Below are 57,671 nucleotides of genomic sequence, written 5' to 3' on the forward strand. Positions count from 1 at the left end.
ACGCCCTTCACGGCTTCCCCTTCGCAACCGAGACTCCCCGTACCCTAAAATGCAGCTTCCTTTAACGACCATCCAGCTCCAAGTACTCCGCTCCCGCCAGGCTCCTTTTGGTTTTGGAAAGTACTCCAACGGCGCCGGTTGGCGACCGGGCGCACCGCACGGCACGACATGCGCGCCGCCGGCGCCAGATGCGACAAGGCCGGCGTCGCGCCGCGAGGCGCCACGCCGGCCCGTGCGCGACGCACGCCCCGGTCAGCCTTCCGCCATCATCAGCAGCTGCGCGCCATCCGCGACCTGGTCGCCGACGCCGTACAGCACTTCGGCGACGACGCCCGCGCCCGGCGCGCCGATCGTGTGCTCCATCTTCATCGCTTCCATCACGATCAGCGGCGTGCCGGCCTCGACCTTCTGGCCCGGCTCGACCAGCACCGCAATCACCTTGCCGGGCATCGGCGCGGTCAGGCGGCCGCCGCCATGCTCGGCATCGCCGGCGTGCGCGAGCACGTTGCGCCATTCGAACGTCTCGGCGACACCCTGCGTGAACACGTGAAAACTGTCGCCGTCCGCATACACGCGGCCGCTGCTGCGCACGCCGTCGAGCGTTACGTCGAAGTCGAGCGGCGTGACGCCGCGTGCCCATGCGAACGGCTGCGCGGCCGCGTCGCCGGTGGCGATGCGCGTGCTGCCGCCGTCGTCCAGATAGGTGACCGTCACGTCCGCTTCGCGTTCAGGCGCATGCCATTCGAGCGTGCGGCGATAGCCGCCGTTCAGCCGCCAGTCCGGCAGCACACGCCACGGCGACGCGCCTTCCCGTGCGGCCGCTTCGCGTTCGCGCGCGAGCAGCGCCGCGCAGGCCAACGCGAGCGTCGCGCGCGGCGGCTGTTGCGGCGCGAACAGCGCAGCGTGGTTGCGCTCGATCAGGCCCGTGTCGAGATCGGCGATCGCGAACGGCGCGCAGGTGACGATCCGCTGCAGGAACGCGGCGTTCGTGTGCAGGCCGACCACCTCGCATGCCCGCAGCGCGCGCAGCATCCGGCCCAGCGCTTCTTCGCGGTCAGCGCCGTGCACGATCAGCTTCGCGATCATTGGATCGTAGAACGGCGTGATCGCATCGCCTTCGCGCACGCCGCTGTCGACGCGCACCGCCGCGCCGATCGCGAATTCGACGCCTTCCGGCAGCCGCAAGTGCTTCAACGTGCCGGTAGACGGCAGGAAGCCGCGCGCCGGATTCTCCGCGTAGAGACGCGCCTCGATCGCGTGGCCCTGCACGCGCAGCTCGTCCTGCTGCAGCGGCAGCGGCTCGCCCGCTGCGACGCGCAGTTGCCATTCGACGAGATCGAGCCCTGTGACCATCTCGGTGACCGGATGCTCGACCTGCAGGCGCGTGTTCATTTCCATGAAGTAGAACGCGTCGCCCGTCATGATGAATTCGACGGTGCCCGCGCCGACGTAATTCACCGCACGCGCGGCCGCGACCGCCGCCTCGCCCATCGCCTGGCGCACGTCTTCATGCAGCCCCGGCGCCGGCGCTTCCTCGAGCACCTTCTGGTGACGGCGCTGCACCGAGCAGTCGCGGTCGAACAGATAGACGGTGTTGCCGTGCGTGTCGCCGAACACCTGCACTTCGACGTGACGCGGGCGCGTCAGGTATTTCTCGATCAGCACGCGATCGTTGCCGAAGCTGCTCGCGGCCTCGCGCTGGCACGACGCGAGCGCCGCCGGAAAGTCCTCGGAGCGCTCGACCACGCGCATGCCCTTGCCGCCGCCGCCCGCGCTCGCCTTCAGCAGCACCGGGTAGCCGATCTCGTCGGCTTCGCGATGCAGGTTGGCGGCGTCCTGGTCGTCGCCGTGGTAGCCGGGCACGAGCGGCACGGCGGCCGCATGCATCAGCGCCTTCGCGGCGGCCTTCGAGCCCATCGCCGCGATCGCGTCGACCGGCGGCCCGATGAACGCGATGCCGGCCGCTTCGCACGCATGCGCGAAATCCTCGTTCTCGGACAGGAAACCGTAGCCCGGGTGGATGGCCTGCGCGCCGGTCGCGCGCGCGGCCTCGATGATGCGCTCGATGCGCAGGTAGCTGTCCGCGGCCGCGGAGCCGCCGATGTGCACGGCCTCGTCGCACGCGGCGACGTGCTTCGCGTTCGCGTCCGCGTCGGAATAGACGGCGACGCTCGCGATCCCGAGACGTTTGCACGTCGCGGCGACGCGGCAGGCGATTTCGCCGCGGTTGGCGATCAGAATCTTGTCGAACATGGCTTCGGTGTCGTCCGGAAAGTTAGGGGCACGCCGTCATTCACGCCACGAAGGCGTGCGTTTCTCGAGGAAGGACGCGATCCCTTCGCGCGCTTCCGCGCCGGCGCGGGTCCGCGCGATCCAGTCGGCGGTCTGCTCGATCAGCGTCGCGTCGAGCGGCCGGCCGGCCACGTCGGCGACGAGCCGCTTGCATGCCCGCACCGCGTCGGGGCCGTTCGCGACGAGCGTCGCGGCCAGCTTCGCGACCGTTTCGTCGAGCGCCTCGGCCGGCACGGCATCGTGAATGAAGCCGAGCGACGCGGCGCGCGCGCTGTCGAACACTTCGGCCGTCGTGAAGTAGCGACGCGCCGCGCGCTCGCCCATCGCGCGCACGACGTACGGCGCGATCGTTGCCGGAATCAGCCCGAGCCGCGCTTCGGACAGGCAGAACTTCGCGCCGTCGGCGGCGATCGCGATGTCGGCCGCCGCGACGAGGCCCACGCCGCCCGCATACGCGTCGCCATGCACGCGCGCGATCACCGGCTTGCCGCAGCGATGGATCGCCTCGAGCATCCGCGCGAGCTTGCGCGCATCGGCGCGGTTCTCGTCGTCCGAGTAACCGGCCATCTTCTTCATCCAGTTCAGGTCCGCGCCCGCGCAGAACGCCGCGCCTTCCGCCGCGAGCACAACCGCGCGCACGCCGGCGTGTGCGTCGAGCCACTCGAACGCGGTGGTCAGCTCGGCGATCGTCGTCTCGTTGAACGCGTTGCGCACGTCGGGCCGCGCGAGCGTGACGGTCGCCACGCGGCCGGCTTCGCTTACCTTGATCGTTTCGTATCGCATCGGTCAGCCCTCCCGGCCGTTACATGCGGAACACGCCGAAGCGCGTGTCGTCGATCGGCGCGTTCATCGACGCGGCGAGGCCGAGACCCAGCACGTCGCGCGTCTGCGCGGGGTCGATCACGCCGTCGTCCCACAGCCGTGCGCTCGCGTAATACGGATGCCCCTGGCGCTCGTATTGGTCGCGGATCGGCTGCTTGAACGCTTCTTCTTCGTCGCTCGACCACGACCCGCCCTTCGCCTCGATGCCGTCGCGGCGCACGGTCGCGAGCACCGAAGCGGCCTGCTCGCCGCCCATCACCGAGATCCGCGCATTCGGCCACATCCACAGGAAACGCGGGCCGAACGCGCGGCCGCACATCCCGTAGTTGCCGGCGCCGAACGAGCCGCCGATGATCACCGTGAACTTCGGCACCTTCGCGTTCGACACGGCCGTCACCATCTTCGCGCCATGGCGCGCGATGCCTTCGTTCTCGTATTTGCGGCCGACCATGAAGCCCGTGATGTTCTGCAGGAACACGAGCGGAATCTTGCGCTGGCAGCACAGCTCGATGAAATGCGCGCCCTTCACGGCCGATTCGGAGAACAGGATGCCGTTGTTCGCGACGATCCCGACCGGATGGCCCCAGATGTGCGCAAAGCCCGTGACGAGCGTCGTGCCGAAGCGTGCCTTGAATTCATCGAACTCCGAATCGTCGACGATGCGCGCGATCACCTCGCGCACGTCGAACGGCTTGCGCGTGTCGACCGGAATCACGCCGTACAGGCTCTTCGCGTCGTAGCGCGGCGGCTTCGGCTCGCGCACCGTCACCGGCGACGCGATCTTCGGCGCGAGATGACCGACGATGCTGCGCGCGATCGACAACGCATGCGCGTCGTTCTGCGCGAGATGGTCGGCCACGCCCGACAGGCGCGTGTGCACGTCGCCGCCGCCGAGATCCTCGGCGCTCACTTCCTCGCCGGTCGCGGCCTTCACGAGCGGCGGGCCGCCGAGGAAAATCGTGCCCTGGTTCTTCACGATGATCGACTCGTCGCTCATCGCCGGCACATACGCGCCGCCCGCCGTGCACGAGCCCATCACGACCGCGATCTGCGCGATTCCCGCGGCGGACATCGTCGCCTGGTTGAAGAAGATGCGGCCGAAGTGGTCGCGATCGGGAAACACGTCGTCCTGGTTCGGCAGGTTCGCGCCGCCCGAATCGACGAGGTACACGCACGGCAGCCGGTTTTCCGCGGCGATTTCCTGCGCGCGCACGTGTTTCTTCACGGTCATCGGATAGTAGGTGCCGCCCTTGACCGTTGCGTCGTTGCATACGATCACGCACTCGCGGCCCGCGATCCGTCCGATCCCGGTGATCACGCCCGCGCCCGGCGCGTCGTCGTTGTACATGCCGTTCGCCGCGAGCTGCGACAGCTCGAGGAACGGCGCACCCGGATCGAGCAACTGCGCGATGCGATCGCGCGGCAGCAGCTTGCCGCGCGACAGGTGCTTGTCGCGCGCGGCCTGGCCGCCGCCTTGCGCGAGCTGTTCGATCTTCGCGCGCAGGTCGGCGACGACCGCCTCCAGCGCCGCGGCGTTCGCGCGGAAGTCTTCCGAACGCGGGTTCAGTTTCGATTCGATGATCGGCATCGACGGGGCTCCGTTCGCGTGACGTGGGGCGTTACATCGTTTCCGCGAACAGCTCGCGGCCGATCAGCATGCGGCGGATCTCGCTCGTGCCGGCGCCGATCTCGTACAGCTTCGCATCGCGCCACAGACGGCCGACCGGGTATTCGTTGATGTAGCCGTTGCCGCCGAGGATCTGGATCGCCTCGCCGGCCATCCACGTCGCCTTCTCGGCCGTGTAGAGGATCACGCCCGCGCAGTCCTTGCGCACCTGGCGAATGTGGTCGCTGCCGGCCGAATCGAGATGGCGGCCGACCGCGTACAGGTACGCACGGCACGCCTGAAACGTGGTGTACATGTCGGCGACCTTGCCCTGGATCAGCTGGAATTCGCCGATCGACTGGCCGAACTGCTTGCGGTCGTGGATATACGGCACCACCGCGTCGAGACACGCGGCCATGATGCCCGTCGGGCCGCCCGACAGCACCGCGCGTTCGTAGTCGAGGCCGCTCATCAGCACCTTCACGCCGCCGTTGAGCTGGCCGAGGATGTTCTCTTCCGGCACCTCGACGTCCTGGAACACGAGCTCGCCCGTGTGCGACCCGCGCATGCCGAGCTTGTCGAGCTTCTGCGCGACCGAGAAGCCCTTCATCCCCTTCTCGACGATGAACGCGGTGATGCCGCGCGGGCCGGCGTCGATGTCCGTCTTCGCGTAGACGACGAGCGTGTCGCAGTCGGGGCCGTTGGTGATCCACATCTTCGTGCCGTTGAGCACGTAGCGGTCGCCGCGCTTGTCCGCGCGCAGCTTCATGCTGACGACGTCGGAGCCCGCGTTCGGCTCGCTCATCGCGAGCGCGCCGATGTGTTCGCCCGACACGAGCTTCGGCAGATATTTCTGCTTCTGCGCGTCGGTGCCGTTGCGGTGGATCTGGTTCACGCACAGGTTCGAGTGCGCGCCGTACGACAGGCCGATCGACGCCGATGCGCGCGAGATCTCTTCCATCGCGACCATGTGCGCGGTGTAGCCCATGTTCGCGCCGCCGTATTCCTCGGCCACCGTCATGCCGAGCACGCCGAGATCGCCGAACTTCTTCCACAGATCCATCGGAAACTGGTCGGTGCGGTCGACTTCCGCCGCGCGCGGCGTGATTTCCTTGGCCGCGAACGTCGCGACGGCGTCGCGCAGCATCTCGATGTCTTCACCGAGCATGAATTGCACACCGGGCAGGTTGATCATGTCTCCTCCGTCTCCAGAAAGTGGGTCGCATGCGCCGATTTCTGAGTTTCGCTCAAATCGGATCAATGCGTCGATTCATTAAGACAATACAGCGTAAATTTTGCACAGTTTCGCGCCTCGTCCGGCTCGTCGTCAATAGTTTTTTGAGTGACACTCAGATATCATGGCGGCATGACAGCCGCTACCGCCGACACCATGACCACCACCGCCAAAGCCGACCGCCCCGAGCCGTCGCGCGCACCCGCCGGGCGCAAGTCCCAGCAGCGCGTGCAGGACATCCTGCGCGCCGGTCGTGAAGTGTTCGCCGAAAAGGGTTACGAGCATGCGACGGCCGCCGAGATCGCGCAGCGCGTCGGCGTATCGGAGGCGACGGTGTTCAGCTACTTCCGCGGCAAGCGCGAGCTGTGCGCGCGCGTGATCGCCGACTGGTATGACGAAATCATTGCCGCGTTCGAAATCGGGATGCCGCAGGAAGCGTCGGTGCAGCAGCAGTTCGCGTTCATCGTGCGCACGCACCTGCGGCTGATGCTGGTGAACGGCACGGGGCTGTGCGCGCTGGTGCTGTCGGAGGGGCGGGCGAAGCAGCATGCGTTGAGCGACGAGCTCACCGCGCTGCAGCGCCGCTACACGGCGCCGCTGATGGACGTACTCGCGCGCGGCCAGGCGGCCGGGCAGGTGCGCAGCGACATGCCGCTGAGCCTGCTGCGCTCGATGGTGTTCGGGCCGATCGAGCACGTGCTGTGGGATGCGATCCTCGGACACCGCAAGCTCGATACGGAAACGACGGCCACGCAGCTCATCGACATGCTGTGGGCGGCCGTGCAACCGCCCGCGCCGGAGCAGGCGGCGCTGGTGCGCTTCAGGAACGAAGTCGCGGAAGCGGTCCGGCGGCTGGAAGGGGAAGCGTCACGCCCGTGACGCCGAGGGGCGACGCTGAGCGCCTGCCGCCGCGTTGCCGCATCGTTCCCCCCGTCGCGGGGCATTCAATCGCTACGACTCCTCGCCGACCCGCAGCGGCGCACGGCTCTGCTCGTTGTTCAAATGAACGAACTTGCGCAACAGGCGCATCAGTTCCCGCGAATCGTCCTCCCCCATGCCGTCGAACAGGCCGGCGCGCAGCTCCTTCACCGACGGAATCAGGTGCGTGAGCAGTTCGACGCCCGCCGGCGTCAGCAGCAAGCGCCGCTGACGCCGCGGCAACACTTCGCGGACGATCAATCCTTTCGCTTCGAGCCGGACCGCGAGGTCCGCGGTCGTCGACGTGTCGAGCGCCACCCGCTGCGCGAGCGTCACCTGATCGAGCCCCGGACACTCATAGAGCATCCGCAGGACCGCGTACTGCACCGGCGTCACGTCCCGGCCCAGCTTCTCGTAGAACATCGCAACCGCTATCTGGTGCGCGCGCCGGATCAGATGCCCAGGTTCGTCGTACAGGTCGAGCGGGAAAGACGGCGCGTCGGCGGGATTCGTTTTTTCCATGAATGAGTCGATGACATAGGCGGCGCACGCCGTTGCGTGCGCCGACGGCATGGCGCTGCGTCGCGCCATTTCCCGGGAAAACCAGTATACCGCTCGCCTTGCCCTGGCCAATCTCAATGCGTACACTGAATCTCATTCAGTACACGGAATGAAGAATTGCCGCGCACCGGCGGCACCGCCCTGAAGGAGACGAAGAACGTGTTTCTCAAGAACGCTTGGTATGTGGCGTGCACGCCCGATGAAATCGACGGCAAGCCGCTCGGCCGCAAGATTTGCAACGAGTCGATGGTGTTCTACCGCGCGGCGGACGGCCGGGTCGCCGCGCTCGAGGACTTCTGCCCGCACCGCGGCGCGCCGCTGTCGCTGGGATTCGTGCGCGACGGCGTGCTCGTGTGCGGCTATCACGGGCTGGAAATGGGCTGCAACGGCAAGACGGCCGGCATGCCGGGCCAGCGCGTCGGCGGCTTTCCGCCGATCCGCAGCTTTCCGACGGTCGAGCGGTATGGATTCGTCTGGGTGTGGCCCGGCGATGCGTCCGCAGCCGATCCCGACAAGCTGCCCGCGCTCCAGTGGGCCGAAGATCCGGCCTGGGCACACGGCGGCGGCTTGTATCACATCCGTTGCGACTACCGGCTGATGATCGACAACCTGATGGACCTCACGCACGAGACCTACGTGCATGCAACGAGCATCGGCCAGAAGGAAATCGACGAAGCGCCGCCGAAGACGACCGCCAACGGTGACGAAGTCGTCACGAGCCGCTTCATGGAGAACGTGATGCCGCCGCCGTTCTGGCGGATGGCGCTGCGCGGCAACGGGCTGGCCGACGACGTGCCGGTCGACCGCTGGCAGATCTGCCGCTTCACGCCGCCGAGCCACGTGATGATCGAAGTGGGCGTCGCGCATGCGGGCCACGGCGGTTACGACGCGCCGGCCGAGCTGAAGGCGTCGTCGATCGTGGTCGACTTCATCACGCCGGAGACGGACACCTCGATCTGGTATTTCTGGGGGATGGCGCGCAACTTCCGGCCCGACGACCACGCGTTGACCGCCGAGATCCGCGAAGGCCAGGGCAAGATCTTCGCCGAGGATCTCGACATGCTCGAGCGCCAGCAACTCAACCTCGAGCAGTGGCCGGACCGCAAGCTGCTCAAGCTCAACATCGACGCCGGCGGCGTGCTGTCGCGCAAGGTGATCGAGCGGCTGCTCGCCGACGAAAACGCGTCGAGCCCGCAGCGGCCCGTGATTCCGGTCGCGCAGATCAAGGAGGCGTCATGAGCGCCGCGACGCTGACGGTCCGGGTGGCCCGCAAGTGGCAGGAAGCGCGCGACATCTGCGGCTTCGAATTCGTCAGCGATGACGGGTCGCCCTTGCCGCGCTTCGACGCCGGCGCGCATATCGACGTGTATTTGCCGGGCGGGCTCGTGCGCCAGTACTCGCTGTGCAACCACCCCGAACACGGCGATTGCTACCAGATCGCGGTGCTGCGCGATGCCGAGGGCCGCGGCGGGTCGCGCGCGATTCACGACGAGGTCCGGCAAGGCGATACCGTCCGGATCGGCATGCCGCGCAATCAATTTCCGCTCGCGCCCGACGCCCCGCACCACCTGTTGCTCGCGGGCGGGATCGGCGTCACGCCGATTCTCTGCATGGCGGAACGGCTGTTCTCGTCCGGCACGCCGTTCGACATGCACTACTGCGCGCGTTCGACCGATCGCATGGCCTTCGTCGAGCGGATCGACGCAGCCGGGTTCCGCGACCGCGCTCGCTTCCACGTCGACGACGGCGCCCCCGCGCAACGCCTCGACCTGCCCGCCGTGCTCGCCGCGGCGCCTGACGGCACCCACCTCTACGTATGCGGCCCGCGCGGCTTCATGGACGCGGTGCTGAACGCCGCACGCCAGCGCAACTGGGCCGACGAGCGGCTGCATTACGAGTTTTTCGGCGGCGCGGTTGCATCGTCCGGCGCGGATCGCGCGTTCCAGGTCCGCATCGCGAGCAGCGGCAAGGTGATCGACGTGCCGGCCGAATGCACGGTCATCGCCGCGCTGGCGGCCAACGGCATCGACGTGCTCACGTCGTGCGAGCAAGGCGTCTGCGGCACCTGCGTGACGCGCGTGCTCGAAGGCGAGCCCGATCATCGCGATTCGTATCTGACGGAAGCGGAACAGGCGGCCGGCGACCAGTTCATGCCGTGCTGCTCGCGATCGCGAAGCGATCTGCTGGTACTCGACCTGTAGAGCTGTAGACGGACCGCCCGACACGCGGCGGCCAATCACAATACTGGAGACGATCAATGGCGCAACATGCCCGGCCACCGATCAATACTACTAAGTTCCCGGTCGACCGATGGTGGGTCGCCGCGCTGTCTTCCGAACTGACGGACAAACCCGTCGCCCGCACGCTGCTCGGCCGTCCGGTCGTGCTGTTCCGGTTGCCGTCCGGGGAAGTCGGCGCGCTGGAGGATCGCTGCTGCCATAAGTCGCTGCCGCTGTCGTGCGGCTCGCTCGAAGCGCGCGGCCTGCGCTGCGGCTATCACGGCCTGCTGTTCGACCGCGACGGCACCTGCGTGGAGATTCCCGGGCAGGACCGGATTCCGGCAAAGGCGTGTGTGTCGTCGTATCCGGTGCGGGAACAGGATGCGATCGTGTGGATCTGGATCGGCCATGCTCAACCGACCTGCGCGCCGCCGCGCTATGCGTTCCACACGGATCCGCAATATCGGTTCGGCGGCGGCAACTACCATTACGACGCGCCGTATCAGCTGATTCACGACAACCTGATGGACCTGAGCCACCTCGGCTATGTCCATCTGAAAACGATCGGCGGCAACGCGCCGCTGCACATGGGCGCGGAAACCCGCGTCAGCAGTGACGGCGACACGGTGACGCTGGTGCGCCGGATGCCGGATTCCGACCCGCCGCCAACGTACACGGCCGCGTGGCCGTTCGCGGGCCGGGTCGATCGCTGGCAGGAAATCGAATTCCACGTGTCGCATATCCGGATCTGGACCGGCGCGATGGACGCCGGCACCGGCGACCTGCTCGATCCCGCGCGCGGCGGCTTTCACATGCGCGGCTTCCACGGCATCACGCCGGAGACGGACACCACAACGCACTATTTCTGGACCATCGCGACCAATCCGCAACACGACGTCGAACGCGTCGCGCAAACGGTCATCGAGCAATCGGCGGCGACGTTCGACGAGGACAAGACCGTGATCGAAGCGCAATACCGGAACCAACTGCGGTTTCCGGGCGGCCGCCAGATCGACATTCACGTCGACGCAGGCCCCAATCGCGCGCGGCGCGTGATCGAGCGACTGCTGCAGCAACCCGAACCCGTGTAACCGTCGCGCCGGCGCGCGAACGACGCCTGCTTGTGGCTGCAAGCATCCCCCGCGGTTAGCCGCCGGCTTCTGTTTTTCCCATTCGATTAGTCATACTATTTTTATGAAGGGTCTTTGACGTGAGTGCAAATATCCGCAATACGATCGACGCATCCCCGATGAGCGCGTTCCAGACGATGGCGGTCACGGCCTGCGTCGTGCTGAACATGCTCGACGGCTTCGACGTGCTGGCCATCGCATTTGCCGCGCCGCACCTGGCCGCGGAGTGGAAACTGAGCGGCAAGGAAATCGGCCTGCTGCTGAGCGCGGGGCTCGCCGGCATGGGCATCGGCTCGGTGTTGATCGCGCCGCTGGCCGACCGCGTCGGCCGCCGCCGCATCATCCTGCTCTGCCTCGCCGTGATCTCGACCGGGATGCTCGCCTGCGCGGCCACGCACAGCACGCTGCAACTCGCGATCGCGCGTGCCTACACGGGGCTCGGCATCGGCGGCATGCTCGCAAGCCTGACCGTCATCAGCGGCGAATACGCATCGAACAAATGGCGCAGCGCCGCGATCGGCATGCAGTCGACCGGCTACGCGATCGGCGCCACCGCCGGCGGGGTCATCGCCGGCTACCTGCTGTCGACGTGGGGATGGCGCAGCGTGTTCGCGTTCGGCGGCATCCTGACCTTGATGGCGATCCCGATGGTGCTCGCACTGCTGCCGGAATCGCTCGACTTTCTGCTGGCACGGCGGCCGGACGACGCGCTGCAGAAAATCAACCGCATCCTCGCGAGAATGAAGCGCGCGCCCATCGACGCGCTGCCGGCCGTGACGGCGTCCATCGACACGACGCGTCCCGCGTCGAGCTGGACGGCCGTGCTGCGCGCACCGCTCACGCGCCGCACGATCGCACTGTGGATTGCGTTCTTTCTCGTGATGGGCAGCTTTTATTTCGTCGTGAGCTGGACGCCGAAGCTGCTGGTCCAGGCTGGACTGTCGGCATCGCAGGGCGTGACCGGCGGCGTGCTGCTCAACCTCGGCGGCATCGCGGGCGCGTCGCTCTTCAGCCTGCTGTCGACCCGGTTCGGCCTGCGCAACCTGCTGGGCGCGACGCTGCTGCTCGGCGGCGCGCTGATGGTCGTGTTCGGCGCGAACACCGGCTCGCTCGGCATCGGGATGACCGTCGCGGTGTTCCTCGGCGCCGTGATCAATGCGTGCGTGGCCGGCATGTATGCGTTGTCGCCGACACCCTACCCCGCCGAGATCCGCACGACCGGCATCGGTCTCGCGGTCGGCATCGGTCGCCTCGGCGCGATCCTGTCGCCGATGACGGTCGGTGCGCTGCTCGACGACGGCTGGTCCGTGCCCCATCTCTATCTGGCGTTCCTCGTGCCGATGACTGGCGCGGCGATCGCCGTCGCAGTGGCAGGCGCGCGCGCCGCGGCGCCGCAGCGGCAGTGCGATCCGGCGATCTCGTAACGCGCGACGCACGCGGCCCTGCCGATACCCGTCGGCATCCCGGACATGTCCGGGGCATTAGAAAAATCGATAAGTATATCTACATACTGTTTGGAGACAGCCATGAAAACGAAATTGGGCGTCGCATTCGCGACGGCGATGGCGCTGGCCGGACCGGCCTGTGCGCAAAGCAGCGTCACGCTGTACGGGATCATCGATACCGGCGTGTCCTACTACAACAACGCCGCGCGCGGCGGATCGTTCACCGGCATGCCGACGCTGACCGGCGAGGTGCCGTCACGCTGGGGCCTGCGCGGCACGGAGGATCTCGGCGGCGGCTATCAGGCCTTCTTCGTGCTCGAAAACGGCTTCCAGCCCGGCACCGGTGCGCTGAACTACGGCGGGCGTCTGTTCGGGCGGCAAGCGAACGTGGGCGTGAACAGCCCCTTCGGCGCGCTGACCCTCGGCCGACAGATGAACATGTCGATGATCGTGCTGACCAATGCCGACGTGATCGGTCCGTCGATTCATTCGATGGCCGATTTCGACTCGTATCTGCCGAACGCGCGCAGCGACAACGCGATCGGCTACAAGGGCACGTTCCACGGCGTGACGCTCGGCGCGACCTACAGCTTCGGCCGCGACGCGGCCGGGCCGGCGGGACCATCCGCGACGGGCTGCGCGGGGCAAGTGCCTGGCGACATCGTCGCCTGCCGCCAATACACGGCAATGCTCGCCTATGACGCGAGCAATTTCGGGCTCGCCGCATCGCACGACGTGATGCGCGGCGGCGGCGGCGCGCTCGCGCCGCTGAACAATCCGGCGTACACCGACACGCGCGACATCGTCGCCGGCTACGTGAAGATCGGCCCCGCGAAACTCGGCGCGGGCTGGATCCGTCGCAATCTCGCGGCGGCCGCACACCTGCAGGCCGACATCGTGTTCGCCGGCGGCACGTACTACGCGACACCCTACCTCGCGCTCGACCTGCAGGGCGTGCGCTACCTGCAACGCCGAGAAAACGGCGAAGGCGGCACGAACGCCACGCTCTTTGTCGGCCGAGCGAACTATTTCCTGTCGAAGCGGACGACCGTCTATACGTCGGTGGGCTACATGTTCAACAGCACGCTGGCCGCGAACGCGGTCGCCGCCGGCGGGACGGTCGGCACCGGGATGAATCAGCTCGGCGTGATGGCCGGCATCCAGCAGAAGTTCTGATTGCCGGACACCGCTCGTCGAGCGCGACGTGACAGGAATTTTGGCCGCTACGGCAGCAGACGGCCTGCGGCCCGGAAATCGCGATACCCGAGCCGTATCGGCCTCGCCGCAATTGCAAACGATTCTCATTACGTATATCATGCGCGTCCTGCCGCGGCGAATCAGTGAAGCGCCGCGGCCCGCGCCTTCATCCTTAGCACGCCGTCCATTCATCGATTCATGCCATCCCGTCGACTGCCCCGCCGCGCGCGGACCTTGCGTCCGTGGCGCGCGAGCCTGCCTGCCCTGATCACTCTTTGCGTCGCAAGCGGCGCGCATGCGGATGCTGAACCTGCCGCCACGGCTTCGCCGGCCACGTCCTCGCCGTCGTCGACGCCCGCGCCGCCCGAACGCGAACTGCCGACGATCAGCGTCACCGCATCGGCGGCCGCCGATCCGACCGTCGGCTACCAGCCGCGCACCAGCAGCGTCGCCGGCGGCGACGATCGTCCGCTCAAGGAAATTCCGCAATCGGTCGCCGTGGTCAGCAGCAGCGTGATGCAGGATCAGCAGGCGCGCTCGCTCGACGACGTGCTCGGCAACATCAGCGGCGTGACGCAGACCAACACGCTCGGCGGCACGCGCGACGCGTTCATCAAGCGCGGCTTCGGCTCGAACAACGACGGCTCCGTGCTCGTCGACGGCGTGCGCACACCGGTGCTGCACAGCTATCTCGCGACGATCGACCGCGTCGAAGTGCTGAAGGGCCCCGCTTCGCTGCTATACGGGATGCAGGACCCGGGCGGCGTGATCAACCTCGTCACGCGCAAGCCGGAAGAAACGTTCGGCGGCTCGATCTCGGCCTCGCGCACGAGCCACGGCGGCAGCAGCGCGCAGTTCGACCTGACCGGTCCGCTCGGCAAGCCGGGCCAGGTCGCGGGCGGCACGCTCGCGTTCCGGCTCACCGGCGAATACGATACGAGCCGCTACTGGCGCAGCTTCGGCCGCGAACGCAACGCGCTGATCGCGCCCGCGCTTTCGTGGCACGACGCGAACACGTCGATCGACGTCAGATACCAGTATGTCGACTACACGATGCCGTTCGATCGCGGCACCGTGCTCGTGAACGGCCGCCCCGACGATGCGCTGCGCTATCGCCGCTACGAGGAAGCGTGGGCGCAAAGCGGCGGGATCCAGGAAACGCTGCGCGCGCGCATCGAGCACCGCCTCTCCGACGCATGGCGCGTGCGCGCGACCTACGGCTGGGGCCGCGACCGCTACGATCAATACATCACCCGCGCGACCGCCTTCAACGCCACGACCGGCGCGCTGTCGCGCACGTCCGACGCGAACCTCGGGCGCAACGACTCCGACCAGATCGCGACGCTCGGCCTGCTCGGCAACCTGACGCTCGCGGGGATGAACCACGCGCTTTACATCGGCGGCGAATACGAGCGCCAGCGCAGCTTCCGCGGCGACACGATCCGCGGCGCCGCGACCAAGGGCTTCAATCTCTACGATCCCGTCTACGGCCTGCTCGCGCCCGGCGGCACGGTCAGCACGAAGCAGAGCGATTCGCTTTCGAAGGTGCACACGTACTCGATGATCGTGCAGGACTCCGTAAAGATCACCGACCGGCTCACCGCGGTCGGCGGGCTGCGGTGGGAGGAGTGGCAGCAGGAATCGGGGATGGGGCGGCCGTTCGTGTTCGCCGACCGCTCGCACGGCAACGTGTGGCTGCCGCAGTTCGGGCTCGCCTATGCGCTCACGCCGTCGCTGACCGCCTATGCGAACGTGAGCCGCTCGTTCAAGCCGAACGTCGCGTCGAACGTGGCTGCACCGCTCGCGCCGGAATTTGGCCGCGTGCTGGAAGCCGGCCTGAAGTTCAGCCTGAAACCCGGCATCACTGGCACGCTCGCGGCCTACCAGATCGACAAGCGCAACGTCGCGGTCACGGTCGGCGACATCACGTCGACGATCGGCACCGCGCGCTCGCGCGGGATCGAACTCGACGTCGCGGGGCAGCTCACGCGCCATCTGAGCCTGATCGGCAGCTACGCGTACACGAACGCGAACGACCGCGACAGCAACACACCGCTCGTCAACGTCGCGCGCCACACCGGCAGCCTGTTCGCGGTGTACGACACGGCGATCGCGAACCTGCCCGGACGCTGGCGCTTCGGCGGCGGCGCGCGGCTCGTCGGCGCACGGCCCGGCGACACCGCGAACAGCTTCACGCTGCCCGGCTACGTGACCGTCGACGCATTCGCGGCCTACGAAACGACGATCGGCAAGTTCCCGACACGCATCCAGCTCAACGTGAAGAATCTGCTCGACAAGACCTACTATCCGTCGAGCAACAGCAATCTGATCGTCGCCGTCGGCGAGCCGCGGCTCGTCACGCTGACGACGACGGTGTCGTTCTGACGCACCTTCGCAGCAGGCAGACGAAGGCCGCGCGATGCCGCACACGTCGGCGCCGCGCGGCCTTGTCGTTTCCGCCAATCATCGGACCCTCGAATATCTCCCATCCGATATCGCGATTTCCGCTGTCGATCGCGCGCCTCTAGACTGGCTACGCGATGGCGACGCATCGCCGCGACACGGCGATGCACCACGCCCCCACAAAAACGATATGGGAGAGTTCGATGTCCGACCGGGATGCGCGGCACTGCTCGCCGGCAATGCCCACGCGGACGACATCGCACTCGGCAATACCATCGCCACCCAAGGCACGACGACGGGCGCGGACGGCCAGGGGCAATCGAGCGGCGGCAAGCCGGTCTTTCCGGCGCTCTGGGGCGCGCGCTCGTTCAACTGGGGCGCGGGGATGGGCGACATCCGCAACGCGGCCGACTTCGTGAAGGCCAACATGCCGCTCGGGCTCGGCGGCACGCTGACCGATCAGGAAGCGTGGGACGTCGCGACCTTCATGGACAGTCACGAGCGCCCGCAGGACCCGCGTTTCACCGGCTCGGTGCAGGACACCCGCGCGAAATTCCACGACACGCCCGACTCGATGTACGGGCGCGAGGTGAACGGCCGCGTGCTCGGCGCGCCATGAGATCTGGCTGGTCCGAACGGCGCGGCATGCGCGATCACGGATGCCAGCGATACACGACGATGCTCGACCCGTTGTAGTTGTCCTTCGTGATCACGTATTCGCCCGTCGAGCGCAGGTACGCACGGATGCCGTACATCGAGTCGACGTCATTGCCGACGTCCATCGCCGACGTGTTCGAGTTCGTCAGTGTGGTCACGAGGCTGCCGGTGTTGAGGTCGAATACGTCGACGTTCGGCACCGTGTGCACGTAGCCGACGAACAGGTAGTGGCCGGCCGCCGCCATCGATTTCGGATTCGCGCTCGTCAGGTTGATCGCGACGTTCGGCGTGCTCGTGTTGCCGGCCTTCCAGCCGCGATAGACCTCGATGTGCCCGTTCATCGCGGTCCAGTCCCAGGTGCCCGCGATGCCTTGCGCGAGGATCATCGTGTCGCTGTCGGCCTGGTAGATGATTCGCGTGAGCGGCAGCACGGTGCGCGGAATCGGGATCTGCACCGGCTTGCCCCACGTCGGTTTCCCGGTCGCGTCGAAACCCGTCATCGGATAGTGGGAAATGTTGTTGGTGCGATCGAGCCCGGCCCACACGTCGCCGTTGTCGTCGAGCGCGAAACCGGCCGTGACCTGCAGCGTCGTGTTGAACGGCTTGCCGGGAATCGAGCCGTCCGGAATCGCGATGTAGCCGTTCGCGCCGTTGAAGTGATAGATGTTGTAGTTGCCTGGGTTCTGCCCGGTCGCGACGAGCATCCGGGTGCCGTTCACCAGCGCGAGCTGGCCGAAATGCTGGCCGCGCTGGTAGTCGTTCATGTCGAGGCGCGGGTCCTTCGGATAGCTGAACGGATCGATCGTGTTCGCGACGAACGTGCCGCCCGCGGTGCCGGTGTATACGTTGTTGCCGCTGTAGAAGAATGCGCCGTCGGTCGCCGGATCGGGCGCGGCGGCGCCCTCGAAGTTCAGCGCCTGCAGTTTCCATTGCAGCGCGCCCGTCGGGCCGTACGAATGAAGGTCGGTGCTGCCGTTACGCCCGAGATCCCAGCCGCCGCCCCACGCGTTGTTCAGCACGTACAGGTTGCCGGCCGCATCCTTGCCGATGCCGGCGACGCGCGTGAAGCGCTTGTCGCCGACCTGCCCCTTGATGCCCGAGGTCGTGTCGAGGTAGCCGCCCTGCACGCCGAACGTGCCGAGCTGCACGGGCTGGCCCACGAGCGCGTAGATCTTGATGTTCATGTCGGGGCCTTCGTCGCCCACCAGCAACTGCCCGCTCGGCGCATCGAAATACAGCGACGCCGGCCGCGCACGGGCCGCCATCTGGATCGTATTCATCGCCGTGCCCGTCGGGCTGAACTGCACGACGACGCCCGCGCTCTTGCGCGCGACCCACAGGTTGCCGGCCGCATCGAGCGCCAGCGCGCCGGGGCCCGACACGCCGATGTCGCGCTGCCACACGCCGTCCGTCGTATAGACGCGCACGCGGTTGCCGTAGAAGTCGCTCGCGTACAGCAGGTTGCCGGTCGTCGCGAGGCCCGTGATCACGTCCGCGTACTGGATGCCCGTCCACGTGCTGACGGGAATGCGCAGGTCGCGCTGGTTCGTGCTGCGGTTGTAGCGGCCGACCGAGCCGCTGCCGAACGTGCGGTTGTAGCCGAGCGCGACGAACAGCGAGTTCGCGTTGCCGGTGATCGCACCACCCTGGAATTCGTCGTGGATGCCGATCGTGCCGAGCGTCTGCCCATTCTGGTAGATCGCGACGCCGCCCGCGTTCTCGTCCCAGCGCGACGCCGTATAGATCACGCCCTCGGGCGCGACCCACAGCGAGCGCGCACCGTTGCCGACGTGCGCGGCGAGCGTGCCGAACGTGTTCGCAAGCCAGTCCGTCGTGTATTGCACTTGTGCGTGACCGACCGGCGCCAGCATTGCCATGCACAATCCAAGCAATGCCGCGCGAATTTGTTTCGATAACATGAATGATGCTCCCGGACGATCGTTTTTCGACACTCTAATTCGCCGCGTATGAAATATTGGTGATTTTTTAAAAAACCGGTTCAATTGCGCCGCAAATGATTCATTACGTTCTTTGACCGCGCGACACCGGCTGACTGAAGACACGCCGCTCCGGGTGTCGTATCGCAAATCTGCGCCCCGGCGGCGCTCTCGCGATTCGCGCTTTCCGGCACTTAATTCCGAATCGCCCAATACGGACGCGTCATTTTTTCTGATTTACATGCATTGAATTCCCATTTCCGGCAAAGCGATTCAATGATTACAAATCGAAATTAAAATGAAAGAGAAAAAATATTATGCGGCGCACGCTGCATTGCCGGGAAAGTCGTGAATGTATGAAATAAGGCGATGTGCGGCGGAATGCCGTTGCCGATGAAGATGCGGATGAGGGGAAAGATGTCCCGCGAGTGCGGCGACGAGCGATGCGCGCAGCGAGGGCAGCGCATCGACGATGTCGATCACACGCTGCCGGCGGAACAGACATCGATGAGCAACAGGCCACGCAACCGGCGGCCCGCATTGAACGCGGGCCGCCGGTCATGCGCGTGACGTCAGAACTTCTGGCGCAGGCCGAGGCTGACGATCGCCTGCGACCGCGAGTCGGACGAGTGGCCGTTCGCCTTGTCCGACACCGACGCGGTCGCGGCCACCGGCCGGCCGAGCGCGTCGAGCGTCGTGCCGGACGCATGCTGGTACGCGCCGAGCAGGTACACGCTGGTGCGCTTCGACAGGTCGTAGACCGCGCCGAGCGTGACGTTGTGATACTGCGCGCGGTTGTCGATGCCGTCGACGTCGCTGCCGCGCGTGTAGCTGTAGCCCGCGAACAGTTGCGTCTGCGGCTGCACGTTCCAGCGCGTGAACACGCCCGCGACGTTGAAGGTCGCGTGGCCGTTGAACAGCGACTGAGCACCGCTGCGGTACTGCACGTTGCTGTAGTTCACGCCGACCACGGCCGGGCCAAAGTCGTACGTCGCGCCGGTCGCGATGATCTGCTGCGACTGCGCGCTCGCATAGCCTTCGTTGATCGACGAGTTGAACAGGCCGTCGTCGGTGCTTCGCCACTTGCCGGCCGTCGGGTCGGTCGCGCCCGTCTTGCTGTTGTCCGAACGCTCGTAGCCGACGCCCACGCGCAGCGGCCCCGCCGCGTATGCCGCGCCGACGCTCCACGTGTTGCGCTGCTTCATGCTGCCCGGCTGGCTGCCGAAGCCGTACAGCGCGCCGAACGTGAAGCCCGAGTAGTTCGCGCTCGTGTACTTGATCGAACTGTCGACGCGCGCGGTCTGGTCGAGATCGTCGATGTCGCCCGGGTGCGCGCCGAAGCCGCCGATGAACGACGACGGGCCGACCGGGCTCACGAAGTCGTCGAGCGACGTGTACTGGCGGCCGAGCGTGACCGTGCCGTAACGGGTGCTGCCGACGCCGACGAACGCCTGCCGGCCGAACTGGCGACCGCCCTGGCCCGATGTGCCGTTGGTGATGTCGAAGCCGTTCTCGAGCACGAACAGCGCGCGCATCCCGCCGCCGAGATCTTCGGAACCCTTGATGCCCCAGCGGCTGCCGGACAGGTTGCCGGTGGTCAGGCCGACGTTCGAATGCCCCGTGTAGGCACCCGGCGAGCCGACCCGTTCGTTGCTGCGATACGTGACGCCCGCGTCGACGATGCCGTACAGCGTGACGGAGCTTTGCGCGGATGCGATGCCCGCGAGCGAGAGCAGCAGCGGTGCTGCGATCAGTTGCTTGTTCATGGTTTGTAGCGTCTCCGGGCGGTGAACCCGTTGTTCTATGCGAGTAGCGCGTGCGGCCAGGAGATCCGCCGGCATTGCGAAGTTGACGGCGTCCGCACGCGGCGGGAACGCGCGCATGCGACGCGCACGCACGAGGTCGCGGCCGCCATGGTAGTTGGAACCGGTTCCGATCGACAGCGCAATAATGAAAACAATTTCTTGCCGGAATCGAGATAATCAGTCGCGCGGTGAACGCCGCTGTACAGCGCGACGAAGCGCGCCCGATAATCGAGCACCCGCCTCGCATAGGGAGCCTTCGGCATGCATCAAACGACCTTGCTGATCTTCGCCGCCGTCGCGTTTGTCGGAATCGCGACGCCCGGCCCGACCGTGCTGCTCGCACTGACCAACGGCTCGCGCTACGGCGTGCGCCGCGCGGCCTACGGTTTCGCCGGCGCGATGCTGTCCGACTTCGCGCTGATCGTCGCGGTCGCGCTCGGCCTCGGCGCGCTGCTGATGGCGTCGGCATTCTGGTTCTCGGTGGTGAAATGGCTGGGCGCCGCCTATCTCGCGTATGTCGGCATCCGGATGCTCACGTCGAAGGGCTCGCTCGACGTCGCCGTCGCGCATGGCGGCGCGGCGCACGGACGCAACGCGTCGATCTTCGCGAAGAGCTTCCTGACCGCGGTGACCAATCCCAAGGGCTATCTGTTCTTCTCCGCATTCCTGCCGCAGTTCCTCGATCCGTCCGCGCCGCTCGCGCCGCAATACGTCGCGCTCGCGGTCACGTTCGCGCTGCTCGACGGGGCGGTGATGTTCGGCTACGCGCTGCTCGGCGCGCGCGCGGTGCGGCTGCTGAAGCGCTCGGGCGCGCTGTGGCTCGAACGCACGTGCGGCGCGATGCTGCTCGCCCTGGCCGGTTCGCTCGCGCTGTACCGGCGTCATGCCGCATAGGCGCGTCGGCATGCACGCCACATCGTGCGTGGCGGGTGCGCGATGAGAATCGCCGCGCCGCCCCGCTCCGGTTTCCCCGGCCTGTCGCTCCGGCAGCTCGACCGCGCGGATCTCGACGCGTGGTATGCGTACCTGTCGAATCACGACGTCGTCCGCCACACGAGCTGGAACCTGCATGCGCGCGACGATCTGCTGCCGCTGTTCGACGGCATCGAGTCGACTCATCCGGATTCGATCCGCCGTCTCGCGATCGTCGACGACGCGTCGGGCGCGCTGATCGGGACGATCGGACTGCATAAGGTGTCCACCGCGAACCGCTCGGCCGAGATCGCGTACGACCTCGTACCGTCGCACTGGGGGTGCGGCATCGCGAGCGCGCTGTGCGCGAGCGTCACCGCGTGGGCGTTCGCCGAAGGTGGCTTCATGCGCATCCAGGGCGTCGTGCTGTCCAGCAACGCCGGCTCCGCGCGCGTCCTGCAGAAATGCGGCTACCGCTACGAAGGGTTGTTGCGCGCGTTCCGGATGGTGCGCGGCGTACCGGGCGATTTCGCGATGTACGCGCGCATCGCGACCGACTGAAACTCGCCGCGCGTCGCGCGTGTCCCGCCATCGGTGCGATTGGACGATCCGCGCCGAATTCGCGACAATCGCCGTTCCTCGCCTCGACTTGCTCATCATGAAAATCGCCGCGCTGTCCGACATCCACGGCAACCTCGCCGCGCTCGACGCGGTGCTCGACGACGTGCGCCGCCGCGGCGCCGACGCGATCGTCAACCTCGGCGACATCGTGTCGGGCGCACTCCATCCCGCCGACACGGCCGACCGCCTGATCGCGCTCGACCTGCCGACCATCAAGGGCAACCACGAACGGCAACTGCTGACCGGCGATCGCGACGCGATGCGGCTGTCCGACCGCTGGGCGCACGACACGCTGCGCGACGACCATCGCGCGTGGATCGCCGCGCTGCCCGAGCGCCTGACGCTCGGCGACGACGTGCTGATGGTGCACGGCACGCCCGCCAGCGACCTCGTCTATTTCCTCGAAACGGTAACGCCCGACGGCTGCCGCGCGGCGACGCCCGATGAAATCGCGCAGCGCGCGGGCGACGCGCCGGCGTCGCTGATCCTGTGCGGCCACACGCATGTGCCGCGCATCGCGAAGCTCGACGACGGCCGTGTGATCGTCAACCCGGGCAGCGTCGGGCTGCAGGCTTACATGGACGATCTTCCGCATCCGCACCGGATCGAAACCGGTTCGCCACATGCGCGCTATGCGATGGTGTCGCGCACGCCGGCCGGCTGGCACGCCGAGTTCCATGCGGTCGAATACGACTGGCATACGGCCGCCGCCACCGCGGCATCGCGCGGCCGCGACGACTGGACCGTCGCGCTGCGCACCGGCCGGTGCTGACGCATCGTCGCGCCTCGTTCAACCCGCTTCGCTCCCCGGAAAACCAACCCGTCATGCCCGTTCCATCGCAACTGCTTTTCCTGCCCGGTGCGTCGGGCAGCACCGCGTTCTGGCAACCGCTCGCGAGCCGCCTCGCGCATCCGGCCGCGCGACGGATCGTCGGCTATCCGGGCTTCGGCGACACGCCGCGCGATCCGGCCGTCGACGACTTCGACGGCCTCGTGCGCCATGTGCTGACCGCGATCGACCGGCCGACCGCCGTGATCGCGCAATCGATGGGCGGCGTGATCGCGATGCGCGCGGCGCTCGAACGTGCGCCGCTCGTCACGCATCTGGTGCTGACGGTCACGTCCGGCGGCCTCGACATGCAGGGGCTCGGCGCGCACGACTGGCGCGCCGGCTTCGCGGAAGCGAACCCGCAGTTGCCCGACTGGTTCCTGACGTTTCGCGCGGACCTGTCGCATGACCTCGGCCGCATCGCGCAGCCGACGCTCCTGCTGTGGGGTGACGACGATCCGATCAGTCCGGTCGCGGCCGGGCGGCGCCTGCTCGAACGGCTGCCCGATGCGCAGCTGCATGTGGTGCCGGGCGGCCGCCACGATCTCGCGGCGGTGCATGCGGATACGCTTGCACCGCTTGTCGACGCGCATTTGCAGCGCGTGTGACGCGGGCCGCTTCGACTCGCAGCCCGCAATGCCCTTGACGCTGCATCACGCGGCGTCCGATCACGCCGCGTTCGCCAGCGTCAACCGCGCTTCGAGCCCGCCGCCGTCCGGCCGGTTGCGCAACGTGAGCGTGCCGCCCATCGCGAGCGCGAGCTGACGCGCGATCGCGAGGCCGAGCCCCGTGCCGCCCGTCTCGCGGTTGCGCGACGTCTCCACGCGCCGGAACGGTTCGAACACCGCGTCGAGCTGATCGTCCGGAATGCCGGGCCCGCGATCGAGCACCGCGATGACCGCGCCGCCGCCCGGTGCCGCCTGCACGTCGATCTCGGCCGCGCCCGCGAACTTCAGCGCGTTGTCGACGAGATTGCCGACGATCCGACGCAGCGCCTTCGGCCTCGTGACGAGCGCGAGCGGCCCGCCGCTGTGCAGCGCGACGTCCTGCCCCGCATCCGTGTAGTCGCACACGATACTGTCGAGCAGCGCGTCGAGGTCGATGCGGCGCGCGGCCTCTTCCGTGCCGTGCAGCGTGCGCGCATACGCGACGCCCTCCTTCACCAGATGCTCCATCTCGAGCAGGTCCTGGCGCAGCTTCGCGCCCTGCGCGTCGTCGTCCATCACGTCGACGCGCAGCCGCATCCGCGTGATCGGCGTCTGCAAATCGTGCGAGATCGACGCGAGGATCTGCATGCGCTCGGCCATGTACTGCGCGATGCGGTCCTGCATCGCGTTGAACGCGCGGGCCGCGCGCGCGACTTCGGACGGGCCGTCCTCGTTCAAGCGTTCGCCCTTCAGGTCGGGGCCGAGCGCGTCGGCCGCCTGCGCGAGCTGCTTCAGCGGCCGCGTCGCGAGCCGCACCGCGAGCCAGCAACATCCGGCGAGCACCGCGAGCTGCAGCGCGAGCACGACCGGCAGCCAGCCCGACAGCGGCACCGTCGACATCGGATGGATGTCGATCGTCAGCGGCGAGCCGTCGGTCAGGCGCAGATGCACTTGCAGATGCTCGCGATCGCCGGGGAGCGCGTTCGCGGTCAGCGGGTAATCGCCGCCGATGCCGTCCGAGATCGAACGTTCGACGCGCGCCGAGAGACGCGCCTCCGGCGGCGTGCCCGTCTCGCCTGGCCCGAGGATGAACGCGTAGCTGCGCCGCGCGAGACGCGGCAGCCACGCGGCGCGCTGATCGGGCGGCAGGTGGTCGAGCAGCGCGACCGAGCTCGCGACCTCGCGCTCGATGTAGCCCATCATCAGGTTGGTGGTCGCCTGGTCGCGCTCGGTCACGGTGAGCCAGAACGACAGCGTCTGCGCGAGCGCGAGGCCCACGCACAGGATCAGCGCGAGCCGCGCGAACAGCGAGCGCGGCCAGTGCCACAGGGTGCGCGTGTTCATGCGTCGCCTTCGACCGCGGTCACCGCCGACGAGAATACGTAGCCCTCGTTGCGCAGCGTCTTGATGTAGCGCGGCTCGCGCGCGCCGTCGCGCAGACGCTGCCGCAGCCGGCTCACGAGCAGGTCGATCGACCGGTCGAACGGATCGGACTGCCGGCCCTGCGTGAGGTTGAGCAACTGGTCGCGCGTCAGCACGCGCTGCGGATTGTCGAGGAATACACGCAGCAGCCGGTACTCGGCGCCGCTCAACGCGACCAGCGTGCCTTCGGTGTCGAGCAGGTGACGCCCCGTCGTATCGAGCCGCCATTCGCCGAACGCGAGCATCGCGGCCGTCTCCGTCACCTGCATGCCGGGCGGCAGCATGCGCGCGCGGCGCAGCACCGAGCGGATCCGCGCGAGCAGTTCGCGCACCGCGAACGGCTTCGCGAGATAGTCGTCGGCGCCCATCTCGAGGCCGATGATGCGGTCGGTTTCCTCGCCGCGCGCGGTCAGCATCAGCACCGGCACCGTCCGGAACTTGCCCGCGCGCAGGTCGCGGCACAGCGTGAGGCCGTCCTCGCCGGGCATCATCAGATCGAGCACGATCAGGTCGGGCGCGCCGTCGTCGAGCGCGTTGCGCATCTCGCGGCCGTTCGCGGCGAGCGACACGCGCATGCCGTTCTTCTCCAGATAGTCCGCGATCAGTTCGCGGATCGCGCGATCGTCGTCGACGATCAGTACGTGGTCGATCTTGTCCATGAGTCGATGTCGTTGGCGTGATGTTCCGGCTGGTGATGTCCGCTTTTATACCGCACCGCGGACGCGCGTTTGTATCCCAATGTATCGCGCCGCCGTGACGACACACAACATTGCACACGCGCGGCTTGCCGGACACACCGCAGATACGTCGGCGCGGCCCAATGACGGCTGTCGAAACCTGTCCGGCCCGCGCACTCGCGCGGCGGCCGGCCGAACCGGAGAACCGCCATGCTGCCCAGATTCAAGACCGCCGCCCTCGTGATCGCCCTCACCGCCACGGCCGGGCTCGCCGCGTTCGCCGGCACCCGCGACGACGCGGGCATGACCGCCTCGCTGGCCGGCACGCCGGCGCCCGACTTCACCGGCATCGAGCGCTGGCACAACAGCGCGCCGCTCAAGCTCGACCAGTTGCGCGGCAAGGTCGTGCTGGTCGACTTCTGGACGTACTCGTGCATCAACTGCATCCATACGATTCCGTACGTGAACGACTGGTACCGGAAGTATCGCGACCAGGGGCTCGTCGTGGTCGGCGTGCATACGCCCGAGTATCCGTTCGAACGCGACGCGAAGAACGTCGCCGATGCGGTCAAGCGCTTCGGCATCCAGTATCCGGTCGCGCAGGACAACCGCTACGACACGTGGCGTGCGTACGGGAACCAGTACTGGCCCGCGCTGTACCTGATCGACGCGAACGGGAAAGTGGTCTATACGCGGTACGGCGAGGGCGGGTATGACAAGACGGAAGCGGCGATTCGGGGGGCGCTGGCACAGGCGGGGGAAGCGGCCAAGGGCGCGACGCGTACGCAGTAGCGTGCGCCGGCCGGGGCGCGGCATGCGCCCCCGTGCGATTCACCGCGACTTACTTCCGCTTCGCATCCGCCTCCGCCAGCATCGCCTCCCCGATCGCGAGATTCCCGTCCGCGATCAGCGCGTCGCCCGCGCCGCGGATATCGTCGACCGCCTTGTTCTGCCCGAGCTTGCGCTTGCCGACGAGCCGCGTGATCTCGATCTGCAGCCCGACGATCGACTGCAGCATCGTGTCGAGATAGTCCTTCGGCGTGTCGGTCATCTTCCACGGCGCCGGCTGCGACGCCTCGTGCGTGCGCGTCAGCCGCGCGACCACGCCGCGCACGAACTTCTCCTCGTCGCGCACCGTGATGCGGCCGTATGCATGCACGACCACGTAGTTCCACGTCGGCACCTGTCGATGCGCCGCGTGTTTGCTCGGGTACCAGTTCGGCGAGATGTACGCGTCGCCGGCGCGGAAGATCACGAGCACCTCGTCGCCGTTCGCGACCTCCTGCCAGACCGGATTCGCGCGCGCGACGTGCGCATGCAGCTCGCCGAGGCCGCCGTCGCCCGGCAGCAATTCGAACGGGAGGTGGTTCGCGTCGAGCCCGCCCTTCCCGTGCGTGACCAGGCTGCCGAACGGATGATCGACGATCAGTTCGCGCAGCGCGTCGGGGCGGGATTCGGCGAAATCGGCAGGGACATACATGGCGGCTCCACGGTCGAAAAGGGTTCAGACGGAACAGGCGCAACCGGCCCGTCATGCGCAGATTGTGATCGCTAACTGGTTTATGCTGTAGAGCCGGTTTCCAACAATTTCAGCAGACCAGAATCATGGCCAGAACCGCCCGGATCGTCGAAATCCCGTCGCTCGGCGTGCTCGACCGCGCGGCCGGCGACCTGAGCCGCCAGCTCGCGCAGGCGTTGCGGGACGCGGTGCGGCGCGGCGACATGCGGCCCGGCGACACGCTGCCGTCCACGCGGCTGCTCGCGACGTCGCTCCAGGTCGCGCGCGGCACCGTCGTCGATGCGTATGCGCAGCTCGTCGCCGAAGGCTTCCTGGAGTCGCGCGGCGGCGCCGGCACGCGGGTCGCGAACGCGCTGGCCGAGCCCGCTCCGCCGGCCGGTGAACCGCCCGCCGCCCGGCGGCGTGCCGCACCCGCCGGGCTGCCCGAACCGGCCGCGACGTTCGCGCGGATCGCCCGCGAATTCCGGCCGTTGCCGGCCGTGCCGTTCGCGATCTCGGTGCCGGTTGGGCTCACCGCGCCCGACGACATCTGGCGCCGGCTCGGTAACCGCCTGCGCGCCCGCGGCGCCGGTGCGCCGTCCGGTTACGCGGATCCGCAAGGCGCGCGGCCGCTGCGCGAAGCGATCGCCGATTACGTGCGCCGCTCGCGCTCGGTGCGCTGCAGCGCCGATCAGGTCGTGATCACGAGCGGCACGCAGCAGGGGCTGCACCTCGCGAGCCAGGTCCTGCTCGGCCCGAACGATCGCGCGTGGGTCGAGAATCCCGCCTATCGCGGCATCACCGCGCTGCTCGAGAGCACCGGCCGGAGCGACGCGATGGTCCGCGTGCCGGTCGACGCGGACGGCATCGACGTCGACGCCGGCATCCGTCTCGCGCCGAACGCACGCGCGGCGTTCGTCACGCCGTCGCATCAGTACCCGCTCGGGATGCCGATGAGCATGGCGCGACGCAACGCGCTGCTCGGCTGGGCGCGCGCGCATCGCGCGTGGGTGGTCGAGGACGATTACGACAGCGAGCTGCGCTACGAAGGCTATCCGTTTCCGTCGCTGCAAGGTCTGGATCCGGAACACGTGATCTATCTCGGCACGTTCAGCAAGATCCTGTTCCCGTCGCTGCGGCTCGGCTACGTGATCGCGCCCGACGACCTCGTGCCCGCGTTCTGCGGTGCGCGCGCGCTAATGGATCGGCACGCGCCGACCGCCGATCAGCACGTGCTCGCCGCCTTCATCGCGGAAGGGCATCTCGATCGCCACATTCGCCAGGTGCGCGGCGTCTATGCGGAACAGCGCGCGCTGCTGATCGACACGCTCGGCGCGCGGCTGCCGCGCGAGCGCGCGTGGGTGCAGCCGGGCGATCAGGGGATGCACGTCGTGCTGTGGCTCGCGCAATGGATCGACGATCTCGACGTGGTGGCGCGCGCCGCGCAGGCGGGCGTCGCGGTGCGCGCGGTGTCGCCCATGTTCGCGCCGGGCACCGCGCGTCCGGGCCTCGTGCTCGGCTTCGGCGGGTTCGATCGCGCACGGATGGAAGCGGCCGCGCAGCGGCTCGCGGATGTGGTCGGCGAAGCGGCCGGCACCGTTTCATCGGAAGAATCGCGGCGGTGCGGACGACCAAAGGTTGTCCGCGGGAAACAAACGTAATCGTCTGTAAATCCTGCAAGAAAACGGGCTGTTTGACCGCCGGCAACGGTGCGCGGTTTGCTAGGATCGCGCCTTTTCCGCTCGCGCTCCTGCCGTCGTGAATCGCTTCGTGCCGTTTCTTCGTGACCTGTGGCTTCGCTGCCGCACCGGTGCCCGCGTGCTGGGCGCCGGCGCTTGGCATCGCCTGCGCCATCCGACGCGCCGCGGTGTCGCGCTGACGCTCGCCGCGATACCGGTGCTCGGCCTGCTGGTCCTGCTCGCGTTCGTCCCGTTTACGCCGAGCATCGGCGACATCCGCAAGGCGCGCATCGACCGCCCCGCGCGCGTGCTGTCGGCCGACGGTCAGCTAATCGCCGAATTCCGGCCCGTCAATCGCGAATGGGTGCCGCTCAAGCAGATCTCGCCGCACATGGTCGACGCGCTGATCGCGACCGAAGACCACCGCTTCTACGCGCATCACGGCATCGACTGGCGCCGCACGCTCGCGGCCGGGCTGCACACGTTCTCGGGCAGCCGCCAGGGCGGCTCGACGATCACGCAGCAGCTCGCGCGCAACCTGTATCCGGACGAAGTCGGCCGCGCGCCGACGCTCACGCGCAAGGTGAAGGAGCTGATCACCGCGTTCAAGATCGAGACGGTGTACAGCAAGGACGAGATTCTCGAGACTTACCTGAACACGGTGCCGTTCCTGTACAACGCGTACGGCGTCGAGATGGCCGCGCGCACCTATTTCGGCAAGTCGGCGGACCAGCTCGACATCGTCGAAAGCGCGACGCTCGTCGGGATGCTCAAGGGCAACAGCTATTACAACCCGGTGCTGAACCCCGAGCGCGCGGAACAGCGCCGCAACATCGTGCTCGCCCGGATGGCGGCGATGGGCATGCTTTCGCCCCGGCAGCTCGCGCAGTTGCAGCGCCGGCCGCTGCGCGTCGACTTCGAGCCGCAGACCGCGCAGCCCGGCCCCGCCCCGCACTTCGCGGTTCAGCTGCGCAAGTGGCTGATCGCATGGGCCGACCGCAACAACTACGACCTCTACGCCGACGGCCTCGTCGTGCGCACGACGCTCGATGCGCAACTGCAGGACATGGCGACGCAAGCGCTGACGCAGCAGACCGATCGCCTGCAGGCGATCGCCGATGACGCATGGCACAACCCGTCCGGCTGCGGGCTGCGCAACGACCTGTTCCGCGGCTTCATCCGGCAGACGCCCGACTATCGCGCCGCGCGCGACGCGGGGCTCGCCGATGCGGCGGCGCTGAAGCAGCTCGGCGCGAATCACGCGTTCATCCGCGCGTTGTGCGAGCGCAAGACACAGGTGCAGGCTGGCTTCGTCGCGATCGATCCGCGCAACGGCGCGATTCGCGCGTGGGTCGGCAGCCCCGATTTCGGCAGCGAGCCGTTCGATCACGTCGTGCAGGCGCGGCGCCAGCCGGGCTCGACGTTCAAGCCGTTCGTCTATGGCGCCGCGTTCGCGGACGGCATGCGGCCGGGCGATACGTTCGTCGATCGCCCCGTCGCGATCCCGATCGGCGCGCACGCGGTGTGGCACCCGACCGATGCCGAGCCGCCGACGGACGCGCCGATGACGTTGCGCGACGCGCTTGCGCTATCGCGCAATCGCATCACCGCGCAGGTGATGCAGCGCGAAGGCGCGGCCAGGGTCGCGCAGCTCGCGCGCGCGATGGGCGTGCGCGACAGCGCGCTCGACGCGGTGCCGTCGCTCGCGCTTGGCACGAGCCCCGTCACGCTGAAGGAAATGGTGTCCGCGTACGGGACGATCGCGAACCGCGGCGTGTACGTCGCGCCGCAGATGATCACGCGCATCGAGGACCGCGACGGCAAGGTGCTCGCCGCGTTCGGCAGCGCGCCGCCCGAACGCGCGCTGCCGGTGGCCGCGGCCCAGACGCTGGTCGATGTGATGCGCGGCGTCGTCGATTACGGAACCGGCGCCGACATCCGCTCGCGCTACGGGATTCGCGTCGACGTCGCGGGCAAGACCGGCACGACGCAGGACAACACGGACGGCTGGTTCATCCTGATGCATCCGCAACTGGTGGCCGGTGCATGGGTCGGCTTCGACGACGGTAGCGTGACGCTGCGCAGCGACTACTGGGGCGCGGGCGCACACAGCGCGCTGCCGATCGTCGGCTCGTTCTACGATGCGGCATTGCGTGCGCGCGCGATCGATCCGCGTGCGCAGTTCTCGCCCGATTTTCGGCCGCGCAGTGCGCCGGCACCCGTGCCGAAGCGACATCCGCACCCCGGCCTGTTCGACTGGCTGAAAATCTTCCGCTGAGCGCTGCTCGACAATGACGCTTCGTCATCCTTGAGGAAGCGATCCCGGCACGCACCGTGAATCGTCGACGCGTTCGAGCGCGTCGCCGGCGCGCGGCGTTTCGCGTTCCGCGACTGCACGCCGTACGATTTCGCGGGCGACCTGCGTCAGGCCCCGAGCGATGCGCGGGCCGGCGGATACGGCCGACAACGCGCTCAGGCCGCCGCGAACGTCGCGGCCAGTGCATCGAACGGGCGCACCCGCCGTATCGCCTTCGTCGGGCCGGCTGTCGTCAGTCCGCCGTGTCGCCGTTCTTCGGCAGCTTCGACCATGCGTTGCGCCCCGGCGCCGGCGACCATGCCGGACGCGTCTTGCGTGCGCTGTCGATCACGGCCAGGTAGCGGCCGGCGATCGGCGTGATGTCGCGATCGCGGCGCAACACCCACAACGATTTTCCTGCCTCGACGCGCGCCTGATAGTCGTCGTCGAGGATGCCGTGCGTGTCGAGGAACGTGTTCAGCGACGCAGGAATCCGCACGCAGCCTTTCGAATGCCGGATGCCGAGCAGCGGTTCGAGGCGATCGGGGTCGGTCGCGTGCATCTGGAAGCGCATCGGCGACTTGCCGCCCTTGCCCCAGCCGCGCTCGCCGTCCACCCAGCCGAAGTCGTAGATGCGCATGTCGCGCTTGCCGTAGCCGCGAATGCCGTTGTCGTTCGTCGTGCCTTCCGCGCGGAAATCCATGTTGTCGGGCGAGTGGTGGAACACACCGAGCGGCGTCAGGAAGTGATCGTATTTGCCGGGCCAGCCGGTGCCGACCGGCGACGCGCCGATCATCAACCACGCATTGGACGACGTCGCGCGGAAGTAGATGAACAGCGCCTGAACATTCGGCGCACGGTCGACGAGCGCAACGTATTCACCGGCCAGATCGCCGAGATCCGCATCGGCGAGCGCGTTCTGAAGGCGATCGCCATACGCGCGCTGCTCGCTCGCGGGCACGTTCAGGCGCCGCGTGACTTCCTGCGTGAAGCGCTTGCGCATGTCGATCGCGCGCGCGGTTGCGTTCCTCGCCTCCTCGGCCGACAGCGGCGGGTGCCGGCGCGGCGGCGTCGGTGCGGGTGCTTCGGCTTCGCTTGCCGGTGTGGCGGATGCCGCCGATGCCGGAGAGGCCGCGGACGCGGCGGACGCCGCGGATGCCGGCGCTGCTTCCGACGACACATGTGCCGGCGAAGCCGGATGCGCGGCCGGAGCAGTTGATGAGGAAGACGTAGCAGTGGCCGACGGCACGTCGGACGCGGCAAAGGCCGGCCGCGCGACAAGAACGGAGATCGGAACTGCGGCCGCGAGCCACACATACGTGGCGACCGCGAGGGTACGGCAACGCGGCTTGGACAACCGCCGCGTCAGGTCGGAGAGCATCATGCGATCGAAGCCATCGGCCGATCCGGCCGTCGCACGTTGCGAACGGCGCATCTCCCGCGCGAGCCATCGACACGCCTGCGGCACGCATGTGCCCCCGCGCCGACGCCTCTTCGCGGTGGAGTCGTTCGCAGTACAACGCGTTCGGTCCAATGGCGGCTAATGAGTCGTCAGGTCTTTCATTCTACCCGCGCGGACACGAATCGGCAGGGCCTAACCCCCGGTTTCGCGGCGGTGTTGCGCTTCGTCACGCTTTGTTTCAACTCGTTGCCGCGTGCTTGTCACCCGCGTGCCGCACGCGACACGCGAGTGCGCAGCCGGCGTCTACTTCGAAATGGTTTCGAGCGCGATGCCTTTGGTACGCGGCCCCATGAACCCGATCGCGGCCATCACGATCACCATCGCGCCGGCAATGAACGCGAACACGCCGAACGTGCCGAAGCCCTTCAGCACGGCCGCGATCACGAACGACGAGAAGATCGCCGAGAAGCGGCTCCATGAGTAGACGAAGCCCACCGCGCGCGCGCGGATCGACGTCGGGAACAGCTCGGCCTGATATGCGTGGAAGCTGTACGACATGATGTTGCTCGCGAGCGTGAGGCCGATGCCGAGCACGATCAGGAATGCGCCCGCCGTCGTCTGGCTGAACAGCAGCCCGCAGACGACGATCGCCGCCGCCATCGCGACGATCACCGACTTGCGCTCGAAGCGGTCGGCGATCACGAGGCCGATCAGCGGGCCGAGCGGCGCCGCGAGCGCGATCACGCTCGAATACATGAGGCTCGACGTGATCGTGATGCCCTGCTTGATCAGCAGCGTCGGCACCCAGTTCGCGAAGCCGTAGAAACCGACCGTCTGGAACACGTTGAAGATCGTCATCATGATCGTGCGGCTGCGATACGGCGGCACCCACATGTCGCGGAAGCTGCCGCGCGGCGGCACCGGCTCGGCCGGCGCGGGCGGCGGCAGCGGCCGGCCATATTCGGCTTCGACCTTCGCCTCGAGCGCGCGCATGATGCGATCGGCTTCGTCGACGCGCCCCTGCTGCGCGAGCCAGCGCGGGCTCTCGGGCAACTCGCGGCGAATCCACCACACGAACAGCGCGCCGTGCGCGCCGATCAGCACGACCCAGCGCCAGCCGTCGAGGCCGAGCGGTGCGTGCGGCACGAGCAGATACGCGAGGAACGCGACCACCGGCACCGCGACGAACCCGACCGCCTGCTCGCACGCGAACGCGCGGCCGCGGATCTGCTTCGGCACGAGTTCGGAGATGTACGTGCCGATCGTCACCATCTCGACGCCGAGGCCGAGACCGACGACGAAGCGCCAGAAGTTCAAGCCGCCCGCCGTGTCCTGGAACGCCATCACGACGTTGGCGGCCGTGTACCACAACAGCGACCACGTGAAGATCGCGCGGCGGCCGAAGCGGTCCGCAAGGAAGCCGCATGCGATCGTGCCGATGAAGAGGCCGGAGAACAGCGCGGCGATGAAGCTCGCGACGCCCGTGGTGCCGAACAGGCCGTGCGTCGTCGCGGACAGGATCCCGCTTTTCACGAGGCCCGGCGCGACGTAACCGCTGTACAGCAGATCGTAGAGTTCGAAGAAGAAGCCGAGGCTCAGCAGCACGACGAGCTTCCAGACGCTGCGGGTCGGCGGCAGGCGATCGAGGCGGGCCGAAATCGAGCCGGCGTCGATGGAAGAGGACGAGGCGGCTGCCTGCGGAAAGCTGTCCGTTGAGACCATCTTGGTCGTGTCTCCTGATCGTGTCGTGTGTTTTGTTGTCCGGCGGCCAGCGGGCCGCCGTCGGGCGATTCGCTGCATTGTACCGGCACGCCGCGCGGGCCGCGCGGCGTGGCGAACCGGTTCGGACACCCCACTTTCGCGCCGGGTATTGTGTAAATTGCGTAACCGTCTGTCGGATCTGTAAGGTTCGCCGGTGTCGCGACGTTTCGCTGCCGGACTGCGAACGCAACCCGTCACGGCCCCGCCGGCAAGGGCTCGCGGGGCCATCGCATGCCCGCGCGGGCATCACGGTACGCGCCAGGCAAGATGCACGATCGGCAGCGCCGCGGCCGCCATGCCCCGGTAACATGCTACCGGGCCAACTCCCGGCTTCCGGGCGCCTTGCGGCGCCCGCCATTGTCGGCAAAACGTAAGCATTCCATGTCCATACAACGACTATCCACGTACGCACGCCGGATCGCGCTGTTCGCACTGCTGCAGTTCGCGGTGATCGCGACCGCGTCGGCATTTCCGACGGCCGCGTCCGCACCGGGCGCGAGCGGCGTCGGCGTCCCCGTGCCGACGATTTCGCTCGGCGACGCCGTTGCGCAGCTCAAGCAGATGCAGGTGCAGCAGGACCGCATCAAGCAGCAGACGTCGAACGCGACCAACAGCAAGGAGCTCGACGAACTCGGCGACGCGACCCAGGAACTGAGCGCCGACGTCGACAAGCTGCAGAGCCAGCTCGCGCCACAGCGCACGCAGGTCCAGGCGCAGCTCGACGTGCTCGGCCCGCCGCCGGCCCCGGGCGCGTCGCCCGAAACGCCCGCCGTCGCACAGCAGCGGGCGGCGCTGAACGCGCGCAAGGCGCAGATCGACGCGGCGCTGAAGCAGGCCGCCGACCAGAAGACCAACCTCGCGAACCTGAACGACCAGTTCTCGAAGCTGCACCGCAGCTTGCTGAAAAACCAGCTTGCGTTCCGTTCCGGCAGCATCTTCGGCGCGCAGTTCTGGCTGCCGCTGTTCCATCTGTCGCCGGACGACGTCCAGCGGCTCGACGATTTCAACGACGAACTGCGCGACATGCTGCGTTCGTCCTGGACACCCGGCCAGCGCGCGCTCACCACGCTGCTGGTGATCGCCGCGCTCGCGGCCTGGCTCGGCGGCCGCCGCATCGTCGAACGCGGGCTTGCGTGGTTCTGCCTGAACCGCCTGCCGCCCACGCGGCTGCGCCGCAGTGCGCTGGCGCTGGCGACGGCGTTCTCGACGCTACTCGCGACCGCGGTCGCCGTCCAGATCCTCTATCTCGCGCTCGCCCGCCATGCCGAGCTCACGTCGTCGATGACCGATCTGTGGGACCAGTTCGCGAAGCTCGCCGTGACCTGCGCGCTGATCGCCGGCCTCGGCCGTGCGCTGCTCTGCACGAAGCATCCGTCGTGGCGGCTGCCCGCGCTCGCCGATCCCGTCGCGCTCGCGATGAAGCCGTTCCCCGGTGTGCTGGCCGCGCTGCTGCTGATGTCGGGCACGCTCGAATCGATCAACCGGATCGTCGATACCAGCCTGTCCGTCACGCTGTTCGGCCGCGGCATCGTCTCGCTCGTCGTCGCGCTGACCGTCGGCGCGTCGATCCTGCGCGCGAATCGCGTCCGCAGCGCGCTTGCGGCATCCGGCGAGGCGCCCGAGGATCGCTCGACGCTCGCGGGGCTGATCCATGCGGGCGTCACGCTGGCGATCGTCGTGTCGCTCGGCGCGCTGCTGATCGGCTACATCACGGTCGCACGCTTCATCACGTACGAGCTCGTGTGGTTCGAGATCGTGCTGTGCAGCGTCTACATCATGACGCAGCTGACGCGCGACGCGAGCGAAAGCCTGTTCTCCGCGAACCTGTCGACCGGCAAGCAGATCAAGCACCTGTTCGCGCTCGACGACCGGCATCTCGACCAGGCCCACACCGTCGTGTCCGGTCTCGGCACGAGCCTGCTGATGCTGGTCGCGGCGATCGCGTTGCTGACGGGCGGTTTCGGCACGACGCCGAGCGACCTGCTCGACAGCGCGGTCGCGATGATCGGCGGCCAGCGGCTGCAGAGCCTGAACATCATGCCCGACCGGATCATGAACGCGGTGATCGGGTTCGCGATCGGCTTCTACCTGCTGCGCTCGGTGCGCCGCTGGCTCGACAGCGAGTTCATGCCGGCACTCGGCATGGATGCGGGAATGCGCGTGTCGCTGATCACGTTGTTCACCAACGTCGGCTATGTGCTGCTCGTGCTGATGACGCTGGGGCTGCTCGGCGTCAGGTGGAGCAACCTCGCGTGGATCGTCAGCGCGCTGTCGGTCGGTATCGGTTTCGGCCTGCAGGAGATCGTGAAGAACTTCGTGTCGGGACTGATCCTGTTGACCGAGCGGCCGGTGAAGGTGGGCGACATGGTCAGCATCGCGGGCGTCGAAGGCGACATCCGCCGCATCAACGTGCGCGCGACCGAGATCCAGCTCAGCGACCGCTCGACCGTGATCGTGCCGAACTCGCAGCTGATCTCGCAGAACGTGCGCAACGTGACGATGGGCAACAGCACGCAGGGCGTCGCGACGCTGATGCTGACGTTCCCGCTGAACACCGACCCCGAGCAGGTGCGCGACCTGCTGCTCGACGCATATCGCGAGCATCCAGCGATTCTCGACAAGCCGGCGCCGTCGGTCACGTTCAGCCAGCTGGCGCCGGACGGGATCACGCTGAGCGTCACGGGCTACGTGGCGAGCCCGCGGATCGCGAGCGCGACGAAGAGCGACCTGCTGTTCGAGATCCTGAAGCAGTTGCGGGCGTCGCAGATCACGCTGTCGACACCGCAGATGCTGGTCGTGCAGAACATGCCGGCAGTCGACGGATCCACCCGGCACGAATGAATACGTGATCGGGCGGGCGCGGATCGGGCATCGCCGCGCACGCATCGCCGAAAACGACAAGGGCCGGTTACCGCTTTCGCGGCAACCGGCCCTTGTCATTCGAACGTCAACGCGCCCTGACGGGCCGCTGCGTCACACGTCGAACTTCACGCCCTGCGCCAACGGCAGCTGACGGCTGTAGTTGATCGTGTTCGTCGCACGGCGCATGTACGCCTTCCACGCATCCGAACCCGACTCGCGGCCGCCGCCCGTTTCCTTCTCGCCGCCGAACGCGCCGCCGATCTCCGCGCCGCTCGTGCCGATGTTCACGTTGACGATCCCGCAATCGCTGCCCGCCGCCGACATGAACTGCTCGGCCTCGCGCATGTCGTTCGTGAAGATCGCCGACGACAGGCCCTGCGGCACCGCGTTGTGCACGTCGATCGCGTCTTCGAAGTTGTCGTAGACCATCACGTAGAGAATCGGCGCGAACGTCTCGCGCTCGACCACCGCCGATTGCTTCGGCATCCGTACGATTGCCGGACGCACGTAGTATGCATCCGCGTGACCGACATCGATGCGCTCGCCGCCCTTCACTTCGCCGCCCTGCTCGCGTGCGTCGGCCAGCGCCTTCTGCATCGCGTCGAACGACGCACGGTCGACCAGCGGTCCGACGAGCGTGCCTTCCTCGAGCGGGTTGCCGACCTTCACCGACGCATAGGCCTTCTCGATACGCGGCAGCAACTGGTCGACGACGCTGCGATGCACGATCAGGCGGCGCAGCGTCGTGCAACGCTGGCCGGCCGTGCCGACCGCCGCGAACGTGACGGCGCGCACCACGAGGTCGAGGTCGGCGCTCGGCGCGACGATCATCCCGTTGTTGCCGCCGAGTTCGAGGATGCCGCGCGCGAGACGCTGGCTCAGCACCTTCGCGACTTCCGTGCCCATCCGCACGCTGCCGGTCGCGCTGATGACCGGCACCTTCTTCGACGACGTCAGCACCTCGCCGACGTCGCGCATGCCGAGCACGAGCTGGCTCAGGCCTTCCGGCGCGACGCCCGGATGCGTCTTGTCGAATTCGCGCAGCGCCTTGGCGAGCAGCTGGTGACATGCGATCGCGGTGAGCGGCGTCTTTTCCGACGGCTTCCACACGACCGGATCGCCGCACACGAACGCGAGCGCCGCATTCCACGCCCACACCGCGACCGGGAAGTTGAACGCCGAGATCACGCCGCACACGCCGATCGGGTGCCACGTTTCCATCATCCGGTGGCCCGGGCGCTCGGACGCGATGGTCAGGCCGTAAAGCTGACGCGACAGGCCGACCGCGAAGTCGCAGATGTCGATCATTTCCTGCACTTCGCCGAGCCCTTCCGACGTGATCTTGCCGGCTTCGAGCGTGACGAGGCGGCCGAGCTCGGCCTTGTGCTCGCGCAGCACGTTGCCGAACACGCGCACGAGCTCGCCGCGCACCGGCGCCGGCACCGTGCGCCACTTGAGGAATGCGTCGTGCGCGGCGTCGATCTTGCGCTCGGCGTCGGCGGGCGAGTCGACCGCCAGCGTCGCGAGCGTCGCGCCGTCGAGCGGCGAACGCGCGGTCAGCGCATTGCCTTTCCACTGGGCGAGATCGATGTCGAGCGCAGCAAGAATGTCGTTGAATTGCATCACTTCCTCTTCAGGGACAGATTGATCGGTGCGGCGGCGACGCCGCCCGCGTGATTCGATTGGAGCGCGTTCGCGCGCCCTGTGCAAGCGGATGCGCAGCTCGGCGGGCCCGGTGCGCCGCCTGGCGCATCGCGCGGCGCCGCCGCCGGAAACCCGGCCTGACGGCACGCCCCGGCCTCGCGAGGCACGATCCATGAGACACATTGTCGATGGCCACAAGTCGGGCCGCTATTGATATTAACTCACGACTTCATTCCCAAAACGCAACACCTCGGCAGGACTGATCCGCCCGTTTCGACGCCGGCATGTGACGTGTCCAGGGCCGATGGCCGGGCCGCCCGACCCGATTGCGCCGCGCCACAAGTTGATGACAAAGCCGCATTACCCTGTGCGGAAATATCGTTTGCCGCGCATGCGGCCGGCACACACAATCGGGGCGGCGTCGACGAGGTGCACGGCACCCGGCACGCCGACGGCCGCCCAGCGGCAGCCGGACGACAGACGAAGACGACACGCGTCGCGCACCGCGGCACCGGTAAATCCGGTCGATCCGGTGGATCCGGATCAAGCCCGCGAAGCAGTGCCGCCGACCGCCGGCCGGCCGCCGGCGCGTCGCCCTTCGTCACCAAAAAACAATCCCGGAGACAGCGCCCAGCACCCGCCATGCATTCAGATGCCCGCCCCGACTCGCCCCGTCCGTCCGGCTCGCCGCCCGCGAAGCCGTCCCTCCACCGCGCGCTGCAGGCGCGCCATCTGCGGATGATCGCGATCGGCGGCTCGATCGGCACGGGCCTGTTCGTCGCGTCCGGCGCGTCGATCTCGCAAGCCGGCCCCGGCGGCGCGATGGTCGCGTACATGCTGATCGGGCTGATGGTCTACTTCCTGATGACGAGCCTCGGCGAAATGGCCGCGTTCATGCCGGTGTCGGGCTCGTTCGCGACCTACGGCGCGAAATTCGTCGACGAGGGCTTCGGTTTCGCGCTCGGCTGGAATTACTGGTACAGCTGGGCGGTGACGCTTGCGGTCGAACTCGTCGCCGCGCAGCTCGTGATGCACTACTGGTTTCCGCACGTGCCGGGCGTCTGGTGGAGCGCGATCTTCCTCACGCTGATCTTCGCGCTCAACGCGCTGTCGGTACGCGGTTTCGGCGAAGCCGAATACTGGTTCGCGCTGATCAAGGTGCTGACGGTGGTCGCGTTCGTCGGCATCGGCCTGTTGATGATCTTCGGGATCATGCAAGGCGGCCCGAGCGCGGGCTGGGGCAACTTCACGATCGGCGACGCGCCCTTCGCGGGCGGTTGGGCAACGATGCTCGGCGTCGCGATGATCGCGGGCTTCTCGTTCCAGGGCACCGAAATGATCGGTGTCGCGGCCGGCGAATCGGAGAACCCGCGCACGACGATCCCACGCGCGGTCAGCCAGATCTTCTGGCGCATCCTGCTGTTCTACGTGTTCGCGATCTTCGTGATCGGCGTGCTGATTCCATACACGGACCCGAGCCTGCTGAAGAGCGACGTGACCGACGTCGGCGTGAGCCCGTTCACGCTCGTGTTCCGCCATGCGGGCCTCGCGTTCGCCGCCGGCGTGATGAACGCGGTGATCCTGACGGCCGTGCTGTCGGCCGGCAACTCCGGCATGTACGCGTCGACGCGGATGCTCTACAACCTCGCGGTCGAAGGCCGCGCGCCGAAGCTGTTCGCGAAGCTGTCCGCCGGCGGCGTGCCGCGCAATGCGCTGTACGCGACGACCGCCGTCGGCGCGCTGTGCTTCCTCACGTCGCTGTACGGCGACAAGACGGTGTACCTGTGGCTGCTGAACACATCGGGCATGGCCGGTTTCATCACGTGGCTCGGCATCGCGGTCAGCCATTACCGGTTCCGCAAGGGCTTCCTGAAGCAGGGCTTTCGGCTCGACCAGCTGCCATACCGGTCGAAGTGGTTTCCGTTCGGCCCGCTGTTCGCATTCGCGTTGTGCACGGTCGTCGCGCTCGGCCAGGACTACCAGGCGTTCCTCGCCGACAGGATCGACTGGGCCGGCATCGCCGCGACCTACATCGGCCTGCCGTTCTTCCTCGCGATCTGGCTCGGCTACGCGCTGGTGCGCAAATGCCGCCTCGTCCGCTACGAGGACATGGAGATCGCACCGTGGATCGAGCGCAACGCGATGCCCGAGGCGACGGTAAAGACCGATGCCGGCTATCCGGCCTACGTCGCCGCCCCGGCCAACCCGACGCCGGGCGCCTGACGCCCGGTCGCGCAACGGCCGCCGCCAGATCGCCGCGGCCGTTGCGCTGAAAACCCCATTCGACGCGGCGCGCGCGTTCAGGCAAGATCGACGCGCGCCGTCCGTTTTTCCGCCGTTACGAATCCCCGAAAACGCATGCAGAACTTCTACGAAGCCACCGTTACCCGCCAGCCCTACCCGCAACTGACCGGCACGATCGACACGCAGGTCTGCATCGTCGGCGGCGGCCTCGCCGGCCTGTGCACGGCTCTCGGCCTCGTCGAGCGCGGCGTGCGGGACGTCGTCGTGCTCGACGGCGAGCGGGTCGGCTTCGGCGCATCGGGCCGCAACGGCGGCTTCGTGTTCGGCGGCTACAGCCTCGACAACGCGGACCTGCTGCGCACGCTCGGCCGCGACGAAGGCCGCCGCCTGTACCGGCTCACCGTCGATGCGGTCGACCTGATCCGCGCGCGGATCGCCCGCTACGGAATCGACTGCGACATCGTCGACGAGGGCGTGATGCTCGCGAACTGGTTCGACGATCCATCGCGGCTCGACGGCGTGCGCACGCTGATGAAGCGGGAATTCAACGTCGACTGGGAACCGGTCGCGACCGACGCGCTGCGCGCGCGGCTGAAGACGCAGCGCTATTACGGCGGCCTGTTCGAGCCGAACGCGTTCCACTTCCATCCGCTCAAGTACGTGCTCGGCGTCGCGGCGGCCGCATCGCGCGGCGGCGCGCGCGTGTTCGAACGCTCGGCCGCGCTCGGCATCGCGCGCGAAGGCGCCGGCTACGTCGTGCGCACGGCGCAGGGCACGGTGCGCGCGAAGGACGTCGTGTTTGCCGGCGGCGGCTACGCGCGCGGCGTGTCGCCGCGCATCGAGCGCGCGGTGCTGCCGATCGCGACTTACGTGATCGCGACCGAACCGCTCGGCACGCGCCTGCCGGACGCGATCGACGCGCCGTACGCGATCTACGACACGCGTTTCGCGTTCGACTACTACCGCCCGCTGAAGGACACGCGCATTCTGTGGGGCGGCCGGATCTCCGTGCTCGACCGCGGCCCCGACGCGATCGCGCGGCTGCTGCGACGCGACCTGCTGCGCGTGTATCCGCAGCTCGAAGGCGTGAAGGTCGAATACGCCTGGGGCGGGCTGATGAGCTACGCGCGGCACAAGATGCCGCAGATCGGCCGCGACGCGGACGGCGTGTGGCACGCGATCGCATTCGGCGGTCACGGGATGGCGCCCACCACCGTCGCCGGCGAAGCGCTCGCCGCCGCGCTTGCCGGCGAGCGGCCCGTGCCGGAAGGCTTCGCCGCGTTCGGGCTCACGCGCACGTTCGGGCTCGCGGGCCTCGCCGCCGCGCAGCTCACGTACACCGCGTACCAGGCTCGCGACGCGCTCGCGTCGTGCCGGCGCTGAGCGGCGGCAGCAGCCGAAACCGCCCGGCCGATTAGAGCGAAAGGTCGGCCGGGCGGGCATTTCCCGCATGCTAGAATGGTTTCTTCATGCCGCCGCGAACTCACAACAAAGTCACATGAAAGCTGGAAGCAAGGCCGCCACGTCCGAAAGCCGCGCGCTTGCGACCGATGCGCGGCGCAAATACGATCCCGAGCAAACCAAGCGCAACATCCTCGACGTCGCCACGCAGGAGTTTTCCGCGATGGGCCTCGCCGGTGCGCGCGTCGACGCGATCGCCGAGCGCACGAACACGACGAAGCGGATGCTCTACTACTACTTCGAAAGCAAGGAAGGCCTGTACGAGGCCGTGCTGGAGAAGGTGTACGGCGACATCCGCGCGCTCGAGCAGGAACTGCACGTCGGCGACATGGAGCCGCGCGAAGGCATGCGCCGGCTCGTCGAATTCACGTTCGACTATCACGACAAGCATCGCGACTTCGTCCGCCTCGTGTCGATCGAGAACATCCACGGCGCGAAGTATCTCGAACAGCTGAAGTCGTTCAAGAACCGCAACGTCAGCATCATCAAGACGCTCGAGGAACTGCTCGAGCGCGGTGCGGCGAGCGGCGCCTTCCGCAAGGACATCGACGCGTTCGACCTGCATCTGCTGATCAGCTCGTTCTGCTTCCACCGCGTGTCGAACCGTTATACGTTCGGCGCCGCGTTCGGCCGCGATCCGTCGGCGCCGCGGCTGCGCGCGCGACATCGCGAGACGATCACCGACTCCGTGCTGCGCTACGTCGCCGCGTAGGCACACCGCGCGATTCCGCCCGAAGGCCGGCTGGCGATCACGCCACTCGCCGTCCGGCACATCTCCCGAACGTCGCCGCGCCGCGTGCAACCGGCATGAGCCGGACGCACGCGGCACGCTCATTCAGGCCGCCTCACGCCGCGCGTGCGTCGCGGGCGAGTCCGTCGGCACGGTCGACGCCAGCGCGATCCGCGCCTTCTCTTCCGGGCTTCCCGCCACGTAATATTTCTTCGCCCAGCTCGAATCCGGCGCGAGCGCGAGTTGCCGATGCGCACCGGCGCCATGCCGTTTCGTCTCGATCGACAGCGCCCGCGCGCGGTAGTGCTCGTAGAGCCGCAGGAATTCCGCGAGATAGATCGCCGCGATCCGCGTGTCGCGAATCTCGAGCAGGTTCTCGTCGTTGTATTGCTCGGAGTTGCGGCTCATGTTCGCCGAGCCCGTATAGACGATCGGGTTCGCGCCTTCCGCATCGATCACGATGAACTTGTGGTGGATCACGACCGGCGGATACGCCGGCGCCGGCTCGCCCGGAAAGAGGCGCAGCTCCGGCTCGAAACCCTTCGGCACCGTCGCCGGCGAAAAATACGCGGCATCGATCACGTCGCGCCGATCGCGCTGGCGATGATAAAGCTCGAGGTTCGCGAGCGTCGCCGCATCGAGCGACTGCCCGTCGTGCTGCGCGGCATCGGCCTTCGTCGCGCTGCCGACGTTGATGCGGTTCACCAGGCCGAACATCATCAGGCCGCGATCGCCGGCTGCAAAGCATGCGTCGCGCAGCGCAGCGTCGGTCGGCATGAACAGGCAGAACGACACCGAATGCTTCGCGGCCGCGATCGCGGCGACGATCGTATCGATCTCGGTGCGCTGCCCCGCCGGCTCCGGCGAAAACGCGACGCGCACCTGCGCGCTGCCGATCGTCATCGGCGCCGACCAGCCCGCCGACAACTTCGCCGTCTCCGCGATCGGCGGATTCGCGGCCAGCGCGTGCGCACGCGCGTTGTACAGCGCCGCGAGCGCCGGCGAATCGAATGCGTGCAGCACGTTCGCCTGCTCCGTCAGCCCTTCGGTCGTGAAGTTCGCGGAACCGGTCAGCACGCGCGCGGGCGTCACCGCGGTTGCCACATTTGCCGGTGCGTCGGTCACGATGAACTTGTCGTGCATGATGTGCGTCTGGTCGCGCGGCGCGAGCGTCGCGAGGCCCTGCAGCGCGTCGACGGCCGGCTGGTTCGGCGACGGCAGCGGCGGCTTGCCCTTGCGCGCGGTCGTGTGCGCGTCGTAGACGATCGCGAGCGACGCTTCGCCGTGCCGCCGTCCGAACGCCTCGAAAGCGGGCAGCGCCCACAGCGTGTCCGTCAGGTGATAGACGGCCGACACCGCGCGCGACGCGGGGTCGAGCATCGCCGCGAACACCTGCTCCATGTCGTTCGCGAGCCACGTGCGCAGCTTCAGTGCCTGGTCCGCGCTCGGCGCGGCATCCGGCGCGAGACCCAGTGCCGCGACCTGCTTCGCGAACGCCTGCGAGCTGACGACCGCACGGTTGAACCACGTGCCGACACCGTCCACGACGTGCGCGGGCAGCACGACATCGCACACGCCGGCCTCCGCATCGAGCACCTGCAGGTGCTCCGGCGTGCCGACGACCGGATAGACGTCATAGCGGAACGACGCGTCGCGGTCCTGCGGATCGATGCGCGCGTCCCACCACATGAATTTCTGGATCGGCGCCTGGTCGGTCGGTGCGTCGCCCTGCGTGTCGGCGGCCGGGCCGTCGAACGTGAGCCGGTTCGGCAGCCAGCTGTTCGGCGCCCGCGTCTTGCCGTCGGCCGACCAGAAGCCCGGCGTACGCCGGATCGCGAAGCCGAGGAAGTCCGTGCGCGATGCCGCATCGGGCCAGTCGAAGGCAAGCAGGACGAGGGTCGGGGAAAGATAACTGCGTACGCTGACGGTCATTCGTTGCTCCTGCCGGGCGGCCCGGTCGAGATGAATGAGTCAGTGTTGACGGTGGTTCTTCCCGCGCGATGACGGTTCGATGAACCTTGTATGTCGGACCCGCGTCAGTCGCACACGAGCAGCTCGATGCCGCGTGCGGTCAGCGCGCGGCGCACGGCCTTGTCCGGCGCGCGCTCGGTGACGAGGTAGCGCGCGGCCGATGTGCCGTTGATCCGCACCGGCGTCACGCGGCCGAACTTCGAATGGTCGGCGACGATGATCGCCGTGCCGGCCGCCGCGATCATCCGGCTGCGCACTTCGGCGGCGAGCCGCGAATAGTCGGTGCAGTCGCCGTCCGACGTGATGCCGCCCGCGCCGACGAACGCGAAATCGACATGGTATTGCGCGAGCTGCTGGATCGTATCGAGCCCGAACGTCGCGTCCTCGTCGTCGGACAGTTCGCCGCCGAGCAGCGTCACGCGATTGCCGTTGCGCCGCGCGAGCACGAATGCCGTGCGCCAGTCGTTCGTGTAGATCGACAGCCGGTGCCGGTCGGCCAGCGCGAGCGCGACCGCATGCGGCGTGCTGCCCGAGTCGATCAGCACCGATGCGTCGTCGGGTACGAATTCGGCCGCGCGTCGCCCGATCGTGCGCTTCGCTTCGGCGTTCGCCGCTTCACGCTCGGACAGGCTCGGCTCGCGGCGGTCCGCCGCCAGCGCGCCGCCGTGCGTCATCACGAGCAGGCCGCGCGCCGCGAGCGCATTCAGATCGCGCCGGATCGTCTCGCGCGATACGTCGAGCGAGCGCACGAGTTCGGCGACCGACAGCGCGCCCGATCGTCCGAGCTCCGACAGAATGTATTGATGACGTTGTTCCGCCAGCATCGCAATGCGCCCGAGGCGACTGGTAATGGGTAAGCCGACCATTGTATTACGGCCGTTTGACCGCCATTTGACGGCGGCGCGGCTGGCGGTCGGCGCGTTTCACGAAAGCGAAATTCTGTATTGCCCGATGCGCGCGAATCGGCACGGCAAGCGGTTGCTACACTCTGCGTTTCGCCGAACGACAGACCATCAAGGGGCTTGCGCAATGTATCGCAAAGGCAGTGTGCTCGAAATCCAGTTTTCGCCAGAACGACTCAACGACGGCGCGGGCGATCCGTACTGGATCGACCTGACGCTCGACGAGGCGCGCCGGCTGTACGAACAGCTCGCCGCGCGCTTCGCGACCGACGCTCGCGCAAACCAGCCGCTCGACACGTTCTCGCTCGACTGATCCTCCGTCCTTTCCGCGCGCCACGGCGCGCTTTCATGCCGCAGCACCTTCATCTGGCCGGCCGGTAACGGAATGGCCGCCGCGCTCGCGCCACAGGCGAATGCAAAATCCGACAAGACGGCGGCTCCGGTTCCGCCGATACTGGCCGACTTCACGATTCGTCCGGCCGTATCGCGGCCCGCCATGCATGTTTAACTCGCTCGTCGCCGCGGCTTTCGTCGCGCTGTGGTCCACCGGCTTCATCGTCGCCCGGGCAATCAAGCCGTACGCCGATCCGAACCTGTTCCTGCTCGCGCGTTTCGCCGGCACGGCCGTGCTGTTCGGCGCGGTGGCGCTCGCCGCGCGCGCGCCGTGGCCGGCCCGCCGCGAATGGCCGCGCCACCTGATCGCGGGCGCGCTGCTGCAAGGCGTCTATCTCGGCGCCAGCTACTGGGCCGTCGCGCAGGGACTGAATGCGGGCGTGATGGCGTTGCTCGGCGCGCTGCAGCCGCTCGCCACCGCCGTGCTCGCGGTGCCGCTGTTCAATGAGCGCCTGCCCGCGCGCGGCTGGCTCGGGATGGCGCTCGGCCTCGCCGGCGTCGCGCTCGTGCTCGCGCCGAAAGTGGCGGGCGGCGTCGCGCCGCTGCCGGGCGCTGCGCCCGCGTGGTTCGTCGTGGCCGTGTCGATCCTGTCGGTCGGCTCGATCACCGCCGGCTCGCTGTATCAGAAGGGCAAGCTCGCGCAGAACGACCTGCGCACGGCCGTCGCCGTGCAGAACCTGGGCGCGGCGATCGTCGCGGCGGTCTTCGTCGTGCTGCTGCACGAAACGCGCTGGATCGGCGCGCCGGCGCTGTGGATCTCGCTCGTGTGGGGCATCGTGCTCCTGTCCGGCGGCGCGGTCACGATGCTGATGTGGATGCTGCGGCGCGGCAACGCCGCGCGCGCGACGTCGTTGCTGTTCCTCGCGCCGCCGCTCGCCGCGCTGCAGGGCTACTTGCTGTTCGGCGAAACACTCGCGGCCGTCCAGCTCGCCGGCTTCGGGCTCGCGCTGGTGGGCGTCGTGCTCGCGCGGCGCTGACGCGGGCGAGCGGCAGCAGAGAGCCTCCTCATCGCGCCCCTTTCATGCATCGAAACGAGGCATCCGCGTGCACGCCGGACCCCGCCGCCCCGCGCGCTGCCCCATGACGATGCAACGCGTCTCGCCGATGCAACGCGCGGCCGCCGGATCGCATGCCCGGCGCGGCGCCGGGCAGCGATTGCGCTTATGATGAGCGCCTTGCATTTCGTTCCGGAACCACCCTCCATGACATCCGCCGATTACGCCAGCCGCCAACGCGCGATCATTGCCGAACTGAACGTCGCCCCGCAATTCGACGTCGATGCCGAAATCGCCCGCCGCGTCGACTTCCTCGCGCAGTACCTTCGTTCGACCGGCTTGCGGACCTACGTGCTCGGCATCAGCGGCGGCGTCGATTCGTCAACGGCCGGGCGGCTCGCGCAACTGGCGGTCGAACGGCTGCGCGCCGACGGCTACGACGCCCGCTTCATCGCGATGCGCTTGCCGAACGGCGTGCAGAACGACGAAGCCGATGCACAGCGCGCGCTCGCGTTCGTGCGCGCGGACGAGACGTTCACGGTCGACGTGAAGCCGGCGGCCGACGCGATGCTCGCATCGCTCGTCGCCTCCGGCCACGCGTTCGAAAACCCGGCACAGCAGGATTTCGTGCACGGCAACATCAAGGCACGCGAGCGCATGATCGCGCAGTATGCGGTCGCCGGCGCGCGGCGCGGCATCGTGATCGGCACCGACCACGCGGCCGAATCGCTGATGGGTTTCTTCACGAAGTTCGGCGACGGCGGCGCGGACGTGCTGCCGCTCGCCGGCCTGAGCAAGCGCCGCGTGCGTGCGGTCGCCCGCGCGCTGGGCGGCGACGAACTGATCGTGATGAAGGTGCCGACGGCCGACCTCGAGGAACTGCGTCCGCTGCGCCCCGACGAGCACGCGTATGGCGTCACCTACGACGAGATCGACGATTTCCTCGAAGGCAAACCCGTGGCCGACAGCGTGTACGAAACGGTGCTGCGCTTCTACGACGGCTCGCGCCACAAGCGCGCGCTGCCGTACACGCCGTTCGACTGGCCGGCCGCGTAAGCCGGCCGCATAAGCCGGCCCCGTCGCCGCCGCACCATGCCGTGCCGCGCGAACCTCGCGGTTACGCGCGGCACATGCACGACGGGCGACGCTACGCGTGCCCGCCCGTCTTCTTCGCCTGCAGTGCACGAATCCGCATCCGCGCGCCCGTATCGCTGACCGTCGCGTCGTACATCGTCGCGAGATCGCGCTTGAGCGCGGTGCGCGAACCGCCGTCGAGATACACCATGTGCCCCGACGGATAAAAGCGCGCGGACAGGTTCTGCCGCACCTTCTGATCCTCGAGCGGCATCTGCTGCAGGTCGATCACGGTCTGGTAGAACGGCGTGACGAAATCGTAGAGGCCGTTCGCCGACAGCACCTTCAGGTCGACGTTCAGCGCCATCACCGCGGCGAGATCGCCGGCCGTATAGAGGATCACGTTCCCCTTCGCATCGATACCCTGCTGCGCGCCGGTCGGATCGATGTGGCTGAAGTCCCAGTTCTGGAACGCCTGGTCGTTCAGGTCCGTGAACGCGGAATTCGACGTGAACTTCAACTGCTCGTTCAGGTAGCTGTTCCACATCGCCGTGTAGACGCCGGTCACGGCCGTCATCGTCGGATCGTTGCCGCCCGAGTTCGGATCGATCTTGCCGGCGATGCCCGACGAGATCCCGGTCACGCGGCCGTCGTACGACCCGAGCGCCAGCCCCTGCGCGTGCAGCAGCGTCGTCAGGAACAGCGAATTGCCACGCGCGTCGTAGCCCGCGATGTCGAGCCCCCAGGTCTGCAGCGTCGCGGCGTCGATGCCCGTGTAACCCGACAGCTTCCGCACGGCGGCCGGATCGGCATGCGGCACGTTGCGCAATGCGGTCAGGTAATCGGTACGCGCGAACTGCGCGACTTCCTCGACGAACGTGCCGAGATCGGTCGGCGCGGGCGTGACGCCGAGCTTCTTGTGATACCACGCGTCCGCTGCGGCGGTCGGCAGCGCGCCGACCGGGTTGCCGGCCTGCCGGTAGTCGAGGATCGACGACTGCAGCGTGACGCCGTTCAGGTCGACGCCGTCCTCGTGCAGCTTGTACGCGAGCACGCAGCTGCGCGCGGTGCCGTACGACTCGCCGAACAGGTATTTCGGCGAATTCCAGCGGTTGTTCTTCGTCAGGTAGCGCTTGATGAACTGCTTCAGCGAATTCGCATCCTGGTCGACGCCCCAGAAATTGCGGTTCTTGTTCGGCGCGACGGCCGCCGAATAGCCGGTGCCGACCGGGTTGATGAACACCAGGTCGCTGTGGTCGATCATGCTGTCCGGATTGTCTTCCATCTGGTACGGCGCGGGCGGCGTGAATCCCGGCATCGAGGTCTTGATGCGCTTCGGCGCGAACGAGCCGAGCAGCACGAACACCGACGATGACCCGGGCCCGCCGTTGTAGAAGAACGTGACGGGCCTCGTCTCCTCCTTCGCGCCGTCGGCCGTGAACGCGACGTAGAAGATCTTCGCGGCCGGCAGCGAACTGCTCGGGTCGACCGTCACGAGATGGCCGGCCGTCGCCGTGTACGCGATGCGCTTGCCGTCGATCAGGATCGTATGGTGCGTGATCGCGGCCGCTTCGGTCGTGTCGGTGACCGAGTCGTCGGGGCCGTTGCCGTACGCGACCGGATCGAAGAACGGCTGGTCGCGGCCGTGGCTCAGCGCGACCGGATTGATGGTCGGCGGCACGCCATGCGAATTGTGGTCGCCGTGATGCAGCGGATACACGCCGCCGGAGGATGCGGAATCGATGCCCATCGTGCTGCTCCTGGAGGTGAAAAAAGACGCGGGCAGGAAACCCGCGTCGCGTGGAAAGGCCGGTGCCGGCGTGTCAGCTCGACGGCTTGCGCCCGAGGATTGCCGCGAGTTTCGCGCCGTCGGGGCTACCGAGGCCCGTGCATGCATCCCAGCCGGACGCGGCTGCATACGTGCCGTTCGAGCCTTTGGTGATGTCGCGCAGCGCGCCCGGATTCTTGTACAGCGCCGGATTGATCCAGCCGGCCGATGCGCCTGCCGCCGCGTTGATCCGTGCGATCAGCGCGGCCCACAACGGCGCGACGGCGCTCGTGCCACCCATCACCGCGGGCGTGCCCGCGATCGACACCTCGTAGCCCGTCTGCGGCGACGCATCGCCGGCGACGTCCGGCACGCCGCGCTTCGCGAGCGGCACGCTGCTGCCGTCGGCGAGCGCAACCTTCAATCCTTGCTGCCATGCCGGCAGGTCGAACAGCGTGCTGACGCCGCCGCCGCCCGCGCCGCCACCGGCCGCCTCGTCGTTCCACGTGACTTCGCCGCGGATGCCCTGCCGGGGCAGCGCATCGAGCTGCGTGCCGCCGCAGCCGAGCACATACGGGCTCGACGCGGGGAAGTCGACGTGATCGGTGCCGTCCTGCAACCCGTCGCCCGAGCCGCTGTCGCCCGACGCCGCGCACACGGTGATGCCCTGCGCGGCGGCCGCCTGCAACACACGGTTGAACGCCTGCGCCGACTGCGCCTGCCAGATCGCTTCCGGCCCGCCCCAGCTGATCGAAATCACCGACGGTCTGTTGGTCTTGTCGGTGACGGCCGCGTTGACGGCCTGGATGAAGCCCGCGTCGCTGTTCGGCGCGAAATAGACCGCGATCTTCGCGGCCGGCGCGATCGCACCGGCGATCTCGATGTCGAGCGCGACTTCACCGTCCGGGCCGTTCGCGTCGCCGGTCGGCGCGTTGCGGCCGGTGCCGACGTTGACGTCGACGAGCGTCGGCGGCGTGTCGATGCCGAGCCCGCGGAAATACTGCTGGATATCGGCCGCGCGATAGCCGCCGCCGAGTTCGACGATCGCGATGCACTGCCCGGCGCCGTCGCCGGCCGGAAAACCGTACAGCGACGCTAGCTGGATCGGCGTGAACGTGACGCTCGTGGCGCCGCGCGCGGGCCTGAACGGCGGACGCAGCCGGAAGTGCGGCCGCGCCTGCGGGCGGCTGTCGAGGCCGAGCACGGCCGTGACGGCGTCGCCGAGCTCGTCCGGCAGCGCGATCGGGCCCGAGCGGCCGCGGTACTGACCGATCGAACGATGCTCGAAACGCTCGAGCTTCACGCTGAATGCCGCTTCGAACTGCTGGATCGTGCCCGACAGCACGACGACGCTTTCGACCGGATCGACGCGATCGACCGTCAACTGATGACGACGCGCGAAGTCCTCGGTCTTGCGGATGTCGTCGGAATGGGCGGAGAAACGCTGCGCGAAGGCTTCGCGCGACAGCGGTTTCGCCTGTGCGTCGCCGGTGGCGAGCTGGTGGACCAACGTATCGAGTTGCCCTTCTTCCTGCCGCCGCAACATGATCGTGACGTGGATGCGTTCTGCCGGATCGCACGGGCCGAGGCACTTGGACTCGGGGACGATTCGGGGTTCACGGTCGGCGTGAAGATGCCTTGCCATGTTCTGACCCTCCTTGGTACCGCGTTGCACGGAACAGCCAGGAAATCGGACATAGCCGGCGGAAGTCGGTTCCGTTCGGTCAGTCGGTTCGCGAATGCGCGAAGTTAAAGGGAGTTTAGATCAGTCAGACGATTTGCGCGCACGCCCTTCTGCGGCGGGGCATGGGCGCGAAGGCCGGCATTGCACGCGGCCTCCGTCGATCGTCGTATCGCTGTCGCGCGGCCCGTCGACCCGCACGGCAGCGATGCGGCTCAATCCATCGACAGCCGCAGCGCGAACCCGATCAGCGCAGCGGAAAACGTCCAGCGCTGGACCGTCTGCGCGAGCGGATGCGCGCGCATCCACGCCGCGATGCGCGACGCGCCGAACACGCATGCGAGGTCGAAGCACACGCCGGCCGCGACCAGCAGCGCGCCGAGCTCGAACATCTGCCACACGACGGGCCCGGCCTCGGGCCGCACGAACTGCGGCAGCAGCACCGAGCAGAACAGCAGCGCCTTCGGATTCAGCAGGTTCGTCAGCAGCCCCTTGAAGAAAGACTGCCGCAGTTCGTCCGAGGCCGCCTCGTCGCCGTCGCCGAGTGCGAACACCGGCGAGCGGAACACCTGGATCGCGACGTACGCGAGATAAAGCGCGCCGCCGTAACGGATCGCTTCGTACAGCCACGGCGCGCTGCGGATCAGCGCCGCGACGCCGCACGCGGAGAGTGTCACGTGCGCGGTGCGTGACAGCGAAAGGCCTGCCGCCGCCGCCATGCCCGGGCGCACGCCGCGGCCGATGCTGGTCTGCAGCACGAGCGCCATGTCGGGCCCGGGCACCGCGTAGATGGCCGCCAGCGCGGCGAGATAAATCAACAGCAAATGCGTGGAAATCATGGTCTGCCCCCGTCCCTCAATGACGATATGTTGCCGCTGGAGGTGGAGGGATTATTGGCCATCTTTGGCTCAGGATTGGCGATCCATAGCGGAATCCGCCACAATCATGGAATCCAGACACGGATTCCGCCAACATGACCGAACTCGACAAAACCGATCGCGCGATTCTCGCCGCGGTGCAGCGCGACGGCCGCCTGCCGATCGCGCGCCTCGCCGATTCCGTCGGCCTATCCGAAACGCCGTGCGCGCGGCGCCTGAAACGTCTCGAAAACGACGGCTACATCGAGCGCTACCGCGCACAGCTGTCACGCCAGGCGCTCGGCTTCGGCGTCGTCGCGTTCGTGCTCGTGCGGTTCGCGACGCACGACCGCAAGGTCGCCGACCGGTTCGAACGGGAAGTGCTCGGCATCGAGCGGATCCTCGCGTGCCACAACGTCGCGGGCACGGCCGACTACCTGCTGCAGGTGGTCGCGCGCGATCTCGACGACTACGGCACGTTCCTGCGCGACTCGCTGCGGATGCTGCCGGGCGTCACGTCGATCGAATCGGCGCTGTCGCTACGGGAGGTGAAGCATGACGCGGGGTTGCCGGTGCCGTGACGCAGGCCGCGGCCCGCTCCGGCGTGACATTCGTCCACAGTGCCGGCGTTGCCCGGCCGCACGCGGGTTCACACGATGTCGGGCGACTGGTGCGCGCGCTCGAGATCCTCGAGAAACGCTTCGACGAGCGGATCGCCGCGCCCGTCGCGCGCCACGACCATATGGAACGTGACCTCGTAATGCAGCCGATCCGGGCTGAGCGGCGCGAGGAGCCCTTGCGCGACATACGGCGCCGCGAAGTGCTGCGGCAGATAGCCGAGGTGATGGCCTGACAGGATCAGCAGCGCGACCGCCTCCATGTTGTCGGCGGTCGCGGTCACGCGATCGGGCGTGGTCGACATCTGCGCCTCCGGCAGCGGATACGAGCGCCAGGCCCATTCGAATCCCGCGACGTCGGCTGGCGTCAGCGCGCCGGCGCGTTCGAACAGCGGATGGCCGCGGCCGCAGTATGCGACCTGCCGCTCGATGAACAGCGGCGTGTAGTGCAGCGTCGGCACGCGATGCCAGAAGTAGCCGACCGCGATCTGGATCTCGCCGCTCAGCAGTTTTTCCTCGAGATCGCCCGGCGCGCGCACCGAAATCGAGAAGCGCACGGCCTGGTCGCGCGTGCGGAACGCGGCGATCGCCTCCGCGATCCGCGCGTTCTGGCTGACCGGCGTATGGCCGATCAGGCCGATATTCAGCGTACCGACGAGTTGGCGGTCCATGTGACGCGCGGCCATCCCGAATTCGTCGAGCGCGGCGAGCAGCTTGCGGCTCATCGCGTGGAACCGCTCGCCCTTCGGCGTGAGCCGGAAGCCGCTGCGGCCGCGCTCGCAGAGCCGGTAGCCGAGCCGCGTCTCGAGCGACGACAGTTGCGCGCTGATCGTCGACTGGCCGACGTTCAGCATCGCCTGCGCGGCCGACACGCCGCCCGCGTCCGTGACCGCGAGAAACACGCGGATCAACCGCAGATCGAGGGTCGACAGATTCCCCAGCACGCTATTCCCCTTCCATACATCGATGAAAATCGATGTTTACGTCGATATCTTCGCATTCTTCTTTCCGGTCGGACGCGTAAAACTATGCGCCAGGCCGCGTCGAATGATACGGCAACCCCACATCGGAAGAGACAAGCCCATGAACGACCACACCCATTTCCAGCCGCTCGGCGGCAATGAAATGCCGCGCAGCGGCGGCATCGCGACGATGATGCGCCTGCCGCACGTGGCGAGCGCCGCCGGCCTCGACGCGTGTTTCGTCGGCGTGCCGTTCGACCTCGGCACCTCCAATCGCACCGGCGCACGCTTCGGCCCGCGCCAGATCCGCACGGAATCGGTGCTGCTGCGCCCGTACAACATGGCCACGCGCGCCGCGCCGTTCGATTCGCTTCAGATCGCCGACATCGGCGACGTCGCGATCAACCCGTACAACCTGCACGATTCCATCGCGCGCATCGAGACCGCGTACGACGCGATTCTCGCGCACGACTGCAAGCCGATCACGCTCGGCGGCGACCACACGATCGCGCTGCCGATCCTGCGCGCGATCCACCGCAAGCACGGCAAGGTTGCATTGATCCACGTCGATGCACACGCCGACGTGAACGATACGATGATGGGCGAAAAGATCGCGCACGGCACGCCGTTCCGCCGCGCGGTCGAGGAAGGCCTGCTGCACGGCGACAAGGTCACGCAGATCGGCCTGCGCGGCACCGGCTACGCAGCCGAGGATTTCGACTGGTGTCGCGAGCAGGGCTTTCGCGTGGTCCAGGCCGAGGAATGCTGGAACAAGTCGCTCGCCCCGCTGATGGAAGAAGTGCGCGCGCGCATCGGCGACACGCCCGTCTACATCAGCTTCGACATCGACGGCATCGATCCGGCCTACGCGCCGGGCACCGGCACGCCGGAAATCGCGGGCCTCACGGTGCCGCAGGCGCTCGAGATCATCCGCGGCGCGAAAGGGCTGAACATCGTCGGTTGCGATCTCGTCGAAGTCGCGCCGCCGTACGACCCGTTCGGCACCACGGCCCTGCTCGGCGCGAACCTCGCCTACGAGTTGCTGTGCGTGCTGCCCGGCGTCGCGTACCGCGACTGATCCCGGCGCACGGCCTATTCCAAATCAGAGGATTCCAGAGGAGCACATAACAGATGGGGACTGCCATCAAGCAACCGAAGCGGGCGGCGCTCGCTTCATTCGTCGGCACCACGATCGAATGGTACGACTTCTATAGCTACGCGACCGCCGCCGCCATCGTGTTCGGCCCGCTGTTCTTTCCCGGCGAAAGCCGTTTCGTCAGCCTGCTCGCGTCGTTCGGCTCGTTCGCGGTCGGCTTCTTCGCGCGGCCGCTCGGCGGCGTGATGTTCGGCTATCTCGGCGACCGCTTCGGCCGCAAGCGCTCGCTGCTCGCGACGCTGATGCTGATGGCCGTGTCGACGGTCGCGATCGGCCTGCTGCCGACCCATGCGCAGGCCGGCGTGATCGCACCGATCCTGCTGGTTCTGATGCGCGTGCTGCAAGGCATCGCGGTCGGCGGCGAATGGGGCGGCGCGGTGCTGCTCGCCGGCGAGCATGCGCCCGAAGGCAAGCGCACGTTCTTCGCGTCGTTCGCGCAGCTCGGCAGCGCGAGCGGCCTGATCCTGTCGATGCTCGCGTTCGGCGCGATCAGCACGCTGTCGAAGGACGACATGATGAGCTGGGGCTGGCGCGTGCCGTTCCTCGCGAGCGCCGTGCTGCTGGCGGTCGGCTTCGTGATCCGCGCGAGCGTGTCCGAGTCGCCCGAGTTCGAGGAAGTCAGGAAGAGCGGCAACACCGCGCAGAACCCGGTGCGCGAGGCGCTCAAGTACTGGCCGCTGCTGCTGCTCGCGATCGGCGCGAACGTGTACGGAATCGCCGGCGTGTATTTCAGCAACATCTTCATGATCAGCTACGCGACGCAGTTCCTGTCGCTCGACCGGTCGATGGTGCTGCATTGCATGACGATCGTCGCTGTGCTGCAGTTCGTCGTGCAGCTCGCCGCCGCGTTCATCGCGCAACGCTTCGGCACGACGCGCGTGTTGCTGATCACCGGCGCCTGGGCCGCGATCGTGCCGTTCGTGATGCTGCCGCTCGTGCACATGGGCACGCCGTTGTCGATCACGGTCGGCGTCGGCCTCGCGACGCTCGCGGAATCCGGCTACTACTCGGTGGTCGCGGGTTTCGTCAGCGGCATCTTCATCGCGCGCATCCGCTGCACGGCGATCTCGATCGCGTACCAGGTGTGCGGTGCGATCGCCGGCGGCCTCACGCCGCTCGTCGCCACGCTGATCGCACAGAACACCGCGCCGCAATGGTGGCCGCTCGCGATTCAGTACACGAGCGCCGCCGTGCTGTCGTCGGTGTGCGTGTGGCTGATCTCGCGCCGCGTCAGCATCGACGATGCCGGCGCGCCCGGCAAGGCGGACGAAGCGTTGCCGCGCGGCGCACGCACCGCGTAACCCCACGCAACGGGCAGGCGACATCGCCTGCCCGTTTGCATGGGCGTACCGCGGTACGCCGCAACGTCCCCAAACGCTCATCGCGACATGCGGGCCGCCGTTTATGCCGCCCGATCGTCGATCGCGACGACATTCACCCCGCGTTCGCGCGTTATCGCACCTGGCTGCGCAGCGTCTTCGCGGCGGCGACCATGTTCGTCAGCGCCGGAATCACTTCCGCCCACTGGCGCGTCTTCAGCCCGCAGTCCGGGTTCACCCACAGGCGCTCCGCCGGAATCCGCTCGGCCGCCTTCCTCATCAGGCCGACGATATGATCTTGCGTCGGGATGTTCGGTGAGTGGATGTCGTACACGCCCGGCCCGATCTCGTTCGGATACCTGAAGCTGTCGAACGCGTCGAGCAGCTCCATGTCCGACCGCGACGTCTCGATCGTGATCACGTCCGCGTCCATGTCGGCGATCGACGCGATGATGTCGTTGAACTCCGAATAGCACATGTGCGTATGGATCTGCGTATCGTCCTGCACGCCGTTCGCGGTGATGCGGAACGACTCGACCGCCCACTCCAGGTACTCGCCCCATTGCGCGCGGCGCAGCGGCAGTCCTTCGCGCAGCGCCGCCTCGTCGATCTGGATCACGCGCACGCCGGCCTTCTCGAGATCGAGCACTTCGTCGCGGATCGCGAGCGCGAGCTGGTAGCACGACACCGAACGCGGCTGGTCGTCGCGCACGAACGACCAATTCAGGATCGTCACCGGGCCGGTCAGCATGCCCTTCATCGGCTTGTTCGTCAGCGACTGCGCATACGCGATCCATTCGACCGTCATCGCCTTCGGGCGGCTGATGTCGCCGAACAGGATCGGCGGCTTCACGCAGCGCGAACCGTACGACTGCACCCAGCCGAATTGACTGAATGCGTAGCCGTCGAGCTGCTCGCCGAAGTATTCGACCATGTCGTTGCGTTCGGCTTCGCCATGCACCAGCACGTCGAGCTCGAGCGACTCCTGCTCGCGCACGCTGCGCGCGATTTCCGCCTGCATCGCCTCGCGGTAACCGGCTTCATCCAGCGCGCCGGCCTTGAACT

At 67.9% G+C, this 57,671-nt stretch carries 43 protein-coding genes and 2 pseudogenes (1 of these 45 running past the window's edge); 25 read left to right on the forward strand and 20 right to left on the reverse strand.

The window, feature by feature from the left end:
* Positions 1-252: 252 nt before the first annotated feature.
* Genes HWX22_RS27175 through HWX22_RS27190 form a run of 4 tightly spaced genes read right to left on the reverse strand, consistent with a single transcriptional unit; the run spans position 253 to position 5,915 of the window.
* Entirely contained in the window at positions 253-2,253 is a 2,001-nt protein-coding gene (locus HWX22_RS27175; protein ID WP_175916758.1) for an acetyl/propionyl/methylcrotonyl-CoA carboxylase subunit alpha, read from the reverse strand.
* 36 nt (positions 2,254-2,289) lie between these two features.
* Complete coding sequence (locus HWX22_RS27180) at positions 2,290-3,075, reverse strand: enoyl-CoA hydratase/isomerase family protein (RefSeq protein ID WP_059532487.1); 786 nt, start codon at positions 3,073-3,075, stop codon at positions 2,290-2,292.
* A 19-nt stretch (positions 3,076-3,094) separates the two neighbouring features.
* The gene (locus HWX22_RS27185) at positions 3,095-4,702 is read right to left on the reverse strand and encodes a carboxyl transferase domain-containing protein (protein WP_175916759.1); all 1,608 of its coding nucleotides are present in this window, start codon (positions 4,700-4,702) and stop codon (positions 3,095-3,097) included.
* Between the two features lie 31 nt (positions 4,703-4,733).
* Complete coding sequence (locus HWX22_RS27190; protein ID WP_059532493.1) at positions 4,734-5,915, reverse strand: isovaleryl-CoA dehydrogenase; 1,182 nt, start codon at positions 5,913-5,915, stop codon at positions 4,734-4,736.
* Positions 5,916-6,086: 171 nt separating this feature from the next.
* On the opposite strand from HWX22_RS27190, the gene HWX22_RS27195 reads away from it, so the two are divergent.
* Positions 6,087-6,833 carry a TetR/AcrR family transcriptional regulator gene (locus HWX22_RS27195; protein WP_175916760.1) on the forward strand — a complete coding sequence of 249 codons (747 nt, stop codon included), beginning with the start codon at positions 6,087-6,089 and terminating at the stop codon, positions 6,831-6,833.
* Positions 6,834-6,905: 72 nt separating this feature from the next.
* Here HWX22_RS27195 and HWX22_RS27200 read toward each other — a convergent pair whose 3' ends face one another.
* Positions 6,906-7,394: a MarR family winged helix-turn-helix transcriptional regulator gene (locus HWX22_RS27200; protein WP_059818571.1), complete on the reverse strand. Its 489-nt coding sequence runs from the start codon at positions 7,392-7,394 to the stop codon at positions 6,906-6,908.
* A gap of 198 nt (positions 7,395-7,592) precedes the next feature.
* Between HWX22_RS27200 and HWX22_RS27205 the strand changes: the two genes are divergently transcribed.
* The 7 genes and pseudogenes from HWX22_RS27205 to HWX22_RS27235 all read left to right on the forward strand — a co-directional run.
* Positions 7,593-8,672, forward strand: coding sequence for an aromatic ring-hydroxylating dioxygenase subunit alpha (locus HWX22_RS27205; RefSeq protein ID WP_059818570.1), 1,080 nt, complete (start codon positions 7,593-7,595; stop codon positions 8,670-8,672).
* Positions 8,669-9,634 (forward strand): PDR/VanB family oxidoreductase, encoded by a 966-nt coding sequence (locus HWX22_RS27210; protein WP_175916761.1) that lies wholly within the window; start codon positions 8,669-8,671, stop codon positions 9,632-9,634. Before HWX22_RS27205 ends, HWX22_RS27210 begins: the two co-directional genes overlap by 4 nt.
* A gap of 56 nt (positions 9,635-9,690) precedes the next feature.
* Positions 9,691-10,743 carry an aromatic ring-hydroxylating dioxygenase subunit alpha gene (locus HWX22_RS27215; RefSeq protein WP_175916762.1) on the forward strand — a complete coding sequence of 351 codons (1,053 nt, stop codon included), beginning with the start codon at positions 9,691-9,693 and terminating at the stop codon, positions 10,741-10,743.
* Positions 10,744-10,862: 119 nt separating this feature from the next.
* Positions 10,863-12,206 carry an MFS transporter gene (locus HWX22_RS27220; protein ID WP_175916763.1) on the forward strand — a complete coding sequence of 448 codons (1,344 nt, stop codon included), beginning with the start codon at positions 10,863-10,865 and terminating at the stop codon, positions 12,204-12,206.
* Between the two features lie 102 nt (positions 12,207-12,308).
* Entirely contained in the window at positions 12,309-13,403 is a 1,095-nt protein-coding gene (locus tag HWX22_RS27225) for a porin (protein WP_175916764.1), read from the forward strand.
* A 219-nt stretch (positions 13,404-13,622) separates the two neighbouring features.
* Positions 13,623-15,809: a TonB-dependent siderophore receptor gene (locus tag HWX22_RS27230; RefSeq protein ID WP_175916765.1), complete on the forward strand. Its 2,187-nt coding sequence runs from the start codon at positions 13,623-13,625 to the stop codon at positions 15,807-15,809.
* Positions 15,810-16,125: 316 nt separating this feature from the next.
* Positions 16,126-16,446: pseudogene (locus tag HWX22_RS27235) on the forward strand (cytochrome C); the annotation flags it as partial.
* A gap of 34 nt (positions 16,447-16,480) precedes the next feature.
* On the opposite strand, the gene HWX22_RS27240 reads toward HWX22_RS27235, so the two are convergent.
* Both HWX22_RS27240 and HWX22_RS27245 read right to left on the reverse strand, forming a co-directional pair.
* On the reverse strand, positions 16,481-18,403 hold the full coding sequence (locus HWX22_RS27240; protein WP_175916766.1) for an SMP-30/gluconolactonase/LRE family protein: 1,923 nt from the start codon (positions 18,401-18,403) through the stop codon (positions 16,481-16,483).
* Between the two features lie 590 nt (positions 18,404-18,993).
* Entirely contained in the window at positions 18,994-20,187 is a 1,194-nt protein-coding gene (locus tag HWX22_RS27245; protein WP_175916767.1) for a porin, read from the reverse strand.
* Positions 20,188-20,487: 300 nt separating this feature from the next.
* On the opposite strand from HWX22_RS27245, the gene HWX22_RS27250 reads away from it, so the two are divergent.
* The 4 genes from HWX22_RS27250 to HWX22_RS27265 all read left to right on the forward strand — a co-directional run bounded on the left by HWX22_RS27250 (position 20,488) and on the right by HWX22_RS27265 (position 23,196).
* Positions 20,488-21,120 carry a LysE family translocator gene (locus HWX22_RS27250; RefSeq protein ID WP_175916768.1) on the forward strand — a complete coding sequence of 211 codons (633 nt, stop codon included), beginning with the start codon at positions 20,488-20,490 and terminating at the stop codon, positions 21,118-21,120.
* Between the two features lie 42 nt (positions 21,121-21,162).
* Positions 21,163-21,699, forward strand: a complete 537-nt coding sequence (locus HWX22_RS27255; protein ID WP_175916769.1) for a GNAT family protein — start codon at positions 21,163-21,165, stop codon at positions 21,697-21,699.
* Between the two features lie 97 nt (positions 21,700-21,796).
* Entirely contained in the window at positions 21,797-22,531 is a 735-nt protein-coding gene (locus HWX22_RS27260) for a metallophosphoesterase family protein (RefSeq protein ID WP_175916770.1), read from the forward strand.
* Between the two features lie 53 nt (positions 22,532-22,584).
* Entirely contained in the window at positions 22,585-23,196 is a 612-nt protein-coding gene (locus HWX22_RS27265) for an alpha/beta fold hydrolase (protein WP_175916771.1), read from the forward strand.
* 60 nt (positions 23,197-23,256) lie between these two features.
* Here HWX22_RS27265 and HWX22_RS27270 read toward each other — a convergent pair whose 3' ends face one another.
* A complete protein-coding gene (locus tag HWX22_RS27270) occupies positions 23,257-24,579 on the reverse strand; it encodes an ATP-binding protein (protein ID WP_175916772.1) in 1,323 nt (440 codons plus the stop codon).
* Positions 24,576-25,316, reverse strand: a complete 741-nt coding sequence (locus HWX22_RS27275) for a response regulator (RefSeq protein ID WP_059532572.1) — start codon at positions 25,314-25,316, stop codon at positions 24,576-24,578. The genes HWX22_RS27270 and HWX22_RS27275 overlap by 4 nt, the downstream gene beginning before the upstream one ends.
* A gap of 228 nt (positions 25,317-25,544) precedes the next feature.
* On the opposite strand from HWX22_RS27275, the gene HWX22_RS27280 reads away from it, so the two are divergent.
* Positions 25,545-26,126 (forward strand): thioredoxin family protein, encoded by a 582-nt coding sequence (locus tag HWX22_RS27280; protein WP_175916773.1) that lies wholly within the window; start codon positions 25,545-25,547, stop codon positions 26,124-26,126.
* A 49-nt stretch (positions 26,127-26,175) separates the two neighbouring features.
* Here the strand turns inward: HWX22_RS27280 and HWX22_RS27285 are convergent, their stop codons facing one another.
* A complete protein-coding gene (locus HWX22_RS27285; RefSeq protein WP_175916774.1) occupies positions 26,176-26,814 on the reverse strand; it encodes an FMN-binding negative transcriptional regulator in 639 nt (212 codons plus the stop codon).
* Between the two features lie 125 nt (positions 26,815-26,939).
* On the opposite strand from HWX22_RS27285, the gene HWX22_RS27290 reads away from it, so the two are divergent.
* Entirely contained in the window at positions 26,940-28,493 is a 1,554-nt protein-coding gene (locus tag HWX22_RS27290) for a PLP-dependent aminotransferase family protein (protein WP_175916775.1), read from the forward strand.
* Between the two features lie 97 nt (positions 28,494-28,590).
* Positions 28,591-30,789, forward strand: a complete 2,199-nt coding sequence (locus HWX22_RS27295; RefSeq protein ID WP_175916776.1) for a transglycosylase domain-containing protein — start codon at positions 28,591-28,593, stop codon at positions 30,787-30,789.
* 271 nt (positions 30,790-31,060) lie between these two features.
* Here HWX22_RS27295 and HWX22_RS27300 read toward each other — a convergent pair whose 3' ends face one another.
* Both HWX22_RS27300 and HWX22_RS27305 read right to left on the reverse strand, forming a co-directional pair.
* The gene (locus HWX22_RS27300; protein ID WP_175916777.1) at positions 31,061-32,242 is read right to left on the reverse strand and encodes a hypothetical protein; all 1,182 of its coding nucleotides are present in this window, start codon (positions 32,240-32,242) and stop codon (positions 31,061-31,063) included.
* Positions 32,243-32,512: 270 nt separating this feature from the next.
* A complete protein-coding gene (locus HWX22_RS27305; protein ID WP_059818543.1) occupies positions 32,513-33,931 on the reverse strand; it encodes an MFS transporter in 1,419 nt (472 codons plus the stop codon).
* Positions 33,932-34,351: 420 nt separating this feature from the next.
* Here HWX22_RS27305 and HWX22_RS27310 point away from each other — a divergent pair, with 420 nt between their 5' ends.
* The gene (locus tag HWX22_RS27310; protein WP_175911863.1) at positions 34,352-36,811 is read left to right on the forward strand and encodes a DUF3772 domain-containing protein; all 2,460 of its coding nucleotides are present in this window, start codon (positions 34,352-34,354) and stop codon (positions 36,809-36,811) included.
* A gap of 132 nt (positions 36,812-36,943) precedes the next feature.
* Here the strand turns inward: HWX22_RS27310 and HWX22_RS27315 are convergent, their stop codons facing one another.
* Complete coding sequence (locus HWX22_RS27315) at positions 36,944-38,455, reverse strand: aldehyde dehydrogenase family protein (RefSeq protein WP_059697572.1); 1,512 nt, start codon at positions 38,453-38,455, stop codon at positions 36,944-36,946.
* 663 nt (positions 38,456-39,118) lie between these two features.
* On the opposite strand from HWX22_RS27315, the pseudogene HWX22_RS27320 reads away from it, so the two are divergent.
* From HWX22_RS27320 to HWX22_RS27330, 3 genes and pseudogenes are all read left to right on the forward strand, one after another.
* A pseudogene (locus HWX22_RS27320) lies at positions 39,119-40,606 on the forward strand (amino acid permease); the annotation flags it as partial.
* Positions 40,607-40,834: 228 nt separating this feature from the next.
* Positions 40,835-42,103 (forward strand): FAD-binding oxidoreductase, encoded by a 1,269-nt coding sequence (locus tag HWX22_RS27325; RefSeq protein WP_059818540.1) that lies wholly within the window; start codon positions 40,835-40,837, stop codon positions 42,101-42,103.
* 115 nt (positions 42,104-42,218) lie between these two features.
* Positions 42,219-42,893: a TetR family transcriptional regulator gene (locus tag HWX22_RS27330; RefSeq protein WP_059464545.1), complete on the forward strand. Its 675-nt coding sequence runs from the start codon at positions 42,219-42,221 to the stop codon at positions 42,891-42,893.
* A 123-nt stretch (positions 42,894-43,016) separates the two neighbouring features.
* Here the strand turns inward: HWX22_RS27330 and HWX22_RS27335 are convergent, their stop codons facing one another.
* Both HWX22_RS27335 and HWX22_RS27340 read right to left on the reverse strand, forming a co-directional pair.
* On the reverse strand, positions 43,017-44,843 hold the full coding sequence (locus HWX22_RS27335) for a phospholipase D-like domain-containing protein (RefSeq protein ID WP_175911868.1): 1,827 nt from the start codon (positions 44,841-44,843) through the stop codon (positions 43,017-43,019).
* 104 nt (positions 44,844-44,947) lie between these two features.
* The gene (locus HWX22_RS27340) at positions 44,948-45,706 is read right to left on the reverse strand and encodes a DeoR/GlpR family DNA-binding transcription regulator (protein WP_059532616.1); all 759 of its coding nucleotides are present in this window, start codon (positions 45,704-45,706) and stop codon (positions 44,948-44,950) included.
* Positions 45,707-45,911: 205 nt separating this feature from the next.
* Here HWX22_RS27340 and HWX22_RS27350 point away from each other — a divergent pair, with 205 nt between their 5' ends.
* The 3 genes from HWX22_RS27350 (at position 45,912) to nadE (ending at position 48,228) form a co-directional block, all read left to right on the forward strand.
* Positions 45,912-46,097: a hypothetical protein gene (locus tag HWX22_RS27350; RefSeq protein WP_006752380.1), complete on the forward strand. Its 186-nt coding sequence runs from the start codon at positions 45,912-45,914 to the stop codon at positions 46,095-46,097.
* A 187-nt stretch (positions 46,098-46,284) separates the two neighbouring features.
* Positions 46,285-47,154, forward strand: a complete 870-nt coding sequence (locus HWX22_RS27355) for a DMT family transporter (RefSeq protein WP_175911870.1) — start codon at positions 46,285-46,287, stop codon at positions 47,152-47,154.
* A gap of 225 nt (positions 47,155-47,379) precedes the next feature.
* Positions 47,380-48,228: an ammonia-dependent NAD(+) synthetase gene (gene nadE, locus HWX22_RS27360; protein WP_059532621.1), complete on the forward strand. Its 849-nt coding sequence runs from the start codon at positions 47,380-47,382 to the stop codon at positions 48,226-48,228.
* 91 nt (positions 48,229-48,319) lie between these two features.
* On the opposite strand, the gene HWX22_RS27365 is transcribed toward nadE, so the two are convergent.
* The 3 genes from HWX22_RS27365 to HWX22_RS27375 form a co-directional block, all read right to left on the reverse strand.
* Positions 48,320-49,996: a peptidase S1 gene (locus HWX22_RS27365; protein WP_175916779.1), complete on the reverse strand. Its 1,677-nt coding sequence runs from the start codon at positions 49,994-49,996 to the stop codon at positions 48,320-48,322.
* Positions 49,997-50,069: 73 nt separating this feature from the next.
* Positions 50,070-51,659, reverse strand: a complete 1,590-nt coding sequence (locus HWX22_RS27370; protein ID WP_175916780.1) for a S53 family peptidase — start codon at positions 51,657-51,659, stop codon at positions 50,070-50,072.
* A gap of 251 nt (positions 51,660-51,910) precedes the next feature.
* The gene (locus HWX22_RS27375) at positions 51,911-52,534 is read right to left on the reverse strand and encodes a LysE family translocator (RefSeq protein ID WP_059532629.1); all 624 of its coding nucleotides are present in this window, start codon (positions 52,532-52,534) and stop codon (positions 51,911-51,913) included.
* A 134-nt stretch (positions 52,535-52,668) separates the two neighbouring features.
* Here HWX22_RS27375 and HWX22_RS27380 point away from each other — a divergent pair, with 134 nt between their 5' ends.
* A complete protein-coding gene (locus tag HWX22_RS27380) occupies positions 52,669-53,133 on the forward strand; it encodes an Lrp/AsnC family transcriptional regulator (RefSeq protein WP_044848788.1) in 465 nt (154 codons plus the stop codon).
* Positions 53,134-53,201: 68 nt separating this feature from the next.
* Here the strand turns inward: HWX22_RS27380 and HWX22_RS27385 are convergent, their stop codons facing one another.
* Complete coding sequence (locus HWX22_RS27385; RefSeq protein WP_175911879.1) at positions 53,202-54,113, reverse strand: LysR family transcriptional regulator; 912 nt, start codon at positions 54,111-54,113, stop codon at positions 53,202-53,204.
* A gap of 139 nt (positions 54,114-54,252) precedes the next feature.
* Between HWX22_RS27385 and speB the strand changes: the two genes are divergently transcribed.
* Positions 54,253-55,209, forward strand: coding sequence for an agmatinase (gene speB / locus HWX22_RS27390; RefSeq protein WP_059464555.1), 957 nt, complete (start codon positions 54,253-54,255; stop codon positions 55,207-55,209).
* Positions 55,210-55,262: 53 nt separating this feature from the next.
* On the forward strand, positions 55,263-56,588 hold the full coding sequence (locus HWX22_RS27395; RefSeq protein WP_175916781.1) for an MFS transporter: 1,326 nt from the start codon (positions 55,263-55,265) through the stop codon (positions 56,586-56,588).
* Positions 56,589-56,739: 151 nt separating this feature from the next.
* Here HWX22_RS27395 and metE read toward each other — a convergent pair whose 3' ends face one another.
* On the reverse strand, positions 56,740-57,671 hold the 3' end of the coding sequence (gene metE, locus HWX22_RS27400; RefSeq protein ID WP_175916782.1) for a 5-methyltetrahydropteroyltriglutamate--homocysteine S-methyltransferase. 1,363 nt of this gene lie beyond the right edge of the window; only the last 932 of its 2,295 coding nucleotides appear in the window; the start codon falls outside the window, past its right edge; it ends in the stop codon at positions 56,740-56,742.

This window comes from Burkholderia sp. BCC1638, from assembly GCF_902833195.1.
GTDB classification, from domain to species: Bacteria; Pseudomonadota; Gammaproteobacteria; order Burkholderiales; family Burkholderiaceae; genus Burkholderia; species Burkholderia diffusa.

Coding starts and splice junctions, on each gene's coding strand:
- HWX22_RS27335 (WP_175911868.1), bottom strand. CDS start 44,843: ATGACCGTCAGCGTACGCAGTTATCTTTCCCCGACCCTCGTCCTGCTT.
- HWX22_RS27340 (WP_059532616.1), bottom strand. CDS start 45,706: ATGCTGGCGGAACAACGTCATCAATACATTCTGTCGGAGCTCGGACGA.
- HWX22_RS27265 (WP_175916771.1), top strand. CDS start 22,585: ATGCCCGTTCCATCGCAACTGCTTTTCCTGCCCGGTGCGTCGGGCAGC.
- HWX22_RS27210 (WP_175916761.1), top strand. CDS start 8,669: ATGAGCGCCGCGACGCTGACGGTCCGGGTGGCCCGCAAGTGGCAGGAA.
- HWX22_RS27200 (WP_059818571.1), bottom strand. CDS start 7,394: ATGGAAAAAACGAATCCCGCCGACGCGCCGTCTTTCCCGCTCGACCTG.
- HWX22_RS27395 (WP_175916781.1), top strand. CDS start 55,263: ATGGGGACTGCCATCAAGCAACCGAAGCGGGCGGCGCTCGCTTCATTC.
- HWX22_RS27240 (WP_175916766.1), bottom strand. CDS start 18,403: ATGTTATCGAAACAAATTCGCGCGGCATTGCTTGGATTGTGCATGGCA.
- HWX22_RS27180 (WP_059532487.1), bottom strand. CDS start 3,075: ATGCGATACGAAACGATCAAGGTAAGCGAAGCCGGCCGCGTGGCGACC.
- HWX22_RS27330 (WP_059464545.1), top strand. CDS start 42,219: ATGAAAGCTGGAAGCAAGGCCGCCACGTCCGAAAGCCGCGCGCTTGCG.
- HWX22_RS27245 (WP_175916767.1), bottom strand. CDS start 20,187: ATGAACAAGCAACTGATCGCAGCACCGCTGCTGCTCTCGCTCGCGGGC.
- HWX22_RS27195 (WP_175916760.1), top strand. CDS start 6,087: ATGACAGCCGCTACCGCCGACACCATGACCACCACCGCCAAAGCCGAC.
- HWX22_RS27290 (WP_175916775.1), top strand. CDS start 26,940: ATGGCCAGAACCGCCCGGATCGTCGAAATCCCGTCGCTCGGCGTGCTC.
- HWX22_RS27230 (WP_175916765.1), top strand. CDS start 13,623: ATGCCATCCCGTCGACTGCCCCGCCGCGCGCGGACCTTGCGTCCGTGG.
- HWX22_RS27215 (WP_175916762.1), top strand. CDS start 9,691: ATGGCGCAACATGCCCGGCCACCGATCAATACTACTAAGTTCCCGGTC.
- HWX22_RS27310 (WP_175911863.1), top strand. CDS start 34,352: ATGTCCATACAACGACTATCCACGTACGCACGCCGGATCGCGCTGTTC.
- HWX22_RS27225 (WP_175916764.1), top strand. CDS start 12,309: ATGAAAACGAAATTGGGCGTCGCATTCGCGACGGCGATGGCGCTGGCC.
- HWX22_RS27300 (WP_175916777.1), bottom strand. CDS start 32,242: ATGCGCCGTTCGCAACGTGCGACGGCCGGATCGGCCGATGGCTTCGAT.
- HWX22_RS27355 (WP_175911870.1), top strand. CDS start 46,285: ATGTTTAACTCGCTCGTCGCCGCGGCTTTCGTCGCGCTGTGGTCCACC.
- HWX22_RS27260 (WP_175916770.1), top strand. CDS start 21,797: ATGAAAATCGCCGCGCTGTCCGACATCCACGGCAACCTCGCCGCGCTC.
- HWX22_RS27370 (WP_175916780.1), bottom strand. CDS start 51,659: ATGGCAAGGCATCTTCACGCCGACCGTGAACCCCGAATCGTCCCCGAG.
- HWX22_RS27350 (WP_006752380.1), top strand. CDS start 45,912: ATGTATCGCAAAGGCAGTGTGCTCGAAATCCAGTTTTCGCCAGAACGA.
- HWX22_RS27375 (WP_059532629.1), bottom strand. CDS start 52,534: ATGATTTCCACGCATTTGCTGTTGATTTATCTCGCCGCGCTGGCGGCC.
- HWX22_RS27270 (WP_175916772.1), bottom strand. CDS start 24,579: ATGAACACGCGCACCCTGTGGCACTGGCCGCGCTCGCTGTTCGCGCGG.
- nadE (WP_059532621.1), top strand. CDS start 47,380: ATGACATCCGCCGATTACGCCAGCCGCCAACGCGCGATCATTGCCGAA.
- HWX22_RS27175 (WP_175916758.1), bottom strand. CDS start 2,253: ATGTTCGACAAGATTCTGATCGCCAACCGCGGCGAAATCGCCTGCCGC.
- HWX22_RS27285 (WP_175916774.1), bottom strand. CDS start 26,814: ATGTATGTCCCTGCCGATTTCGCCGAATCCCGCCCCGACGCGCTGCGC.
- HWX22_RS27280 (WP_175916773.1), top strand. CDS start 25,545: ATGCTGCCCAGATTCAAGACCGCCGCCCTCGTGATCGCCCTCACCGCC.
- HWX22_RS27325 (WP_059818540.1), top strand. CDS start 40,835: ATGCAGAACTTCTACGAAGCCACCGTTACCCGCCAGCCCTACCCGCAA.
- HWX22_RS27275 (WP_059532572.1), bottom strand. CDS start 25,316: ATGGACAAGATCGACCACGTACTGATCGTCGACGACGATCGCGCGATC.
- HWX22_RS27315 (WP_059697572.1), bottom strand. CDS start 38,455: ATGCAATTCAACGACATTCTTGCTGCGCTCGACATCGATCTCGCCCAG.
- HWX22_RS27190 (WP_059532493.1), bottom strand. CDS start 5,915: ATGATCAACCTGCCCGGTGTGCAATTCATGCTCGGTGAAGACATCGAG.
- HWX22_RS27365 (WP_175916779.1), bottom strand. CDS start 49,996: ATGGGCATCGATTCCGCATCCTCCGGCGGCGTGTATCCGCTGCATCAC.
- HWX22_RS27185 (WP_175916759.1), bottom strand. CDS start 4,702: ATGCCGATCATCGAATCGAAACTGAACCCGCGTTCGGAAGACTTCCGC.
- HWX22_RS27380 (WP_044848788.1), top strand. CDS start 52,669: ATGACCGAACTCGACAAAACCGATCGCGCGATTCTCGCCGCGGTGCAG.
- HWX22_RS27250 (WP_175916768.1), top strand. CDS start 20,488: ATGCATCAAACGACCTTGCTGATCTTCGCCGCCGTCGCGTTTGTCGGA.
- HWX22_RS27255 (WP_175916769.1), top strand. CDS start 21,163: ATGAGAATCGCCGCGCCGCCCCGCTCCGGTTTCCCCGGCCTGTCGCTC.
- HWX22_RS27305 (WP_059818543.1), bottom strand. CDS start 33,931: ATGGTCTCAACGGACAGCTTTCCGCAGGCAGCCGCCTCGTCCTCTTCC.
- speB (WP_059464555.1), top strand. CDS start 54,253: ATGAACGACCACACCCATTTCCAGCCGCTCGGCGGCAATGAAATGCCG.